64 protein-coding genes (1 of these 64 cut by a window edge) are annotated in these 52855 nt (G+C 64.8%); 30 read left to right on the top strand and 34 right to left on the bottom strand.

Going from position 1 to position 52855, the window contains the following annotated elements; all coding sequences use genetic code 11:
- Nucleotides 1-650, bottom strand: the start of a protein-coding gene (gene pds, locus KBY72_RS05755; protein ID WP_254993225.1) for a 15-cis-phytoene desaturase. Its footprint begins 724 nt before the window's first position; 650 of the gene's 1374 nt are visible here — the first part of the coding sequence; its start codon is at nt 648-650; the stop codon falls past the left edge of the window.
- A gap of 106 nt (nt 651-756) precedes the next feature.
- On the opposite strand from pds, the gene KBY72_RS05750 reads away from it, so the two are divergent.
- Nucleotides 757-1134 carry an NAD(P)H-quinone oxidoreductase subunit M gene (locus tag KBY72_RS05750; RefSeq protein WP_254993223.1) on the top strand — a complete coding sequence of 126 codons (378 nt, stop codon included), beginning with the start codon at nt 757-759 and terminating at the stop codon, nt 1132-1134.
- Entirely contained in the window at nt 1131-1817 is a 687-nt protein-coding gene (locus KBY72_RS05745) for a DUF3172 domain-containing protein (protein WP_254993221.1), read from the top strand. The genes KBY72_RS05750 and KBY72_RS05745 overlap by 4 nt, the downstream gene beginning before the upstream one ends.
- Here KBY72_RS05745 and KBY72_RS05740 read toward each other — a convergent pair.
- Entirely contained in the window at nt 1808-2782 is a 975-nt protein-coding gene (locus KBY72_RS05740) for a LysR family transcriptional regulator (RefSeq protein WP_254961674.1), read from the bottom strand. The two genes, KBY72_RS05745 and KBY72_RS05740, sit on opposite strands and share 10 nt — an antisense overlap.
- 140 nt (nt 2783-2922) lie before the next feature.
- Here KBY72_RS05740 and KBY72_RS05735 point away from each other — a divergent pair, with 140 nt between their 5' ends.
- The 6 genes from KBY72_RS05735 to KBY72_RS05710 all read left to right on the top strand — a co-directional run bounded on the left by KBY72_RS05735 (nt 2923) and on the right by KBY72_RS05710 (nt 10270).
- Nucleotides 2923-3624, top strand: coding sequence for an NnrU family protein (locus KBY72_RS05735; RefSeq protein ID WP_254961677.1), 702 nt, complete (start codon nt 2923-2925; stop codon nt 3622-3624).
- Nucleotides 3625-3724: 100 nt separating this feature from the next.
- Entirely contained in the window at nt 3725-5743 is a 2019-nt protein-coding gene (locus tag KBY72_RS05730) for an NAD(P)H-quinone oxidoreductase subunit 5 (RefSeq protein WP_254961673.1), read from the top strand.
- Between the two features lie 288 nt (nt 5744-6031).
- Nucleotides 6032-7612: an NAD(P)H-quinone oxidoreductase subunit 4 gene (locus KBY72_RS05725; protein ID WP_254961672.1), complete on the top strand. Its 1581-nt coding sequence runs from the start codon at nt 6032-6034 to the stop codon at nt 7610-7612.
- A gap of 79 nt (nt 7613-7691) precedes the next feature.
- Nucleotides 7692-8081 (top strand): lipopolysaccharide assembly protein LapA domain-containing protein, encoded by a 390-nt coding sequence (locus KBY72_RS05720; RefSeq protein ID WP_254961671.1) that lies wholly within the window; start codon nt 7692-7694, stop codon nt 8079-8081.
- Nucleotides 8082-8174: 93 nt separating this feature from the next.
- On the top strand, nt 8175-9065 hold the full coding sequence (locus tag KBY72_RS05715; protein WP_254961670.1) for a segregation/condensation protein A: 891 nt from the start codon (nt 8175-8177) through the stop codon (nt 9063-9065).
- Nucleotides 9066-9088: 23 nt separating this feature from the next.
- Nucleotides 9089-10270, top strand: coding sequence for an NDP-sugar synthase (locus tag KBY72_RS05710; protein ID WP_254961669.1), 1182 nt, complete (start codon nt 9089-9091; stop codon nt 10268-10270).
- Here KBY72_RS05710 and KBY72_RS05705 read toward each other — a convergent pair.
- Nucleotides 10267-11103 carry a methylenetetrahydrofolate reductase gene (locus KBY72_RS05705; protein WP_254993220.1) on the bottom strand — a complete coding sequence of 279 codons (837 nt, stop codon included), beginning with the start codon at nt 11101-11103 and terminating at the stop codon, nt 10267-10269. The two genes, KBY72_RS05710 and KBY72_RS05705, sit on opposite strands and share 4 nt — an antisense overlap.
- Before the next feature lie 128 nt (nt 11104-11231).
- Here KBY72_RS05705 and KBY72_RS05700 point away from each other — a divergent pair, with 128 nt between their 5' ends.
- A complete protein-coding gene (locus tag KBY72_RS05700; RefSeq protein WP_254961667.1) occupies nt 11232-11516 on the top strand; it encodes a helix-turn-helix domain-containing protein in 285 nt (94 codons plus the stop codon).
- Here KBY72_RS05700 and KBY72_RS05695 read toward each other — a convergent pair.
- From KBY72_RS05695 to KBY72_RS05655, 9 genes are all read right to left on the bottom strand, one after another.
- On the bottom strand, nt 11509-12075 hold the full coding sequence (locus KBY72_RS05695; protein WP_254961666.1) for an adenylate cyclase: 567 nt from the start codon (nt 12073-12075) through the stop codon (nt 11509-11511). The genes KBY72_RS05700 and KBY72_RS05695 overlap by 8 nt on opposite strands.
- Before the next feature lie 33 nt (nt 12076-12108).
- Nucleotides 12109-13044 carry an NAD(+) kinase gene (locus KBY72_RS05690; protein ID WP_254961664.1) on the bottom strand — a complete coding sequence of 312 codons (936 nt, stop codon included), beginning with the start codon at nt 13042-13044 and terminating at the stop codon, nt 12109-12111.
- A gap of 14 nt (nt 13045-13058) precedes the next feature.
- Nucleotides 13059-13388, bottom strand: a complete 330-nt coding sequence (gene nuoK, locus KBY72_RS05685; protein ID WP_254961663.1) for an NADH-quinone oxidoreductase subunit NuoK — start codon at nt 13386-13388, stop codon at nt 13059-13061.
- A 69-nt stretch (nt 13389-13457) separates the two neighbouring features.
- The gene (locus KBY72_RS05680) at nt 13458-14060 is read right to left on the bottom strand and encodes an NADH-quinone oxidoreductase subunit J (protein ID WP_254961662.1); all 603 of its coding nucleotides are present in this window, start codon (nt 14058-14060) and stop codon (nt 13458-13460) included.
- A complete protein-coding gene (gene ndhI, locus KBY72_RS05675; protein ID WP_106632670.1) occupies nt 14057-14653 on the bottom strand; it encodes an NAD(P)H-quinone oxidoreductase subunit I in 597 nt (198 codons plus the stop codon). The genes KBY72_RS05680 and ndhI overlap by 4 nt, the downstream gene beginning before the upstream one ends.
- Before the next feature lie 81 nt (nt 14654-14734).
- A complete protein-coding gene (gene nuoH, locus KBY72_RS05670) occupies nt 14735-15865 on the bottom strand; it encodes an NADH-quinone oxidoreductase subunit NuoH (protein ID WP_106632671.1) in 1131 nt (376 codons plus the stop codon).
- A gap of 24 nt (nt 15866-15889) precedes the next feature.
- Nucleotides 15890-17059 carry a citrate synthase gene (locus KBY72_RS05665; RefSeq protein ID WP_254961661.1) on the bottom strand — a complete coding sequence of 390 codons (1170 nt, stop codon included), beginning with the start codon at nt 17057-17059 and terminating at the stop codon, nt 15890-15892.
- Between the two features lie 14 nt (nt 17060-17073).
- The gene (locus tag KBY72_RS05660; RefSeq protein ID WP_254961659.1) at nt 17074-17571 is read right to left on the bottom strand and encodes a SixA phosphatase family protein; all 498 of its coding nucleotides are present in this window, start codon (nt 17569-17571) and stop codon (nt 17074-17076) included.
- Nucleotides 17571-19178 (bottom strand): DUF3352 domain-containing protein, encoded by a 1608-nt coding sequence (locus KBY72_RS05655; protein WP_254993218.1) that lies wholly within the window; start codon nt 19176-19178, stop codon nt 17571-17573. The genes KBY72_RS05660 and KBY72_RS05655 overlap by 1 nt, the downstream gene beginning before the upstream one ends.
- A 54-nt stretch (nt 19179-19232) precedes the next feature.
- Here KBY72_RS05655 and KBY72_RS05650 point away from each other — a divergent pair, with 54 nt between their 5' ends.
- The 3 genes from KBY72_RS05650 to KBY72_RS05640 all read left to right on the top strand — a co-directional run bounded on the left by KBY72_RS05650 (nt 19233) and on the right by KBY72_RS05640 (nt 21161).
- Nucleotides 19233-19589 carry a rhodanese-like domain-containing protein gene (locus tag KBY72_RS05650; protein ID WP_254961657.1) on the top strand — a complete coding sequence of 119 codons (357 nt, stop codon included), beginning with the start codon at nt 19233-19235 and terminating at the stop codon, nt 19587-19589.
- 126 nt (nt 19590-19715) lie between these two features.
- The gene (locus tag KBY72_RS05645; RefSeq protein ID WP_106632723.1) at nt 19716-20624 is read left to right on the top strand and encodes an HrcA family transcriptional regulator; all 909 of its coding nucleotides are present in this window, start codon (nt 19716-19718) and stop codon (nt 20622-20624) included.
- 87 nt (nt 20625-20711) lie between these two features.
- Complete coding sequence (locus KBY72_RS05640; protein WP_254961654.1) at nt 20712-21161, top strand: TerB family tellurite resistance protein; 450 nt, start codon at nt 20712-20714, stop codon at nt 21159-21161.
- 16 nt (nt 21162-21177) lie between these two features.
- Here the strand turns inward: KBY72_RS05640 and trpB are convergent, their stop codons facing one another.
- Nucleotides 21178-22449, bottom strand: a complete 1272-nt coding sequence (trpB, locus tag KBY72_RS05635) for a tryptophan synthase subunit beta (protein ID WP_396121860.1) — start codon at nt 22447-22449, stop codon at nt 21178-21180.
- 145 nt (nt 22450-22594) lie between these two features.
- Between trpB and KBY72_RS05630 the strand changes: the two genes are divergently transcribed.
- From KBY72_RS05630 to KBY72_RS05620, 3 genes are all read left to right on the top strand, one after another.
- The gene (locus KBY72_RS05630) at nt 22595-22858 is read left to right on the top strand and encodes a FitA-like ribbon-helix-helix domain-containing protein (RefSeq protein WP_254993216.1); all 264 of its coding nucleotides are present in this window, start codon (nt 22595-22597) and stop codon (nt 22856-22858) included.
- The gene (locus KBY72_RS05625; RefSeq protein WP_254931874.1) at nt 22855-23244 is read left to right on the top strand and encodes a type II toxin-antitoxin system VapC family toxin; all 390 of its coding nucleotides are present in this window, start codon (nt 22855-22857) and stop codon (nt 23242-23244) included. Before KBY72_RS05630 ends, KBY72_RS05625 begins: the two co-directional genes overlap by 4 nt.
- 76 nt (nt 23245-23320) lie before the next feature.
- Nucleotides 23321-23665 (top strand): translation initiation factor, encoded by a 345-nt coding sequence (locus KBY72_RS05620; protein WP_254931873.1) that lies wholly within the window; start codon nt 23321-23323, stop codon nt 23663-23665.
- Nucleotides 23666-23684: 19 nt separating this feature from the next.
- Here KBY72_RS05620 and KBY72_RS05615 read toward each other — a convergent pair whose 3' ends face one another.
- Both KBY72_RS05615 and KBY72_RS05610 read right to left on the bottom strand, forming a co-directional pair.
- The gene (locus KBY72_RS05615) at nt 23685-24056 is read right to left on the bottom strand and encodes a type II toxin-antitoxin system VapC family toxin (protein WP_254931872.1); all 372 of its coding nucleotides are present in this window, start codon (nt 24054-24056) and stop codon (nt 23685-23687) included.
- Nucleotides 24053-24295 carry a type II toxin-antitoxin system VapB family antitoxin gene (locus tag KBY72_RS05610; protein WP_254931871.1) on the bottom strand — a complete coding sequence of 81 codons (243 nt, stop codon included), beginning with the start codon at nt 24293-24295 and terminating at the stop codon, nt 24053-24055. Before KBY72_RS05610 ends, KBY72_RS05615 begins: the two co-directional genes overlap by 4 nt.
- 133 nt (nt 24296-24428) lie before the next feature.
- Between KBY72_RS05610 and cysC the strand changes: the two genes are divergently transcribed.
- Complete coding sequence (gene cysC, locus KBY72_RS05605; protein WP_254931870.1) at nt 24429-25085, top strand: adenylyl-sulfate kinase; 657 nt, start codon at nt 24429-24431, stop codon at nt 25083-25085.
- On the opposite strand, the gene KBY72_RS05600 is transcribed toward cysC, so the two are convergent.
- On the bottom strand, nt 25042-26154 hold the full coding sequence (locus KBY72_RS05600; protein ID WP_254962259.1) for an AI-2E family transporter: 1113 nt from the start codon (nt 26152-26154) through the stop codon (nt 25042-25044). The two genes, cysC and KBY72_RS05600, sit on opposite strands and share 44 nt — an antisense overlap.
- Nucleotides 26154-26735 (bottom strand): 5-(carboxyamino)imidazole ribonucleotide mutase, encoded by a 582-nt coding sequence (purE, locus tag KBY72_RS05595; RefSeq protein ID WP_254993214.1) that lies wholly within the window; start codon nt 26733-26735, stop codon nt 26154-26156. The genes KBY72_RS05600 and purE overlap by 1 nt, the downstream gene beginning before the upstream one ends.
- A 26-nt stretch (nt 26736-26761) precedes the next feature.
- Between purE and KBY72_RS05590 the strand changes: the two genes are divergently transcribed.
- Nucleotides 26762-27940 (top strand): N-acetylglucosamine-6-phosphate deacetylase, encoded by a 1179-nt coding sequence (locus KBY72_RS05590; RefSeq protein WP_254931877.1) that lies wholly within the window; start codon nt 26762-26764, stop codon nt 27938-27940.
- On the opposite strand, the gene KBY72_RS05585 is transcribed toward KBY72_RS05590, so the two are convergent.
- Together KBY72_RS05585 and KBY72_RS05580 are read right to left on the bottom strand one after the other, a co-directional pair.
- Nucleotides 27894-28298, bottom strand: a complete 405-nt coding sequence (locus KBY72_RS05585; protein WP_254962256.1) for a type II toxin-antitoxin system VapC family toxin — start codon at nt 28296-28298, stop codon at nt 27894-27896. The genes KBY72_RS05590 and KBY72_RS05585 overlap by 47 nt on opposite strands.
- Nucleotides 28298-28567 carry a type II toxin-antitoxin system VapB family antitoxin gene (locus KBY72_RS05580; protein ID WP_254962255.1) on the bottom strand — a complete coding sequence of 90 codons (270 nt, stop codon included), beginning with the start codon at nt 28565-28567 and terminating at the stop codon, nt 28298-28300. Before KBY72_RS05580 ends, KBY72_RS05585 begins: the two co-directional genes overlap by 1 nt.
- 113 nt (nt 28568-28680) lie before the next feature.
- Here KBY72_RS05580 and bchM point away from each other — a divergent pair, with 113 nt between their 5' ends.
- Nucleotides 28681-29385 carry a magnesium protoporphyrin IX methyltransferase gene (bchM, locus tag KBY72_RS05575; protein ID WP_254993212.1) on the top strand — a complete coding sequence of 235 codons (705 nt, stop codon included), beginning with the start codon at nt 28681-28683 and terminating at the stop codon, nt 29383-29385.
- Here the strand turns inward: bchM and KBY72_RS05570 are convergent, their stop codons facing one another.
- The 4 genes from KBY72_RS05570 to KBY72_RS05555 all read right to left on the bottom strand — a co-directional run bounded on the left by KBY72_RS05570 (nt 29386) and on the right by KBY72_RS05555 (nt 32280).
- Nucleotides 29386-30030: an alpha-ketoglutarate-dependent dioxygenase AlkB family protein gene (locus tag KBY72_RS05570; RefSeq protein ID WP_254993210.1), complete on the bottom strand. Its 645-nt coding sequence runs from the start codon at nt 30028-30030 to the stop codon at nt 29386-29388.
- The gene (locus KBY72_RS05565) at nt 30023-30994 is read right to left on the bottom strand and encodes an RluA family pseudouridine synthase (RefSeq protein ID WP_254932171.1); all 972 of its coding nucleotides are present in this window, start codon (nt 30992-30994) and stop codon (nt 30023-30025) included. Before KBY72_RS05565 ends, KBY72_RS05570 begins: the two co-directional genes overlap by 8 nt.
- Nucleotides 30995-31001: 7 nt before the next feature.
- The gene (locus KBY72_RS05560) at nt 31002-31718 is read right to left on the bottom strand and encodes a response regulator transcription factor (protein WP_254932175.1); all 717 of its coding nucleotides are present in this window, start codon (nt 31716-31718) and stop codon (nt 31002-31004) included.
- A gap of 61 nt (nt 31719-31779) precedes the next feature.
- Nucleotides 31780-32280 carry a hypothetical protein gene (locus KBY72_RS05555; protein WP_254932172.1) on the bottom strand — a complete coding sequence of 167 codons (501 nt, stop codon included), beginning with the start codon at nt 32278-32280 and terminating at the stop codon, nt 31780-31782.
- A gap of 19 nt (nt 32281-32299) precedes the next feature.
- On the opposite strand from KBY72_RS05555, the gene KBY72_RS05550 reads away from it, so the two are divergent.
- A complete protein-coding gene (locus KBY72_RS05550; RefSeq protein ID WP_254993206.1) occupies nt 32300-33448 on the top strand; it encodes a cysteine desulfurase family protein in 1149 nt (382 codons plus the stop codon).
- A 77-nt stretch (nt 33449-33525) separates the two neighbouring features.
- Here KBY72_RS05550 and KBY72_RS05545 read toward each other — a convergent pair whose 3' ends face one another.
- Entirely contained in the window at nt 33526-36435 is a 2910-nt protein-coding gene (locus tag KBY72_RS05545) for a Calx-beta domain-containing protein (RefSeq protein WP_254993202.1), read from the bottom strand.
- 138 nt (nt 36436-36573) lie between these two features.
- On the opposite strand from KBY72_RS05545, the gene KBY72_RS05540 reads away from it, so the two are divergent.
- On the top strand, nt 36574-37341 hold the full coding sequence (locus KBY72_RS05540) for a hypothetical protein (protein WP_254962069.1): 768 nt from the start codon (nt 36574-36576) through the stop codon (nt 37339-37341).
- 17 nt (nt 37342-37358) lie between these two features.
- Here KBY72_RS05540 and rsmH read toward each other — a convergent pair whose 3' ends face one another.
- Together rsmH and KBY72_RS05530 are read right to left on the bottom strand one after the other, a co-directional pair.
- Nucleotides 37359-38249, bottom strand: a complete 891-nt coding sequence (gene rsmH, locus KBY72_RS05535) for a 16S rRNA (cytosine(1402)-N(4))-methyltransferase RsmH (RefSeq protein ID WP_254962068.1) — start codon at nt 38247-38249, stop codon at nt 37359-37361.
- A 6-nt stretch (nt 38250-38255) separates the two neighbouring features.
- Nucleotides 38256-38858: a hypothetical protein gene (locus KBY72_RS05530; RefSeq protein ID WP_254962067.1), complete on the bottom strand. Its 603-nt coding sequence runs from the start codon at nt 38856-38858 to the stop codon at nt 38256-38258.
- A gap of 138 nt (nt 38859-38996) precedes the next feature.
- Here KBY72_RS05530 and KBY72_RS05525 point away from each other — a divergent pair, with 138 nt between their 5' ends.
- Complete coding sequence (locus KBY72_RS05525) at nt 38997-40181, top strand: NAD(P)H-quinone oxidoreductase subunit H (RefSeq protein ID WP_254962066.1); 1185 nt, start codon at nt 38997-38999, stop codon at nt 40179-40181.
- Nucleotides 40171-40626 (top strand): acyl-CoA thioesterase, encoded by a 456-nt coding sequence (locus KBY72_RS05520; protein WP_254993200.1) that lies wholly within the window; start codon nt 40171-40173, stop codon nt 40624-40626. The genes KBY72_RS05525 and KBY72_RS05520 overlap by 11 nt, the downstream gene beginning before the upstream one ends.
- On the opposite strand, the gene KBY72_RS05515 is transcribed toward KBY72_RS05520, so the two are convergent.
- Genes KBY72_RS05515 through menA form a run of 5 tightly spaced genes read right to left on the bottom strand, consistent with a single transcriptional unit; the run spans nt 40623 to nt 44207 of the window.
- A complete protein-coding gene (locus tag KBY72_RS05515) occupies nt 40623-40766 on the bottom strand; it encodes a hypothetical protein (RefSeq protein WP_254993199.1) in 144 nt (47 codons plus the stop codon). The genes KBY72_RS05520 and KBY72_RS05515 overlap by 4 nt on opposite strands.
- A gap of 22 nt (nt 40767-40788) precedes the next feature.
- Nucleotides 40789-41055 (bottom strand): TM2 domain-containing protein, encoded by a 267-nt coding sequence (locus KBY72_RS05510; protein WP_254962063.1) that lies wholly within the window; start codon nt 41053-41055, stop codon nt 40789-40791.
- Complete coding sequence (locus KBY72_RS05505; RefSeq protein WP_254962062.1) at nt 41039-42277, bottom strand: AMP-binding protein; 1239 nt, start codon at nt 42275-42277, stop codon at nt 41039-41041. The genes KBY72_RS05510 and KBY72_RS05505 overlap by 17 nt, the downstream gene beginning before the upstream one ends.
- Complete coding sequence (gene menC, locus KBY72_RS05500; protein WP_254962061.1) at nt 42274-43263, bottom strand: o-succinylbenzoate synthase; 990 nt, start codon at nt 43261-43263, stop codon at nt 42274-42276. The genes KBY72_RS05505 and menC overlap by 4 nt, the downstream gene beginning before the upstream one ends.
- Entirely contained in the window at nt 43260-44207 is a 948-nt protein-coding gene (menA, locus tag KBY72_RS05495; protein ID WP_106632700.1) for a 2-carboxy-1,4-naphthoquinone phytyltransferase, read from the bottom strand. Before menA ends, menC begins: the two co-directional genes overlap by 4 nt.
- A 71-nt stretch (nt 44208-44278) precedes the next feature.
- Here menA and KBY72_RS05490 point away from each other — a divergent pair, with 71 nt between their 5' ends.
- Nucleotides 44279-45739, top strand: coding sequence for an isochorismate synthase (locus KBY72_RS05490; protein ID WP_261359661.1), 1461 nt, complete (start codon nt 44279-44281; stop codon nt 45737-45739).
- On the opposite strand, the gene gshB is transcribed toward KBY72_RS05490, so the two are convergent.
- Entirely contained in the window at nt 45709-46671 is a 963-nt protein-coding gene (gshB, locus tag KBY72_RS05485; RefSeq protein WP_254993198.1) for a glutathione synthase, read from the bottom strand. The genes KBY72_RS05490 and gshB overlap by 31 nt on opposite strands.
- Before the next feature lie 3 nt (nt 46672-46674).
- The gene (gene grxC / locus KBY72_RS05480; protein ID WP_254942413.1) at nt 46675-46935 is read right to left on the bottom strand and encodes a glutaredoxin 3; all 261 of its coding nucleotides are present in this window, start codon (nt 46933-46935) and stop codon (nt 46675-46677) included.
- Nucleotides 46936-47124: 189 nt separating this feature from the next.
- Between grxC and prfB the strand changes: the two genes are divergently transcribed.
- The 6 genes from prfB to KBY72_RS05450 all read left to right on the top strand — a co-directional run bounded on the left by prfB (nt 47125) and on the right by KBY72_RS05450 (nt 50785).
- Nucleotides 47125-48253 (top strand): peptide chain release factor 2 gene (gene prfB, locus KBY72_RS05475; protein WP_254993197.1). Its coding sequence is split into 2 segments (ribosomal slippage): nt 47125-47199 and nt 47201-48253, totalling 1128 coding nucleotides; the frame shifts between segments, so codons are not numbered across the junction.
- On the top strand, nt 48246-48416 hold the full coding sequence (locus tag KBY72_RS05470; protein WP_106632705.1) for a DUF3285 domain-containing protein: 171 nt from the start codon (nt 48246-48248) through the stop codon (nt 48414-48416). Before prfB ends, KBY72_RS05470 begins: the two co-directional genes overlap by 8 nt.
- A gap of 1 nt (nt 48417) precedes the next feature.
- Nucleotides 48418-48951: an rRNA maturation RNase YbeY gene (gene ybeY / locus KBY72_RS05465; protein ID WP_254962055.1), complete on the top strand. Its 534-nt coding sequence runs from the start codon at nt 48418-48420 to the stop codon at nt 48949-48951.
- A complete protein-coding gene (locus tag KBY72_RS05460) occupies nt 48948-49385 on the top strand; it encodes a diacylglycerol kinase family protein (protein WP_254993195.1) in 438 nt (145 codons plus the stop codon). The genes ybeY and KBY72_RS05460 overlap by 4 nt, the downstream gene beginning before the upstream one ends.
- Before the next feature lie 23 nt (nt 49386-49408).
- The gene (locus KBY72_RS05455; RefSeq protein WP_254962366.1) at nt 49409-50026 is read left to right on the top strand and encodes an anthranilate synthase component II; all 618 of its coding nucleotides are present in this window, start codon (nt 49409-49411) and stop codon (nt 50024-50026) included.
- A 24-nt stretch (nt 50027-50050) separates the two neighbouring features.
- On the top strand, nt 50051-50785 hold the full coding sequence (locus KBY72_RS05450) for an MBL fold metallo-hydrolase (protein ID WP_254962365.1): 735 nt from the start codon (nt 50051-50053) through the stop codon (nt 50783-50785).
- Here KBY72_RS05450 and KBY72_RS05445 read toward each other — a convergent pair.
- Nucleotides 50782-51873: a pyridoxal phosphate-dependent aminotransferase gene (locus KBY72_RS05445; protein WP_254962364.1), complete on the bottom strand. Its 1092-nt coding sequence runs from the start codon at nt 51871-51873 to the stop codon at nt 50782-50784. The two genes, KBY72_RS05450 and KBY72_RS05445, sit on opposite strands and share 4 nt — an antisense overlap.
- A 39-nt stretch (nt 51874-51912) precedes the next feature.
- Between KBY72_RS05445 and KBY72_RS05440 the strand changes: the two genes are divergently transcribed.
- Nucleotides 51913-52737: a glycosyltransferase family 32 protein gene (locus tag KBY72_RS05440; protein ID WP_254962363.1), complete on the top strand. Its 825-nt coding sequence runs from the start codon at nt 51913-51915 to the stop codon at nt 52735-52737.
- The last annotated feature ends 118 nt before the right edge of the window (nt 52738-52855 follow it).

Below are 52855 nucleotides of genomic sequence, written 5' to 3'. Positions count from 1 at the left end.
CACAACCGCTGCGGTGGGTTGCCATCAAGGAAGGCCATCTTGGAGCCATCACCCTCCTGCAGGAAACGATTTAGGGCGGTGAGCACCACCGTGCTGGAGATTTCATCGGGATCGATGAAGTTCAGGGCCTTGGCCATGGCGATGAATACCTCGTCATTGACCCGCTCGGGAATGTTGTGCAGCCTGAGCCACTCGGTCCAGGAATACTTATCGCATTCTTCTACATACTGTTGGCCGCGCAAAATTGCCGGCACCAAGCCCATGCCGAAGGCAATCTTCTCGGGCCAAGTGAGCAGGTCGTTGTTGCTGAGAATGGCCGCCAAACCATTGAAGGGGGCGGGGATGTCTGGGAAGTCAAAGCGGCTGTAGGTGCCTGGCGTCTCCATTTGGTTGAAAATCATCGAGTGGCTTTTCCACTGCAGACGGTCTTCGATATCCAGCTCCTTAAACAGCTGGCGCATGTTGCGGTAAGCGCCGAAAAAGATGTGCAAGCCGGTCTCATACCAGTCGCCGTCTTCGTCCTGCCAGGCCGCCACCTTGCCGCCCAGCACATCGCGGGCTTCCACCACGACCGGCGTATGGCCGGCATCACAGAGGTACTTCGCGCACGACAGCCCGGCGAGCCCTGCTCCGGCAATGACGACGCGCATACCGACTTTCAAAAATCCAGATGCAACCTTAAAGGGGGCGCCTGACCCCTGCGGCTGGGGGGGGGTTTCTAGAGTTGGGACATTGGGTGCCCGCAATCCCCTCCCCATGGCCGACTCACTCCCTGCCGAATCCCGCCCTGCAGAGACCTTGCTGAAGTCCACCACCCGCCACGTGCGGCTGTTCACCGCCCGAGTGGAGGACGGCAACCTGCTGCCTGATCCCAGCCAGCTCACCATGGATGTGGATCCCGACAACGAGTTCCTCTGGGACGCCCCGGTGCTGGCCAAGGTGCAAGACCACTTCCGCGAGCTGGTGGCAGCCCAAGCCGGCGCCGACCTCACCGAATACAACCTGCGCCAGATCGGTTCGGAGCTGGAAGGGCTAATTCGCCAGCTGCTCCAGGCCGGCGAGCTTCGCTACAACCCGGATGCCCGGGTGCTCAATTACTCAATGGGCCTGCCCCGCAGCACGGAAAGCCTGTGAGCCGCTCCCGCTACAGCTCAGATCGCTACGCCGGTGAGCGCCCTGATGAGGGGCGTCCCCCCGGAGGGCGTTACGCAGAGGATGCCTATGAGCGGGGCGGTCGCCGCAATGAGCCCAGGCGGCCGGCCGGGGGCGGCAATAAAGGCGGTCCTGGTGGCCCTGGTCCTGGTGGCAGTGGCCCTGGCGGAAGTGGCCCCTTTCAGTTCAACGTGGGCACCCTGGCGATCCTGGCTGGGGTGCTGGTGGTGGGCATCGGCATCGGCACCGCCATCTCCAGCACCACCCAGGGCGACCAGGGCAACATCGCCAGCAGCCAGCAGCTCGACATGGCGGTGCCTGATCCGGAGTTCTGCCGCCAGTGGGGCGCCAGTGCCTTCGTGATGGACATTGAGCTCTACACCACCATGAACCCCAGCTCCAGCTTCGTGACCCAGCCGGAGCTCAAGGCCGGCTGCGTTATTCGGCGGGAAAACTGGAGCGTGTTGCAGAAGGAAGGAGCCGTAACCAACGAACAGATGCGCCAGTGCAAGCAGCGCATGAACACCTTCGCCTACATCGGCTCAGTGAAAGACAAGCCAATCGTGCGCTGCGTCTACCAAACAGACACCAGCCAAAACAAATTCCTTACCAAGGGCGTGGCTGATGACACGGTGGGCGTCACCCCCGAAGCCGATCAGTTCTGAGTGAGAGCCTCCTGCTGCTGCAACGGCCGGCGCAGGGGGCTATCGGGGCTGGCAAACACGGGCAGAACCTCCTTGCGGAAGGCATCGGCAGCCCTGGAGCAATAGCGGGCTGGATGGGTGATCAGCTTCAGCTGGCGGCGCACGAGCAGGTCGGCCACTTGGGGGCGATGCAGGCTGCCAGCAGAGAGCTCCCGCTCAATTGAGACCACCGGCAGGAAGGCAGCCCCAAGACCCGACTGAACGGCGTTTTTGATCGCCTCAAAGGAATTGAGCTCCATCTCGATCTTAAGCCGGCCCACATCCAGCCCGGAGCGGGCCAGCAGCTGATCGACCATTTTGCGGGTGGTCGACTGGGCATCAAGGCAGACAAAGCCCAGCCGGTAGAGGTCGTCTTTCGTGAGCTCGGGCAGGCGGGCCAGCGGATGCTTCACCGGCAGCACCAGGGCCAGCTCATCGCTGGCATAGGGCACCACCTGCAGCAGCTCACAAAGCTCCGTTGGAAGCTCGCCGCCGATTATCGCCAGATCCACCTGGCCATTAGCCACGCTCCAACCCGTGCGGCGGGTGCTGTGCACCTGCAACTGCACCGCCACTTCGGGGTACTTCTGCCGAAACAGACCAATCATTCGCGGCATTAAATAAGTGCCGGTGGTCTGGCTGGCGCCAACGATGAGCGAGCCGCCGCGCAGGTTGTGCAGGTCTTCTAGAGCCCGACATGCCTCCTGGCACTGGCTCAGGATTCGGTCGCAATAGCTGAGCAGCAGGTGGCCGGCCTCGGTGAGCTGGGCCTTGCGCCCGCCCCGGTCAAACAGGCTGACGCTGAGCTGCTTCTCCAGATTCTGAATCTGCAGGCTCACCGCCGGCTGAGTCACATAAAGGCTATCTGCGGCCTTCTTGAAGCTCCCCTCAGAGGCGATGGCCCGCAGGATGCGGAGCTGATCAAGGGTGAAAGGCAGTTCTGCCATTGGGTTGCCTGGATCGGCCGGAGCCTGCCAGCTGGCGATTTCAAAACTCTAAGGGGGAAGCCTGGCAGCGAGAATCGAGAGCTTCACAACGCCCCATCCGGCCCGTGCCCCCCAGCTCTTCGCACCACAGCAGCTGGGTAATGCTCGCCCTGTTGCTGGCTTTCGCAGTAGTTCACAGCGGCGGTGCCTCGCTGCGGGTGTGGGGCGCAGCAAAAATTGGCGAAAGGGCCTGGCGGCTGCTATTTGCCGCGGTGAGCATCCCCTCAGCCGTGGTGGTGATCGGCTACTTCCTGGCCCATCGCTACGACGGGGTGCGCCTCTGGAATCTCCAGGACCAGCCCTGGATCGTGCCCGTGGTGTGGGCCGGCACCGCTATCAGCTTTTTGTTTCTTTATCCAGCCACCTACAACCTGCTGGAAATCCCGGCGGTGCTCAAGCCCCAGGTGCGGCTCTATGCCACCGGCATCATCCGCATCAGCCGCCATCCCCAGGCGGTGGGCCAGGTCCTCTGGTGCGCCACCCACCTGCTCTGGATCGGCAGCAGCTTCATGGTGGCCACCTGCGCCGGCCTGATCGCCCACCATCTCTTCGCTATCTGGAACGGCGACCGGCGCTTGGCCAAGCGCTTCGGTAGCGCCTTTGAGGAGCTGAGAGCTAGCACCTCGATCCTTCCCTTTAGGGCGATATTGACCGGCCGCCAGCAGCTGGTTGCCAGCGAATTTCTAAGGCCAGCCCAGCTGGGCATTGCCATTGCCGTAGGGGTGTTTTGGTGGGCCCATCGCTTCATCGGCCTCGGCGCAACGAGCTTCGCTCGCACAGGCTTGGCCCACCTGCTGGGTTGAGTACGGCTCGCCGCGAAGCCCCCGCCCATGGGCGAGCCCGCACAGGCCTGGATATGCACGTGTTTGGCTGCCTACACTTGCGCCAACCAGCTTGCAGCGCATGCCGTCAGCCGCCGAACTCGCCTGGTTGATTCCGGTGCTGCCCCTGGTCGGGGCTTCTATTACCGGGCTGGGGCTGATCAGCTTCAACCGCACCGTCAATCGGCTGCGCAAACCCGTGGCCTGGTTACTGATCAGCTGCGTGGGAGCGGCTGCAGTTCTTAGCTACGCCGTTTTGGCCCAGCAACTGGCGGGTGCACCGCCCACCGAAGTGCTGTTCAACTGGGCCAGCGCCGGCACCTTCAACCTGCAAATGGGCTTCCGGGTGGACGCCCTCGGCGCCGTGATGCTGTCGTTGGTGACCACCATCGCCGTGCTGGTGATGGTTTATTCCGATGGCTACATGGCCCATGACAAGGGCTATGTGCGCTTTTTTACCTACCTAGCCCTATTCAGCAGCTCGATGCTGGGCCTGGTAATCAGCCCCAACCTGCTGGAGATTTATGTGTTCTGGGAGCTGGTGGGAATGTGCTCCTACCTGCTCGTGGGCTTCTGGTACGACCGCGATGGCGCCGCCAATGCCGCCCAGAAAGCCTTTGTGGTGAACAGGGTTGGCGACTTCGGTCTGCTGCTGGGGATCCTGGGTCTGTTCTGGGCCACTGGCAGCTTCGGCTTTGAGGAAATTGGCAGCCGGCTGCAGGAGGCCGTGGCCGGCGGCAGTGTTTCCAACGCGGCGGCGATCCTGTTGTGCCTGCTGGTGTTCATGGGACCGATGGCGAAATCGGCCCAATTCCCCCTGCACGTCTGGCTGCCGGATGCCATGGAGGGTCCGACTCCAATTTCTGCCCTGATTCACGCGGCAACCATGGTGGCTGCTGGTGTGTTCCTGGTGGCCCGGTTGCAACCCGTTTACGAACCCTTCCCGGCTGTGCAGGCCACGATCGCCGTGGTGGGAACCATCACCCTGGTACTGGGGGCCTCGATTGCTCTCACCCAGATGGATCTCAAGAAGGGCCTGGCCTATAGCACCGTTTCCCAGTTGGGTTACATGATGCTGGCCATGGGCTGCGGCGCTCCGGTGGCCGGCATGTTCCACCTGGTGACCCACGCCTTCTTCAAGGCGATGCTGTTTTTGGGGTCCGGCTCGGTGATCCACGCCATGGAAGAGGTGGTGGGCCATGAGCCCGTGCTCGCCCAGGACATGCGGTTAATGGGTGGGCTGCGCAAACACATGCCGATCACCAGCAGCACCTTCCTGATTGGCTGCGTCGCCATCGCCGGCATTCCCCCTTTGGCTGGCTTCTGGAGCAAGGACGAGATCCTCGGCGTGGCGTTTGGTTCATTCCCCGTGCTGTGGGTGGCTGGCTTCATCACCGCCGGCATGACCGCCTTTTATATGTTCCGCCTTTACTTCCTCACCTTTGAGGGGGAGTTTCGCGGCAATGATCAGGCCATGAGGGCCCAGCTGCTGGCTGAAGCAGGCAAAACCACTGATGACCAGGGCGATAGCCACGGCGACGACCATGGCCATGCCAGCCATCCCCATGAATCCGGCTGGCAGATGGCCATGCCCCTGGCCGTGCTGGCCGTGCCCTCTGTGCTGGTAGGCCTGCTGGGCACCCCCTGGAATAGCCGCTTTGGCAACCTGCTCGACCCCAAGGAGGCGGCCGAGGTGGCCGAACACTTCAGCTGGAGTGAATTCCTGCCCCTAGCCGGAGCCTCAGTCGGCATCTCCATCGCTGGCATAACCGTCGCCGTGCTGGCCTACGCGCTGCACAAAATCGATCTGGGCAAAGCCGTAGCCGCTCGCTTCCCCGCCCTCAATGCCTTCCTGGCCAACAAGTGGTATCTCGATGCAATCAACGACAAGTTGTTCGTGCAGGGCAGCCGCAAACTGGCCCGCCAGGTGCTGGAGGTTGATTCCAAGGTTGTTGATGGGGTCGTAAACCTCACCGGCCTGGTGACCCTGGGCAGCGGCGAGGGTCTCAAATACTTCGAAACCGGCCGGGCCCAGTTCTATGCCCTGATCGTGTTTGGCGGTGTCATCGCCCTGGTGGTTCTGTTCGGCTCGCTGGGCTGAGCGGTTCGGCCGTTACGCCTGCTACGCGGGCAACACGGCCTCGGCCGCACAGTCCAGCGAGCCTCACACCGCACGCCCATCCCCTGCCGCACCAGCGAGCCTCAAGCCGCGCCCTGCCGCACCGGCTCCTGCCCCCGCTTCGCTGATCCCCTGGCACGCGCTTTGCGCTCACGCCAGGGGATCAGCGAAGCGGGGGCAGGACACACAACTCTGTGTGACAACCCCCATCAGCAGAGTGCCGGGCCCGACTGCATTTCTACACTCCGATCAAACGGTGAGGCCTGGTTCGTGCCCTTCCCATGGTTGAGCGCGTCGATCCTTTTCCCGATCGCAGCGGCCCTGGTAATTCCTTTCATTCCCGATGCCGGCGACGGCAAGCGGATTCGCTGGTATGCCCTTGGCATCACCCTGATCACCTTCTTGATCACCGTGGGGGCCTACCTCAACGGCTATGACCCGGCGGTCGAAGGACTGCAGCTGGTGGAGCGGGTTCAGTGGCTGCCCAGCCTGGGGTTGGCCTGGTCGCTGGGGGCGGACGGCATCTCGATGCCCCTGATCCTGCTCACCAGCTTCATCACCTCCCTGGCGGCTCTGGCGGCCTGGCCGGTGACCTTCAAGCCCAAGCTCTTTTATTTCCTGCTGCTGCTCATGGATGGCGGCCAGATCGCCGTGTTCGCCGTGCAGGACATGCTGCTGTTCTTCCTGGCCTGGGAGCTGGAGCTGTTGCCGGTGTATCTGCTGCTGGCTATCTGGGGCGGCAAAAAGCGTCAGTACGCAGCCACCAAATTCATCCTCTACACAGCCGGTAGCTCCCTGTTCATTTTGGTGGTGGGCCTGGCGATGGCCTTCTACGGCGGTGGCACCCCCAGCTTTGAGTACACGGACCTGATGGCCAAGGACTTCTCAACGAAGTTCCAGCTATTCGCCTACGCAGGCCTGCTGATCGCCTTTGGGGTGAAGCTGCCGATCGTGCCCCTGCACACCTGGCTGCCCGATGCCCACGGCGAGGCCACGGCTCCGGTGCACATGCTGCTGGCAGGCATCTTGCTGAAGATGGGGGGCTACGCCTTGCTGCGCTTCAACGTGCAGCTGCTCCCCGAGGGGCATGCCCAATTTGCGCCGCTGCTGGTGGTACTGGGGGTGGTGAACATCATCTACGCCGCTCTCACCTCGTTTGCCCAGCGCAACCTCAAGCGCAAGATCGCTTACAGCTCGATCAGCCACATGGGCTTCGTGCTGATCGGCATCGGCAGCTTCAGTGCCCTGGGCACCAGTGGGGCCATGTTGCAAATGATCAGCCACGGCCTGATCGGAGCCAGCCTGTTCTTCCTGGTGGGCGCCACCTACGACCGCACCCACACCCTGCAGCTCGACGACATGGGCGGGGTTGGCCAGAAGATGCGCAAGATGTTTGCCCTGTGGACTATCTGCTCCCTGGCCTCCCTTGCCCTACCAGGCATGAGCGGCTTTGTGTCCGAGCTGATGGTGTTCACGGGCTTCGTTACCAGCGAGGCCTATTCGCTCAGCTTCCGCATCGTGATGGCGGCTCTAGCGGCGGTGGGCGTGATCCTCACCCCGGTGTACCTGCTCTCGATGCTCCGGGAAATCTTCTTCGGCAAGGAAAACACTGAGCTCGCCTCCCACACCCACCTGGTGGATGCGGAGCCCCGGGAGATCTACGTGATCAGCTGTCTGCTGGTGCCGATCGTGGGCATCGGCCTCTACCCCAGGGTGATGACCGACACCTACAGGGCTTCGATCGAGGCCCTCGTGCAGCGGGAGACCACCGCCCTAGCCAAGGTGATTCAGCCGCCGCCGGGCGATCTGATTCGCCAACCGCTGCTTTCGGCGCCGGCCCTGCCGGCCTGATCCGCCTCCCTGGGTAACAAAACTGTGCAGATAGCCCGCGGTGAGTTCACCCCTGGGTTGGTCTAATTACGCTCCTGAGATGAAACAGCTGAACTTTCTGCTGATCTTCAGCTTTGGCCTAGCCATGGTGATGTTCACCCTGGAGAACACAGCCCCCACCACGGTCCACTTCCTGCCAGGACTGAGCGGCACCCTGCCCCTAGCCGCCCTGCTGCTCCTAGTTGGCGGCATCGGCGCCACCGCTGCCTGGGTGTTTGCGGTGTGGACCGGGGTGGTGCGCAAGGTGGAAGCGGTGCAGAGCCAGGGCGAATTCACCGCCCAACAGGTGCGAATCCAGGAGCTGGAAAACGACCTGCAGCGCTACCGAGCCACGCTGGATGCCCAGCTGGGGCTGCTGCCAGCGGCCGGGCAAAGCTCGGCTCCCACCAGTCCCGATGCCGACGAAGCCGTGACCGTGTCAGTTGGCTGACCCCAGCTGTGGTGCTTTGGCAGGGGTGCTGGTGCGAAATGGCCAGCACCGGTAGCGTGCGGCCAATGACTCAGCGGAGGCCTCGGGGCACCATTGGCTGAAGGAGGCGCAAGATTGGCCATACGCCTGCTCCAGGATGCGGCAGAGCGGGGCGATATCGACCCATGGGATGTGGACGTGATCGCCGTGGTGGATGGTTTTCTCGACCAGCTGCGCCAGCGCATTGAGGTGCCCCGCCTGGTGGTAGCAAACGCTCCAAGCCGGGGCGGCAGCTACGAACAGGACCTAGCTGAAACCAGTGAGGCCTTTTTGGCGGCCTCGGTGTTGGTGAGCCTCAAAGCCGAGGTGCTGGAAGCGGCCACCTTTGCGCAGGAAGCTCCAGACCAGGACGACATCGGCTTTGATTTCGATGCCGATGGCCAAGGCTGGCTGGTGAACCCCGCCCTGGCCCTGCCTCAGCGACCGGAAAGGCACCTCTGGCGCCGGCCCGTAGCGCCGCCACCCCTACAACGACCGGTGACCCTGGGGGAATTGATCCGCCAGCTCGAGGACATCGCCGAGCGACTCGAAGCGGACGAGGGTCGGATTCGGCCGCGCCACCGCCCCAAGCGCTACAGCGAAAGGGCCGCGATTGAGCAGGTAGCGGCCCTGGCGCACCGCGAGAAGTTGCCGGAAACCACCGCTGCTCTCAGCCAGTTTTTACTTAGCTGGGATCCAGCCCACGACTGGGCCGGCTTCAACGAGCTGGTGCAGGACTGGGCTGCCCACGTGGAAGCCAAGGCTGCGGACGCCGAGCTGGACCGGGACCGGGTGGGGGTGTTCTGGGCTCTGTTGTTTCTCTGCCACCAGGGCAAGGTGGAACTCGACCAGCAGGGCGGGCTGTTTGGCCCTCTGCACCTGCGGCGCCTGCTCAATCCTGGCGAGACCCGCCAACTGCCCCTAGTGCCAGCCCTCGGTGCGGCGGAGCAGGCGCTGGCGGCTTAAGTGGTGCGTCTAGGCTGGCGCCCATGAAGGCGATGATCCTGGCTGCTGGCAAGGGAACACGTGTGCGGCCCATTACGCACACGATCCCCAAGCCGATGATCCCCATCCTGCAGAAACCCGTGATGGAGTTTCTGCTGGAGCTGCTGCGGGAGCATGGGTTCACCGAAATCATGGTGAACGTCTCTCACCTGGCTGAGGAGATCGAGAACTACTTCCGCGATGGTCAGCGCTTCGGTGTTGAAATCGCCTACAGCTTTGAAGGCCGCATCGAAGACGGTGAGCTGATCGGCGACGCGATGGGATCAGCAGGAGGGCTGAAGAAGATCCAGAATTTCCAGCGCTTCTTCGACGACACCTTTGTGGTGCTTTGCGGTGATGCCCTGATCGACCTTGATCTGTGCGAAGCGGTACGTCGCCATAAGGCCAAGGGCGCCATGGCCAGCATGATCACCAAGCGAGTTCCCAAGGATCAGGTGAGCAGTTATGGCGTAGTCGTCACAGACGACGACGGCAGGGTGCGCTCCTTCCAGGAAAAGCCGGCGGTTGATGAGGCCGCCAGCGACATGATCAACACCGGCATTTATATCTTCGAGCCAGAGGTGCTCGACTTTGTGCCAAGCAACCAGCCCTTCGATATCGGCTCCGACCTATTTCCCAAACTGGTGGAGGCCGGCGCAGCTTTCTACGCCCTGCCGATGGAGTTTGAATGGGTTGATATCGGCAAGGTGCCGGATTACTGGCAGGCAATCCGCAGCGTTTTGCAGGGCCAGGTGCGTCAAGTGCAGATCCCTGGCAAGGAAGTGCGGCCAGGGGTATTTGCCGGCCTCAACGTGGCCGCTGACTGGGATCAGATCAATATCACCGGCCCCATTTATGTGGGCGGCATGACTCGCATTGAAAATGGCGCCACAATCATTGGCCCGGCGATGATTGGCCCCAATTGCCACATCTGCGAAGGAGCCACAATCGACAACTCGATCATCTTTGACTACTCCCGCATCGGGGCTGGAGTGCGTCTGGTGGAGAAGCTGGTGTTTGGCCGCTATTGCGTTGACCGCAACGGCGACCACTTCGACCTACAGGAGGCCGCCCTCGACTGGCTGATCACCGATGTGCGCCGGCAGGATGTGGTGTCGCCATCGCCGCAGCAGAAGGCGATGGCCGAACTACTGGGCACCGATCTGGCCCTGAGCAACTCCAACTAGCCCAGCGCTAGGGGCTTCAGGCCTGCCTGCCGCAGGATCGCCGGAATTCGCTCCTCAGCCTTAATGGCCATCAGATGTACCCCCTGGGCAATCTGGAGATAGGCGCCCACCTGTTCCGCGGCGATAGCTACGCCCTCTGCCGCCGGATCTGGCGCCGCAGCCAGCCGGTCGATCACGGCCTGGGGAATGTTGGCGCCAGGCACCACCCGGTTGATGAAGGCGGCGTTGCGGGCCGATTTGAGTAAAAACACACCCGCCAGCACGGGCAGATCAAGCGGTGCGGCGAGGTCACCAACAAAGCGCTTGAGAGCTTCAGCGTCCATCACCATCTGGGTTTGAATGAAGCGGGCACCGGCCTGCTTCTTGCGCAGCAGCCGGCTCTTGAGACCACTCCAACTAGCCGACTGGGGATCGGCAGCTGCACCGGCAAATAGGTCGGTGGGTCCATCGGGCAGCTCACCTTGCACCGGATCCTGCCCGCCATTGAAGTGCTGTACCAGCTGCAACAACCGCACCGCCTCCAGCTCATTCACCGGGCGGGCCCCGGGCTGGTCGCCGGCCCGCACGGGATCGCCGGTGAGGCAGAGCAGGTTGCGCACGCCCAAGGCATGGGCACCGAGTAATTCGGCCTGCAGGGCAATGCGGTTGCGATCGCGGCAGGCCAGCTGCAGCACCGGCTCGATGCCGGCGTCAAGCAGCAGGCGGCATAGGGCCAGGCTGCTCATCCGCATCACGGCGCGGCTGCCATCAGTGACGTTTACCGCATGGACCCAGCCCCGCAGGGACCCTGCGGCCGCCAATGAGCGCGAGGGATCCCCTCCCCTAGGTGGCATCACCTCTGCGGTGAGAGCTGGCTGCCCGCTAGCAAGTGCCCGTTGAAGCAACAAACCAATCGCGCCACTTAGGACCATCATGGAACAGCGCCCTGCCTACAGTGCTGGCAAGCGCTCGACTTGGGCCCATGGATTCCAATCACGCCACGGGAGGCTCCCTCGGCCAGGTGCGCCATGAGCTTTCGGAGCGGGAAATTGAGATAATTGAATTGGTGGCTAAGGGCCTAACCAACCAGGAGATCGCCGAATCGCTGACGATCAGCAAGCGCACCGTGGACAACCACGTGAGCAACGTCTTCACCAAAACAGGCGCCAAGAACCGGGTAGCCCTGCTGAATTGGGCCATGGACCACGGCAAAATCTGCCGTGACGGCTTCAACTGCTGCTCGATTGAACCCGGCAAAATTAGCTAGCTGCAGGCTCGAACAGGGCCAAGCGCTCCGCTTCTGGCCAGAGAGCCAGGGGCCGGCGGGCCAGGGCCGCATTGCTTAGCTCATGGCGCCCAGTTAGCTCACGCCCGCACCAGGCGGGCGGCTGGAGGGCCAGGCCTTGCACCAGCCCCTGCGGCTCCAGTTCCACCTCGGCCACCACCAGCGGTGCATTCGCACCCTCAAAGACGTCGAGCACCCACTCCCCACCTGGCAGATCAAGGCCGTAGCGCACTTTGCAAAGGCCCTGGGGCGCTAACGCCAGCAGGGCAGCAGCATCCGCCTCTGGAATGGCATATTCGAATTCCTGGCGCACCAATCCCTCCGGCAGCAGGCCCGGGGCTTCAAGAAGCTGCTCGGTGCGGGCCTTGAGGGTGAGCCAGGCACCGGCTACGGCCTCTTCACCGCTGGCACGGCGCACCCGCACGGTGAAGCCATCGGCGCTCGCCACCAGGTAGCCCTGCTGCAGCTGGGCTTGCCAGCAGATATGGCGGCGCCAGTCCAGCCCCTGCACCAGAAAGCGGCGTTCAATTTCCAGGGCCATGGGGCGATTTCGGGCGGGGGGCAGCAGGGGGGGTTAATTGTGGGACGGCTCAATGGCGGTGAGACTGCCAGCCCAATGCAGCTTGTGGGTGAGGGTGCGGTAGTAGGAGGGGCTTTGCTCCAGCAGCACCTGCAGGGCCGGGTGAGGGCTGCGCTCCACCAAGGCCCGATCGCCGGGTTCAAGCACGGTGGCGTGGGCGCCATCTTTCCAAAGCTTGACCCGGCGACTGGTTTCGCCCAGGGGCCACACCGAAAGCTGGGCCCTAGGCGGCACCACCACGGCCCGGCTCGAGAGGCTCATCGGGCAGATCGGATTAACCACGATCGCTTCGATGCCCGGGTGCAGGATCGGCCCACCGGCAGCCATGGAATAGCCAGTGGAGCCGGTGGGAGTGGCAATGATCAGGCCGTCGCCGCGGTATTGATCCACTACCTCACCATCGATCTCCAGCTCCAGCAAACAGGTGGGGGAGACCTCATCGAGGCAGGGCCGGAAATAGAAGTCGTTGAGAGCCAGATGGCCGATCTCTGAGACATCAACGCCGTCTCCCCGGTCGATATGGGCCTGCAACATCATGCGCCGCTCCAAGGCAAAGCGGTCTTGACGCAGCCGGTCCCAGAGGCTGTGCTCCTCGATCTTGAGGGCGTCGGTGCTCAGGCGCAGCAGACGGCGATCGTGGGTGAGGAAGCCGAGGTGGCCGCCCACATTGAAACTGAGGATCGGCACATCGAGGGGGGCCAGATGGCGTGCCGCACCGAGCACGGTGCCATCGCCCCCCAGCACCAGGGCTAGATCGGGCAGCTCGGCTTCCGTGGCCAGCAAGCCGGGAAAGGGATTGCGGGCCAGGCCACTGGAGGCCACCACCACGTGCACCCCCTGGGCCGCCAGGTCTTCTGCACAGCGCTTGGCCTGGCGGTTGGCCGCCTGGCTGCCAGACCTAGAAATCAGCCAGACCCGCTCAAGCCGCATCGCTAAAGGACCGGCTACCAGCGCAACAGGTTGAAGCGCTCCATATCAACCGTTTCGCGGTTGCGATAGAGGGAGAGCAGGATCGCCAGACCAACGGCCGCTTCAGCCGCGGCCACGGTGATAACGAAGATGGCAAACACCTGGCCGCGGATCAGCTGGCCATCAAGATAGTTGGAGAAAGCCATCAGGTTGATGTTGACGGCATTAAGCATCAGCTCAATGCTCATCAACACGCGCACCGCATTGCGGCTGTTGATCAATCCCCAGACACCGGTGCAAAACAAAATCGCCGCCAGGGCCAGGTAGGCCTGGAGGGGGATGGTGGTGGGGATGGTGAACTCCATGACGGTGGCAACGATGACGGTGGCAATAATGGCGGTGGCAGTGAGGCTGAGAGGGCGCGGAAACGCCCGCTAGCGAGGAGAGTTTTCCAGCAACAGGGGGGTGCGCTCCTTCTCGATCAGGCCCTGATCGACTGCCTCACCTGTGATCACATCGCTGCTGAGCACATCGCGGCGGGCCAAAACGATGGCGCCGATCATCGACATCAGCAGCAGCACCGAAGCCAGCTCAAAGGGCAGTAGGTAGTCACTGAAGAGGTGCTCGCCAATGCGAATCGTGGCCTCCTCGCCCACGGGTTCTGGGCCAGGTAGGGGCCAAGGGGTAGTGAAGGCCACCCGAATCAGCAGCAAAAACAAGCCACCGCAGACAGCGCCGGAGAGCAGACGCCGTAGACCAAGCCCGGGAATGGCCGCCAGATTTTCCTTTTTATTGACGAGCATGATCGCGAACAGGATCAGCACGTTGACGGCGCCCACATAGACGAGCACCTGGGCCGCTGCCACGAAACTGGCGTTTAGCAGCAGGTAGAGACCTGCCACCGAAAGAAATACTCCGCCCAGCAGGAAGGCCGAATAAACAATGTTGGGCAGCAACACCACCCCGAGGGCTCCAAGCACCAAGGTGGCGGAGAGAGCAACGAAGCAGATCAGCTGGGTAATGGAGGCGATAGTCATGACGCGTCTCCGCTAGGCAGGGATTCGAGCACCTGCTCGGGCAGTTTGCCCACCCGCGGCGCCGTATCCGGCACATCGTGAGGATCCAGTACTCCCTTGGGCAGGTAGACCAACTCCCGCAGGGGAACTACGGCCGGATCGCTGGTGACACTGGTAGGCAGGCGACCAAGGGCGATGTTGTCGAAGTTGAGGCTGTGGCGATCAAAAGCTGCCAGCTCGTATTCCTCGGTCATCGACAGGCAGTTGGTGGGGCAGTACTCCACGCAGTTGCCACAAAAAATGCACACCCCGAAGTCAATCGAGTAGTTGCGCAGCTCCTTTTTCTTGGTGGCTTTGTTCATCACCCAATCCACCACCGGCAGGTTGATCGGGCAGACCCGCACACACACCTCACAGGCGATGCACTTGTCGAATTCGTAGTGGATGCGGCCCCGATAGCGCTCGGAGGGGATCAGCTTCTCGTAGGGGTACTGAACGGTGATCGGCCGGCGCCGCAGGTGATCAAAGGTCACCGCCAGACCCTGGGTCAGGTAGTTGGCCGCACCCACCGCATCGCGGGTGTAGTCACCGACTTTCTTGAGAAACCCGAACATGGAGTTGGCTCTGGGGGGAGGCGGTCGGAATGGGTCAGCCCATGATGGCTGGTCTGGAGAAAAGCTGGTGCTCAGGCGCGGTCAGCCGCCAAACACAGCCGGGAAGGCCAGCTTGAGCGCTGCCGTGATCAGCAGGTTGACCAGGGCAATCGGTAGCAGAAACTTCCAGCCCAGATCGAGCAGCTGGTCGATGCGCACCCGTGGCGTGGTCCAGCGCAGCAGGATCGCCAGAAACACCAGCAGGTAGGCCTTTAGCACCGTCATGACGATGCCTACCGAGCCGGTGATCAGTTGCACCAAGGGTGCATCTATCGGCTGGTGCAGCCAGCTGGCCAGCCACTCCACGGGGATGGGGAAACCCCAGCCGCCTAGGTAAAGCACCGACACCAGCAGGGCCGAGAGCACCAGGTTGATGTAGCTGCCGAGATAGAAGAGGGCGAACTTCATGCCCGAATACTCGGTCTGGTAGCCAGCCACCAGCTCCTCTTCCGCCTCAGGAAGGTCAAAGGGCAGGCGCTCACATTCGGCTAGGGCGCAGATCCAGAAGATCACGAAGCCCACCGGCTGACGCCAGATGTTCCAGCTGAGGATGCCAGCGCCGGTCTGCTGGTTGACGATGTCAACGGTGCTGAGCGAGTTGCTCATCATCACCACGGCCAGCACAGCCAGGGCCAGGGGGATCTCGTAGCTGATCGACTGGGCCGCCGCCCGCAGACCGCCCAGCAGCGAATACTTGTTGTTGGAGGCGTAGCCGCTCATCAGCAGGCCGATTGGCTGGATGCTGCTCAGGGAGATCCAAAGAAAAATACCGATGCCAACGTTGCTGATCAGCAGGTGCTGGCCGAAGGGCACCACCAACCAGCTGAGAATCACCGGAATCAGCACCAGCACTGGGCCGAGGGTGAACAGCAGGCCATCAGCCCGGGCCGGAATGATGTCTTCCTTGAACACCAGCTTCAGGCCATCGGCCATCGGCTGAAGCACCCCTAAAGCGCCGGCGTATTCAGGACCAATGCGCTGCTGCACCGCTGCTGAGATCTTGCGCTCCAGCCAGACGTTGACCAGCACGCCCACCACGGCCGCAACCAGCACCAGCACCATGGGCAGGGGCAGCCACAACAGGTGGGCGGCGGCAGGACTCAGGCCGAAGCCCTGCAGGGCCTGCTCAAAACTGGCCTCTAGATCCAGGCCCGGAGCCGTGGTGGTCAGCATGGCGGCAGCTTAGATGGGGTCAACTTAGCGGGCCCCCACGGGCTGCCAGTCACGGGAGGGCTGACCGGTATAGATCTGGGAGGGCCGGTAGATGCGATTAGCCCCCAGCTGCTCCTTCCAATGGGCCAGCCAGCCAGCCGTGCGGGCGATAGCAAAAATGGGCGTGAAGAGGTCTTCAGGGATACCGAGCTTGCGGTACACAAGGCCTGAATAAAAGTCGACGTTGGGGAAAATTCCCTTAGGCCCCAGGCGCTCGGCCGCGACCTCCTCCAGCTTGCGGGCTAGGTCGTACATCGGATCGTGACCGAACTGGTCAAAGAGCTGCTCCGCCAGACTTTGGAGAATCACAGCCCGGGGGTCCTTGACCTTGTATTCCCGGTGGCCAAAACCCATGATTTTTTGCTTGCCGGCAATCGCCCGATCCAGCCAGGGCGCCACCTGATCTGGGCTGCCGATCTGGCCGAGCATCTCCAGCACATCTTCATTGGCACCGCCGTGCAGGGGGCCCGCCAGGGTGCCAACCGCTGACGCCACCACGGCATAGGGGTCGGTGAGGGTGCTGGCCGTCACTCGGGCGCTGAAGGTGCTGGCGTTGAGGCTGTGCTCAGCGTGCAGGATTAGACAAGCGTCAAAGATGCGGGCCGCCAGCGGATCGGGCTCCCGCTCCGTGAGCATGTAGAGAAAATTGGCGGCGTAGGCCAGGTCGTCGCGGGGCTGGATCGGATCTTGACCCTTCCTGATCAGCTGGAAGGCCGCCACCATCGTGGGGATCTTGGCGATCAGCCGCACCACCGCCGAAACGATGTATTCGGGGTTGTCGAGGGCTCGACGGGAATAAAAAAGGCCCAGGGAGGCGGCGCTGCTCTGCAGCGCATCCATCGGATGCCCCCCGGAGGGGAAGCACTTCATCATGTCCCGAATGCGGAAGCTGACCCGGCGGTGCATCTGCACCTCCTGCTCAAACTCCTGCAGCTGCTCAGTAGTGGGTAGCTCGCCCCAGATCAGCAGATAGGCCGTCTCCAGGAAGGAGCTGCTGGATGCCAGCTGGTCTACGGGGTAACCGCGATAGGTGAGCACCCCCCGCTGGCCATCGATGTCGCAGATCGACGACTGGGTAGCCGGCACCCCTTCCAAACCCGGCCGAAATGGGGCTGGGGTAGCCGCTCCTGTTACTACCAAGCTTCTCCACCGCACTCACTAAGGCGAACTTACGGCTGCCGCTGGCCATCCCGCCGTAGCCGCAGCAACCGTGGGCCAATTAGGGCCTCCAGGCTGGCCCCGGTTGGGCCCAGGCGCAGCAGCACGATGCCTGCCTTGCGCAGAGAAATTGTGCCCGCCGGCAACCCCAGCAGGCTCGAGGCCAGCTCGCCCAGGTCTGGCTCATGGCCCACCAGGCCAAGGCGCTGCCAAGTGCCCTCCTGCAGCAGCGGCAGCGGATCACCACCCGGCGCCAGGCGATCCTCCAACTCCATCGCCGGCGCTAGACCAGCCGCCACGCCAATTTCAGCGGTCTGCAGCGCCCGCCGCAGGGGGCTGCTCAGCATGCGATCACAGTGGAGCTGCAAGCGGCACAACTCCGCCGCCACGGCCGCAGTGCGCTGACGGCCTTCAGCCGTAAGGGCCCGCTCCTGATCAGGGCGATCAGGATGGCGATCTTCAGCGATGCCATGGCGCCAGAGCAGCAGTTCGCGCTCAGCTTTAGCCATCAACCGAATTCAAGGCGGGCCTTGAGGTGCAGGTTGGCATCAGGCTGCGCTTCCCAGCCCAGGCTCAGGCTCTGCACGGCCGGGGCCAGGGGCTGGCCGGCCAGGGCCGACAAAAGCTGCCAGGTGCTCCAGCGCTTCAGCAAGGGCTGGGCCCGGCCCGCCGCCATAGCCCACTGCAGGGGAGCCTGGGGTAGATCGAGGCCAGCGAGCTGCTCCAGCCGCAGCCGGGGCGGCTTGCGGGAGTCACGCTGCTCCTGCAGCACCGCCAGGGTCTGACCCCACCAAGCCAGTCGGCCCTGGCTGGAGCGGGCGCCCTCCAGGCTGGCCTGCAGCTGGTTGGCATCGCCGCGGGCGAATCGGCGTCCAGCCTGGCCAGCCTCCAGCCTGGTCCAGACCCGCAGATCGGGATCCCCTTCCACCGGCAGCGGCGCGGCGATCAATCCCTCGGCGGCGAGCACCCCAGCGAGGGCGTCCGGCTGCGGTTGGTCGGCGCCAGTGCCCAGCAACCAGCCCTCACTTGCCTCACTGCGCAGCAGCGGGCCATCGGCGGCGGCAGCCACCAGGGCCGGGAACGATCCCGGCTCGGCCTGCAGCACCGCCGCCAGCAGGGGCTGCCAGTAGGCCGGCCAAGCGGCGGGGCGCTGCACCAGGGCCAAGCTCTCTGAGGGGCCCTGCAGGGCCGCTAGTAAAGCCGCTCCTGTGGGGTCAATTTCCGCAGTGCCATCCGCCGAGGGAGCCGGCATTGCGGCATCTGCAGCGAGCTGGAGCAGGGCATCCAGCTCCAAGGAGCGGTTGTGGGGGCGCAGGCTGGCCACCAGCTCCTGCACTACCCCAGGCGCCGTGAACTCAGCCGGCAACCCCAACCAGGGCCCCAGCGTTTCCGGTCGTGCTGTTAGCAGCAGCGCCCCCTGGTCAAGGCGTTGAACCGCCTGCTTAAAGCGGGGGCTGGCCGCCTGGTTGAGCTCATCGATCTGGGAGACGTCGAGGGCCTGCTCCAGCACCCCCCGGCCCGACGCGATCAACACCAGGTCGTCATCGATCAGCGCCGTAGCGATTGGCACCGGGCTGGTGCCCACCAGGGCACCACGGCCACTGATCAAGCCCATGCCGCGGTAACTGCTGATCTGCAGGTCGGTGCCAGCAAGACTGCGGGTCTGCCAGAAGCGCTGCAGGAAACGGCGGGCGCCGTCAGCGTCGCGACTGCGCAGGGCCAGCAACCAGCCAGCGGGGGCCGCCCCGGGCTCGGAAGCTAGTAGGGCAAAGCCAAGTTCGCGGCCCAGCCAGGGGGCCAGCTCGCCGGGATAGTCGAGGCCGGCGGCGGCGAAAGCACCATCCCTAAGACCCGCGACCGCCTCAGCCGCCTGGCGCCGCTGGCGGGGGGGAGCCACCGCCCGGGCGTAGCCCACCAGCTGCTCACCATCGCTGAGCAGATAGAGGCTCAGAGCGGCTTGGCGGGGCACAAAGCGGGCCGCCCGGGGCGACACCAGCTGCTGGTGCTGCAGTTGCAAGGGGGAGTGCTGCAGCACCAGCCACCAGCCACCCGCCGCCAGGCTCAGCAACAGCAATGTCACCGCCAGCACGACCGCCAAAAACGGGCGGGCCTTCATGCGCCCCACGCAGGATGGGTCCATCTTGACCCCAAGCCACCCCGTCTGCCCGCCATGGCACCTATCGAAACGACACCGCAGACAATCCGGGCCCGCGACCTGCAAGAGCGGCTGGAGCGGGGCGAGGCGATCCAGCTGGTGGACGTGCGCGAAGACACCGAACTGGAATTGGCCCGCCTGCCCCATGCCGTGGTGCATCTGCCCCTGGGCCGATCTAACGAATGGATTGGCCAGCTCAACCAGCTGCTCGACCGCGACCGCCCCGTAGCCGTGCTGTGCCACGCCGGCGTGCGCAGCTGGCATCTGGGCTGCTGGCTGATGCAGGAACACGGCTTTGGTGACGTCTGGAATGTGCAAGGGGGCATCGATGCCTGGAGTGTGGAGGTCGATCCAGCCGTACCCCGCTACTGACACCCGCAGGGCTGCGTACGATCGCCTCACTCCAGCGGCGCCCGCTTGCAGTCCGCCTCACCCAGGCCCTTGCCCGCCCGGCAGCAGGAAGTACTGCAGCTCGCCGTGCGCCACTACGTCGACACGATGGAGCCGGTGGGCAGCCAGACCCTGGTGCGCCGTTTTGGCCTGCAGGCCAGCCCGGCAACGGTGCGCTCAGCCATGGGAGCCCTGGAGCAGCGTGGCCTGCTCACCCAGCCCCACCCCTCCGCTGGCCGAATCCCCAGCCAGCAGGGCTATCGCACCTACGTTGATCAGCTGCTGCCCGCACCAGGCGCGGCCGCCCTGCAGCTGGAGCGCGAACTCACCGGACTCAGTCTGCAGTGGGCAGCCCTCGACGATCTGCTCCTGCATCTAAGCCGGCGCCTGGCAGATCTCACGGGCCTGCTCAGCCTGATCACCAGGCCCCAACGCCAGCAGTCCCAGCTGCAGGCCCTCCGACTGGTAGCCAGTGGTGAACGCCTGCTGGTGTTCCTGGTGGAGGGGGGCTCCACAGCCAGCAGCCTCAACTTGCGGCTGCCCTGCCTTGCAGTAGCGGAACTGGCGTCCCTTGAGCGCTGGGTCGCGGTCCAACTCGAGGGCGGCAGCATCGACTGGGCCGCCCTGCCCTCCCACCTGACCAGCAGCGGCGCCGTGCTGCGTCAAGCGCTGGCTAGTCATGGGCAGTCGCGCCAGCTGGAGGGCGAAGGCGCTGTAGCCATGGGCCTCGCTGGCCTGCTTGCCCAGCCGGAATTCAGCCAAACCCTCAGCCTGCGCCCCTTAGTGGAGCTGGTGGAGGATGCGCCCCAACAGCTCCTACCCCAGCCAGGCATTTGGATCGGCGCCGAGCATCCCCACCGGGCCCTGCACCAGTGCGCCGTGGTGCAGGCCAACTACCGCAGCGGCGACGGCGGCGTGGGCCAGGTGGCCTTGGTGGGGCCGATGCGCATGGCCTATGCCACGGCCCGAGCCGCCGTGGGCTCGGTGGCCCAGGCGCTGGAAAGGCTTTTGCGCTAGATCGGGCCCTTGGCGATCAATCGCAGCGCCAAATATTTCACCAGTCAAAGCCGGTAAACTGATTTCAAACATCAGCTCAACCAGTTAATGGACCTCCAATCAGCAGGAGTGATCCTGAGAATTCTCAATCTGGTTGCCCTTGCCGATGGTGGGGTATCTCTTGAAGAAGAGAACCTCTTGGACTCTCTGAGCAAACAATACAAACTTCAGGCCAAAATTATTAATTGGGAAGATCAATTATCTGATCCCTCCTGCATCGAGGATCTGGCAGCTTTGATAAATCCGGAGCAACGGGAACTGGCCATGAAAACCGCCGTGATGGTGGCTTCCGCATCAAGACAGCAGCAGGACGATGAATTCATCTGCGAGCAAGAGCGCGCGATCCTTTCTCGTCTTGCCACCGGCCTCGAACTGAGCCCCGATCAGCTGCAAACAATCGAGAACGCGGCGGCCGAGGAGATCAAGGAGCACCCCAACCTGTGGCAGGTGCTGTTTTCGCTATTCGGCAATCGTTTCGACTTCCCAGTTCTGGGCTGATCCCAACAGGCTTGAATCAGCCCCCCATCTTGTCGCCGAGCTTCTCGGCCACAGTGTTCACGTCCTTGTCGCCGCGGCCCGAGAGGTTAAGCACCACCTCAGTGCCGGGGGCCAAGGTGGGGCAGAGCTTCTCCAACCAGGCGAAGGCGTGGGCCGTTTCCAGTGCCGGGATGATGCCCTCCAGCCGGCACAGAAGCTGCAGGGCGTCCAGTGCCTCGGTGTCTGTCACGGCGCCGTATTCAGCCCGGCCGATGGTTTTGAGGTAGCTGTGCTCGGGGCCGACGCCGGGGTAATCGAGGCCGGCGCTGATCGAGTGGGCCTCCTGCACCTGGCCCTCCTCGTCCTGCAGCAGCAGGCTCATGGCGCCGTGAAGCACCCCAACGCGGCCCTCGGTGATGGTGGCGGCATGGCGGCCGGTGGCCACGCCATCGCCGGCGGCCTCAACCCCCACCAGACGCACGTCCGTGTCCTGCACGAAGGGATGGAACAGGCCCATGGCGTTGGAGCCACCGCCCACACAGGCAACCAGCACATCGGGATTGCGGCCAAAGGCCTCGTGGCACTGGCGCTTGGTTTCCTCACCGATCACCGCGTGGAAATCGCGCACCAGCATCGGGTAGGGGTGGGGCCCAGCTACCGAGCCGAGGATGTAGTGGGTGCTCTCCACGTTGGTGACCCAGTCGCGGATCGCCTCACTGGTGGCGTCCTTGAGGGTGGCAGTGCCGGCAGTCACAGGTTGCACCGTTGCCCCCAGCAGCCGCATGCGGAAAACATTGAGGGCTTGACGGCGCATGTCCTCGGCGCCCATGTAAACGACGCACTCCAGCCCGAAGCGGGCGCACACGGTGGCGGTGGCCACGCCGTGCTGGCCAGCGCCGGTCTCGGCAATGATCCGCTTTTTGCCCATGCGCAGTGCCAGCAGCGCCTGCCCAAGAGCGTTGTTGATCTTATGGGCGCCGGTGTGGTTGAGGTCTTCCCGCTTCAGCCAGATGCGCGGGCCGCCCTCGGGCCGGCGGTAGTGCTCCGTTAGCCGCTCGGCCTCATAGAGGGGATTGGGGCGCCCCACATAGGTGCGCAGCAGGTGGTTGAGCCGGTCGGTGAAGGCCGGATCCTTCCAGGCCTCAGCCGCGGCCTGCTCCAGCTCCGCAAGAGCGGGAATCAGGGTTTCCGGCACGTACTGGCCGCCGAACTGGCCGTAGCGGCCCAGGCTGTTTGGGCGAGCTGCGCGCTCCAGGGCCGCTGGATCGACGCCGCTGGCTGCGGAGATGGGAGAGACGGTGCTTGTCACCGGTGGCGCTATCAGATCTTGTAAGCCTAAGAAGCCAGCGGCCGGCAGCAGCGCTTCCAGCACACGAGCATCGTTGGACGACGCACGGCGATCCAGAACCACGGCCTGCAAGGGTCCAGAACGGATCCATAATGGTTGTATCGCCTTGAGATCGCTGGCTGCCGTGGCCAAAACCATCACACTCAAAAACCTGCCCGAGGCGCTTCATGCCCGGCTCGCCGCGGCGGCCAAGCGGCACCGGCGCAGCCTCAACAATGAAGCGATCGTTTGCCTGGAGGCCGGACTAGGCCATGACCACTTGGCCGCAGAGCAGCAGCTAGGAGAGATTCGGACCCTGCGCGACAGCCTGGCTCGGCACAGCTTTGATCCGGCTGAGATCGATGCCTTCAAGTGCGAAGGTCGGCCTTGATTGTTGTCGACACCAACGTGCTGGCCTATCTGCTGCTGCCAGGGCCCAAAACAAAGTTGGCAGAAGCTCTGTTGCTCGATCAACCCCGCTGGGCAGCACCGCCGCTCTGGCGCAGTGAGTGGCGGAATGTGCTCACCACTTACCTGCGGCGTGACCTGCTCCTGCTCCCGCAGGCCGTGGCGCTGATGCAACGGGCAGAGGTGCTGCTGGCTGGCCAGGACGAACCGGTGGCGTCCGAACAGGTCTTGCAGCTGGCTCACAGCAGCCGCTGCAGTGCCTACGACTGCGAATTTGTGGCTGCTGCGCAGCAACTGGGGGTGCCGCTGGTCACGGAAGACCGCGCTGTACTTATTGCATTCCCGGACGTGGCGAGACCCCTGGGTTAAGGCCCGAACCGGGGGCATTGCGATCACGGGGAAGGCTGCGCCGACCAGAATCCGAACCAGCGTTGCAGGATTGGGCATGGCCAAGAAGGGCGGCTGGCAGGAATTCAGCAGCAACGCCGCAAGCACGGCCAGACCCACCGCCTCTGGGGCCGGCCCGGCGGGCGCACCCAGCCCAAAGGCCCAGCAGCGGGTGCGGGTGCAACGCACCAAGGCAGGCAAAGGGGGAAAACTGGTGACGGCGATCACGGGCCTTGAGGCGCCGGAAGCCGAGCTGAAAACACTGCTCAAGCAGCTCAAGGCCGTTGCCGGCACAGGCGGCACCGTCAAAGACGGCGTGATCGAGCTGCAGGGCGACCAGGTGGCCCCGGCCCTGGCGGCGCTGGAGAAGGAGGGCTTCCGGCCCAAGCAGGCGGGGGGATGAAAGGCAAGCGCCACCAACCTCAGAAACCCGCCTTGGTGAAATCGTCGCCGATGTAGCCAAGGGGCAATTGGTCACGCTCAGCCAGGGCCGCCGCAAAACAATCCCCGAAGTTGAGCTGGGCCGGATGACCCTGGCCCTTGCCAAAACGCTTGAAGATGCCGAGAGCGCGCTCTGCCAGATCCGCATCCACCGGCACAAGATCGGGGTCAATCAGATCCAGCAAGGTCTGCATCGGTTCGAGCACTCCACGGCAGTGAGCAACCAGCAGCAGCTCCTGCAGGGTGCCTGCGGACATGCGTAGGACCTCTGCCTCCTCGAGCGTCTGCTGGTGTCGCTCCCACCCCGGCTCTCGCTGAAGAATCGCCAGCAGCAGCGAAGTAACCAGAATCACGATGGCAAGCCCTGCTCGTCGTACAGCGAATCGGGATGAAAAGGTTTGGCCGTCTCAATGGCCTGATCCTGCAGGACTGGTAACTCGGCACTGAGGCGCCTGCGCCGGCTCAACCACCGCTGCCGCTGCAGCTCCAGCTCCAAGGCATCCCGCACAATCTCCGTGGACCCTCTGCCCGTGAGCTGCCGCAGCTGCTCGAGCAGGGCGTCCACCCGAGGGCTCTTGATGCTGACAGCCATTGCGGAAAATTTTTCTAGATTTTAATTCTAGAATCAAAATCAGCCCTCGTGCACCAGACAACAAAGCACCTCTCAAGGGCCTGACGCGGGGCACAGGAGAGAATGTCCCCATCCGTCCCAACGCCCTGCGCCGATGTCCGCCGCTCCCACCAACCCGACCTACGGCGAAGTCACCACCCAGGGAGCCTCCACCAACATCGCCTGGCACCACACCTCGGTGGATCGCTCTGGCCGGGCCCTGCAGCGCGGCCACCGCAGCGCCATCCTTTGGTTCACCGGCCTCAGCGGCTCGGGCAAAAGCACCCTGGCAAACGCCGTGAACTCCGCCCTGTTTGAACAGCGACTCAGCTGCTACGTGCTGGATGGAGACAACATCCGCCACGGCCTCTGCAAGGACCTGGGCTTCTCCGATGCTGCCCGCGAGGAAAACATCCGCCGCATTGGCGAGGTGAGCAAGCTTTTTCTGGATGCGGGGGTGGTGGTGCTTACCGCCTTCGTGTCGCCCTTCAAGGCCGACCGCGACAAGGCCCGCGCCCTGGTGGACCCCGGCGACTTCATCGAAATCCACTGCGCCGCCGATCTGGAGGTGTGCGAGGGGCGCGACACCAAGGGCCTTTATGCCAAGGCGCGGGCCGGCGAAATCAAGGAGTTCACGGGCATCTCCAGCCCCTATGAGGCCCCCGAGCAGCCCGAGCTGCGGGTGCCCACCGGCAGCCAAAACCTGGAGGAGTCGGTGGCCGTGGTGCTCAGCTATCTGGCAGCTCAGGGCGTGATCCCGCAGGGGAGCTGAACACCGGCACCTCACCGGAGCGCAGCTGCTCTCCCCAGGCATCAAGAAAGGTTTTGGCGCAGCTGGCCACCGGCACCGCCAGCACCAGGCCGAGCAGATCCCCCAGGCCCAGCAGGCTGCCCAGGCGCGCACCCAACGGCAGGCTGATCAGCAGCCAGGCCGGCTGCAGGCCCACAATCCGGCCCATCAGCCGGGGCTGGATCACCTGGTCCACCACCTGACCAACGCTGATGGCTGCGGCCAGCACTTCTAGGCCCGTGCGGGGATCATCCAGGGCAAGCAGCACGCTCACCGCCACGATCGTGAGGGCACTGGCATAGGGCACCAGGGTGGTGAAGCCAATCGCCACCGCAAACAGCACTCCATAGGGAATGCCCAGCAGGGTGAACACCACGATCTGGGCAACGCTGAGAATCAGGGCCAGCAACACCTGGCCGGCGAAGTAGCCGCGGAAGGTGCGGTTCAAGGTCGTGACCACCAGGCTGCGCGCCCGTAGGGGAAGCCACTGGGCCAGGCCGGAACTGATGCCCTCCCCTCCCAGCAGTAGAAACACCGCCAGCACCAGCACGATCACGGTGTTGACCGTGAGGCCCACGGTGGTGCCCAACAGACTGAGCAGCTGCTGGCTGAATTGGCGGGCCAGCTGGCTGGTGCGGGTGAGCAGCTCGCTGCTGAGGTCGCCAAAATCGGTGGGCAGACCCCGCGCCACCGCCCAGGCCTGCAGCTGCTGCAACAGGGTTTCCCCCTGGGCCAACCAGCCCGGCAGGGCCGTGATCAGCTCGCCCAACTGCTCGACCAGCCGCGGCACCAGCCAGACGGCGGCCAGGCCGATCAGGCCCACACTCACCCCCACCACCAGGGCGTAGGCAAGCCAGCGCGGCAGACCGCGGCCCATCAGCCAGCGGCTGGGCAAATCCAGCAGGAAGGCGATCAGGGCGGCCGCCACAAACAGGGCCGGGAAGGGCGCCAGGGGCAACAGCAGCTGGCGCAGCACCCAGAGGTTGAGCACCAGCAAGGGCAGGGCCAGGCCGGCCTTGAGCCAGGGGGGCAGAACGAGCCGTTCCAGCATCAGCCCATCTGCTCCAGATAAGCCCGGCTGCCCAGCTGCTGCAGGCGGGAGTCCTTGGCCGTTACCTGGCCGTGCAACCCATCGCGGTAGTCCGAGATCTCCTGGGCGAGGCGGGGATCAGCGGTGGCAAGGATCTGCGCCGCCAGCAGGCCAGCGTTGAGGCCATTACCGATCGCCACCGTGGCCACCGGAATACCAGCGGGCATCTGGACGATCGAATGGAGCGAATCCACACCCGATAGGGCCCGGCTTTGCACCGGCACGCCGATCACCGGCAGGGTGGTGAGGGCGGCCACCATGCCGGGCAGGTGGGCGGCGCCGCCGGCGCCGGCCACGATCACCTTGAAGCCGCGCCCGCGGGCCATCTGGGCAAATTCCACCATCTCCAGGGGAGTGCGATGGGCAGAGAGCACCCGCACCTCTACCGCCACTCCAAACTGCTCCAACACCTGCACCGCCGGCTGCATCGTGGGCAGGTCTGAGTCGCTGCCCATCACCACCGCGACCCTGGGAACACCGGGGCCCGCGGGCGAATCGGAAGGGGGGATGGCAACCACGCAGGCGCAGGCGGAGAATGGCATTGTCCCGTCTGGCGGCCCTTCTGCCCATGCGCTGGCTCAGCAATGTGCGACTGCCCCAGGCCAAGCGCTGCAGCCATGGCGCCAACCAGCGCTGGCGCATCGGCCTTGACGACGACGATCTGATCAGCCTGGTGGAGCCTTTGCCCGCCGGCAGCCGGGCCGCCGGTGACGACTGGCACGGCGACTGGCTCAGCCCGGCCGGGGTGGATCTGCAGATCAACGGCGGACTGGGCCTGGCTTTTCCGGAGCTCACGCCGGCCGATCTTCCCCAGCTGGAAGCGCTGCTGGAGCTGCTCTGGCGCGATGGTGTCGAAGCGATCTGCCCCACCCTGGTGACCTGCGGCGTTCCACCCCTGCGCCAAGCCCTGGCCGTGCTGGCCGAGGCGCGGGCAGCCCACCGACCAGGCCGCTGCCAGCTACTGGGCGCCCACCTGGAGGGTCCCTTCCTTGAGCCCAGTCGCCGGGGCGCCCATCCCGCCCAGCACCTGGCCGCCCCCAGCCTGGCCGCCCTGATGGAACGCATTGACGGCTTTGAAAGCGACATCGATCTGGTGACCCTGGCCCCGGAACTGGAGGGCGCTGGCGCCGTGATCACCGCCCTGGCCGAGCGGGGCATCGTGGTGAGCCTGGGCCACAGCGCCGCCAGCGAGACCCAGGCCCAGGCAGCCTTCGCTGCCGGGGTGACGATGCTGACCCACGCCTTCAACGCCATGCCTGACATGCACCGGCGCGCGCCAGGGCCGGTGGCGGCGGCCGCCCTGCGGGGGGATGTGGCAATCGGCCTGATCGCCGATGGGGTGCACGTGGCCCCCACCATGGCGGTGCTGCTGCAGCGGCTGGCACCTGAGCAAGTGGTGCTGGTGAGCGATGCCCTGGCCCCCTACGGCCTCGGCGAAGGCCAGCACCGTTGGGATGAGCGCTTGCTGATCGTGGCCGACGGCAGCTGCCGGCTGGAAGACGGCACCCTGGCCGGCGTCACCCTGCCCCTGCTGGAGGGGGTGCGGCGCCTGGCCCAGTGGACCGGTGAGCCGGCCCGGGCCATCGCCGCGGCCACCGTGCTGCCCCGGCGGGTGCTGGGCGATGACCGCAGCCTCGACCAAATGCTGCTGGGCATGCCCCTAGCGGAAACCCTGCGCTGGCAGGAGGGGCCCGCCGGACTCAGCTGGCAGCGGGGTTCCAGGCCGACTGAAGATCGGTATCACTGAAATCGTTGCCCTTAAACAGCAAGGGAACTCCAGCTCCCTTCGCTAGGGCGTATGAGAAGCAATCGCCGAAATTCAAGCCAGCACGATGCCGGCCTTTGCCGTAGCGGCTGAAGGCACTGCGGGCAAGCTCGGCCTGATCGCGATCAACAGCCACGATGTTGATCTGAGCCGTGCTGAGGAACAGATCCAGATCGCGCTGGCCGTCACGGCCTAAGCGCGCTTCGAGCACGATGGAGAGCTCCACAAGGGACGCCGCCGAGAGCATGCAACTCTTGGCGGCGGCAATCACGGTGTTGAAAGCACTGCGCTCGGGCTCGTCCTGGAGGATTGCCAGCACGGCAGAGGTGTCAATCACCATCAGGAGGGCAGGCCACGGGCGTCGTAGCCGAGGATCTGCTCTGCCGTGCGCTGGTCGCGCATCGGCCTGGCAGCACAGCTCAGGGCGATCTGATCAAGACGACTGACGAGTAGCTCCTGGGCGTCAGGACGGAACGTCTGCTGGCGGCGTAACCGCTGCAGACGTTCCTCGAGGGCCAGGATCACGGCGACGGTTTTGCTTTCTCCAGCGAGAGCAGCGACCTCAGAGGCAAGCCTGCTTGCCTCTGGATTGCGAATGTTCAGCGCCATGGCCAAGCCGTGTAGACAGCACAATTTCAGTGTATACACGACGCGGGATCATGGGCTCTAGCAGGAGCCGCTCCCTAAGATCCAATCCACTTCTAGGCCCTGTGCCGCGCTCGATGCCCACCGCAGCCAAAACAGCCGCCGAAAAACTCGAGGTGAAGGGCTACTTCGAAACCACCGGCTTCGAGCGCTGGAATCGCATCTACAGCGACAGCGACGACGTCAACCGGGTGCAGCGCAACATCCGCATCGGCCACCAGAAGACGGTGGACAACGTGCTGGCCTGGCTGCAGGAGCAGGGCAACCTTGAGCAGCGCAGCTTCTGTGATGCCGGCTGCGGCGTAGGCAGCCTGACCCTGCCTTTAGCCCAGCTGGGTGCGGGCTCAATCGCCGCCTCCGACCTCTCCGCCGCGATGGTGCAAGAAGCGGAGCGCCGCGCTGGTGAGCTGGGCGTCAAGCCCGGCCAGATCAGCTTCCTGGCCTCCGATCTCGAGAGCCTGGAGGGCCGCTACGACACGGTGATCTGCCTGGATGTGTTCATCCACTACCCCCAAGCCCCGGCCGAGGAGATGGTGCGCCACCTGGCCTCGATGGCGGAGCGGCACCTGATCGTGAGCTTCGCCCCCTACACGCCGCTGCTAGCCCTGCTCAAGGGCATCGGCCAGCTGTTCCCCGGCCCCAGCAAGACCACCCGGGCCTACACCCTGCGCGAGGCGGGCATCGTGGCCGCCGCGGCCAAAGCCGGCTTCAAGCCCATGCGCCGCAGCCTCAACAAGGCGCCCTTTTACTTCTCCCGCCTGATCGCCTTCGAGCGGGGCTGATTAGCGGCTGGCCCGCACCACCCGAAACGTCAGGTTGAGGCGCTGCTGCTGCAGCCGCAGCCGGCGCGGCAGGGCGTGCTGCCACCACAGCTGGGTGGGGGGCTCCATCAACAGCAAATCGCCGTTTTGCAATGGAATGTTGAACGGAGTGCAATCGCCAAAACCAGCAGGCAACTGGCAGGCACCGGAGGTGACAGCGGCGCGATTGCGCGGGCTGGGCTGGGGCCGCAGGCGGAAGTCGCGGGGGGCCCCAAGGCTGAGGGAGGCGATTGGGGCGGTGGGCTCGAGCTCGGGTTCATCGTCCGCATGCCAGCCCATGGCGTCGCGGCCGTCGCGGTAGCGATTGAGCAACAGGGAGTTGAAGCGCCAGCCCGTGAGCACCTGCAGGGCCTCGCGCAGCTCGGCGGCAGCCGGCGACCAGGGCTCAATCGCGTTGGCCAGGCCGCTGTAGCTGTAGCCGCAGCCGGGATCGGCCATCCAGCAGGTGAGCCGCGGCAGCAGGTGGCGGCGGCCGTAAATCGTGATCGCCTCCTGCTTCCAGGGCACCTCGAGCTGCAGGCGCTCCAGCAGCTCAGCCGCGGCGCTGGGCGCCAGCCAGGCCGGCCAGTGGCGCAGGTGCAGGCCCGGAGCTTGAACTTCAGCCATCAGCAGCTCCGCGCAGGGCCTCGGGCAACGGCGCCTCCAGCGCAAGCAGGTCGCCATCGGGGCAGACCAACCGCAGCCGGTGGGCGTGCAGGTGGTAACCACCATCCCCCGGCAGGGCCTGCTCGGCGGCCAACCCGCCCGGGACGTAGAGCGGATCGCCCAGCAGGGGCGCCCCGGCGGCGGCGGTGTGGATGCGGATCTGGTGGGGCCGCCCCGTAGCGATCGTGACCTCCACCAACCAGGCCCGCTCGCCTCGCTCCAGCAGACGCAATTCGCTTCGGGCCGGCAGGGCAACCGGATCCGCCGGAGCCGCGGCCCATATGGTGCCCAGCCGGGTATGGGGACAGCGACCAATCGGCGTGGTGAGGCTGAGCTGTTGGTCGGGCTCCAGCGCCAGCAAAGGGGACTCGGGGACCGGGGGCTGGAGCAGGGCCCGGTAGGTCTTGGTGCAGCGGCATTGCGCCGTGCTCTCCCGCAGCAGGGCGCTTAGCCAGGCTCGGCTGGTGGAGCTGCGAGCACATACCAGCAGGCCCGAGGTGAAGCGTCCCAGGCGGTGCACGGGCCGGGCCTCGGGCCAGCGGTCCTGGAGCTGGGCCAGCAAGGTGTGCTCCAGGAAGCCACCGGCCGGCAGCACCGGCAGGCCGCTGGGCTTGTTGAACACCAGCAGGTCGCCGTTGTCGAACAGGGGGCTGGGCAACACCGGCACGGCCGCCTCCTGCCAGGGGGGCCGATGCCAGATCAGCCGATCTCCGGCTGCGAGGGCCCCATCGGCCTGGAGCTGCTGGCCGTTCCTGGAGATCTCCCCGGCGGCGAGGCGCTGCAGCCAATCGGTAGGCGTTGAATGGCTATAGCAACCGGCATAAAAAGCGCTGACGCTCCGGCCGGCGGACCTGGGGGCGATGCGATCCCTATAGGCGAAGCCGCCATTGAGGGCAGGCGCCAGCCAGCCTGTTTCAGTCAACAAGACTGTTTCAGTCAACAAGCCCGTGCTCGAGCGCATAGCGCACCAGTTCGGTACGGCTGGCGGTGCCGGTTTTGATGAACAGCCGACTGACGTACTTCTCGACGTTGCGGATCGAGGTTTCCAGCCGCCGGGCGATTTCCTTATTCATCATCCCCTCGGCCACCAGCTGCAACACGCTGGCCTCCCGAGGCGTGAACACATGCTCGGGCGCGCTGGCTGGCTTCTTGGCACTGCCCGTGGCGAGCAGGGAGCGAATCTCGGTGATCTGCTTGGACAGCTGGCCAATGTCGGCATCGGCGAAGCGGGCCGCCTCCGCCAGCAGCCGCTGCTGGCGCTTGACGACGTTGTGGACCCGGGCCACCAGCTCGTCAGGATCAAAAGGTTTGGGGATGTAGTCGTCGCAGCCGGCCTGGAAGCCGGTGACGCGATCAGCAGTCATGCCCTTGGCGGTGAGAAAGATCACCGGCGTGCCTCCCAGCCGCTCGTCGGCCCGCAACTTCTGGAGCAGGCCGTAGCCATCGAGGCGCGGCATCATCACGTCGCTGAGGATGACGTCGGGCAGCATCTCCTGGGCCACGGCCCAGCCCTCCTCACCGTCGTTGGCGGTGGTCACCGCAAAGCCCTCATCTTCCAGATAGGCCTTTACCGCCGTGCGCAGGCCGGGTTCATCGTCGACCAGCAGCAAGCGCACGGGCGTCGCTTCAGGTTCCTGGGCCGGAGTCATATCTGGGTTCATGGCGGCCACTCTGCAGGTATCCAGTCGGCATGAATCAGTCTGCAGGCGCTCAGCGGGAGCGTCCAGGCACGATCTGCTCGGATTCCCGCAGGCTGCCGCTGTAGCCGAGCTGGCGGGCCAGGGGGCCCAGGCCAGCTGGATCCTTGCCGGCTTGCTCGGGGAAGCAGGTGGCCCACCACACCAGGTGGTCGATGCGATTGGCGGTCGTTATCGCTCCGCCCGGGTTCAGCTCGCGGATGTAGAGGTTGGGGCCATCGCTAGTAACCCGCATCGGCGCCGAAGGGGTGCAGCGGATGGTTTCGCTGCGCACCTTGACGTCGTTGGGCTGCTCATCCCAAAGCTTGATGCGCCACAGGCCGGGGGTCTTGGCATCGGCTACAGCCCCGTAAATACCAATCGCCTGCTTGCCGCCCAGGCCGGGGCGCTCCTGCAGCAGCAGCAGTCCTGGCGGCCGGGCATCCTCTGGCCGCACCCCGCCGCCCTCCGCCCAGCTGGGTGGCGCCAGCGCTGCTGCAAGGGCCACCAGCAATAGGGTTCTGGTTGGCAACATGGAAGCCTGCAAGCACCCCATGCTCGCCTACCTCGACCACCACGCCACCACTCCCTGCGATCCGGCGGTGGTGGCAGCGATGGCGCCCTGGTGGAGCGAGCACTGCGCCAATCCAGCCAACCGCCTTTATCGCCCGGCCCTGGAAGCTGCCGCCGCCGTGGAGCGGGCCCGGGGCCAGCTGGCCCGTGTGTTGGGCAGCAGCGCCGAAACCGTGATCTTCACCAGCGGCGCCACCGAAGCCAACAACCTGGCTCTCAAGGGGGTATGCGAAGCGGCCCTGGCAGCTGGCAACCCCCGGCGGCGACTGGTGAGCCTGGTGAGCGAACACCGGGCCGTGCTCGACCCTCTGGCCTATCTGGGCCGCCATGGGTTTCCGGTGAGCCTGGTGCCCATCCAGCCCGATGGCCTGGTGGATCTAGCCCAGCTTGAAGCCGCCCTCGGCGACGACGTCCTGCTGCTGAGCGTGATGGCCGCCAACAACGAAATCGGTGTGCTCCAACCCCTGGCCGCTATCGCGGCCCACTGCCGGCAGTGGGGAGTGCTGCTGCACGTGGACGCGGCCCAGGCAGCCGGCCACATCCCCCTTGCCATCAACAAGCTGGGCATCGACCTGCTCAGCCTCAGTGGCCACAAGTTTTATGGACCCAAGGGGGTAGGGGCCCTGCTGGTGCGCCCGGGGCTCAAGCTTGCTGCCCAGCTCCATGGTGGCGGCCAGCAGGACGGCCGCCGGGCCGGCACCCTGCCGGTGCCCCTAGTTGTGGGGCTAGGCGAGGCGCTGCTGCGAGCTGAGGCTGATCGGGAGGAGCGGGCCGGGCGGCTCGGAACCCTGCGAGACCAGCTCTGGGCAGGGCTGAAAGCCCTCGGCGGCGTCGAGCTCAACGGCGTAGAGCTCAACGGCTCCGGAGCGCCGCGGCTAGCCCACAACCTGAACGTGACGGTGCAAGGGGTGGATGGCACGCGCCTGCACCGGCTGCTACGCCAGCGGCTCGCCGTGAGCAGTGGCTCGGCCTGCAGCCAGGGATCCCCCTCCCACGTGCTGGCGGCCTTGGGCCGCAGCCGCGCAGAGGCCGCCGCTTCGATCCGCTTCGGGCTGGGGCGTGGCAGCAGCGATGCCGAGATCACGCTGGCCATCGAAACAGTTGCGGCCGCGGTGCGGGAGCTGCGCTGAGCTCGCAAACCGTCCAAGGGTGAGCCAGATGAAGCCCACCTCCCCCCAGAGGTGGCCCGCCCCTGAGCAGAAGTGATCTAAACGAGGCTGAAGTTGTTGGCCGTCAGCGCACCCACCGTGATCGGATTGCTGCTGTCGAGGATGCCGATTAGGGCGATCTCGCTGGCGATCACGGCATTATTTCCACCAGCATTGAAACTGTAGATGTAGGCATTGGCATTGTCATAAGCAACGATGTACCCGCTGCCACCGAGGCTGCTGGTGCTGAGGCTGGCGCTGCCGTTGGCGGCATTGAGCCCATCCAGCAGGGCGGAGCCGTTGGTGCTGTTGGCCAGATTGACATCGGCCTCGGTGTTGTTGAAGTTGAAGGAGAACACATCAGAGTTGGTGGTGTTCAGGGTCACTCGGACTCCCTGGTTGACCAAGGCCAGGAGTGGGGTCGTGCCGATGCGGCTGGTGAGGCTGTTGGAGAGTTGGATCGTCTCACCTCCCGATCCAGTGATGAAGTCGGTGATCGTGCTGCGGTTGGCTGAGTTACTGAGGCCACTCAGATCGAAGGTATCTCTGTCACCGAGGCCGGTGAGGGTGTCGATGCCGCCGCCGCCCTTCAGCACATTGGCGCCATTGTTCCCCGTGATCACGTTGGCGCCAGTGTTGCCCGTGCCGTTGATGGCCGCAGTGCCGTCGAGCCGCAGGTTCTCGATGCCCGTAGGCAAAACCGTCGAAGACGTCGCCACCAGGGTGTCGGTGAGTGTGGTGATAACGCTGCTGGGGCTGCCCAAGGTGGCATTGGTGGGCGCCGAGAGACTGAGGCTGAAGGTTTCGTCGGACTCGTTGAGGGAGTCGTTGAGCAGATTGATGGTGATGGTTTTGCTGGTTTCGCCGGCGGCGAAGCTGAGGCTGCCGCTGCTGGCTGTGTAGTCCGAGCCCGCAGTGGCAGTGCCATTGGCTGTGGCGTAGGCCACCGACGCGGCCAACGGGCTGGCCGCACTCATGCTCACCGTGTAGGTCACGCTGGTGGTCTGCCCCTCCACCACTGTCTGGGGTGCGCTGATGCTGAGTATTGGCAGGTCGTTGTCAAGGTTGGTGAGGCTGACGCTGCTGCTGAGCCCTTGGTAGGCGGAATCGCTGGAGGAGCTAGTAAGGCTCATCTCATAGGTCTGGGAGCCATCGATCACGACGTCATCGTCGACTCCCATCACCGTCACTATCTGGGCGATGTTCCAGTTGGCGTTGGTGAAGGTGAGAGTGGATGGATTGGGGGTGCCCTCGTTGCTGTTGCTGCTGGCGATGGCGATGCTGACATCGGCCGTGGGGGCGGTTGCGAGTACGACGCTGAAGCTCGCCGTGCCGGCCGACTCCGTGGTGGTGAGCCCGGTTGTGGGGGTGACGATCAGCCCCGGCGGCGGCTCGATCAACGTGCCGCTGATCAGGTATTGACCCAAACTGGCGTAGTCGGTGAAGCCACTGGGCGGATTGGCGAGAGGGTTAACGAAGCCCACCCCTTCGACGCTGAGGTAATAGTCGCCGGCGGCAAGGAACAGGCTGAAACTTGCATCGAGTCGGTCGAGGAGGTTGCTGCTGCCGATCTCAAAGCCAGTGGCGTCAAACAGTTTGGCGGAGATGTCGAGGTTGGGCCCCAGGCCATCGAGGTACTGGGTGCTGAAGGTCCCATCGCCATTGGCGCTGAACACCTGGCAGGCATTGCGGATGCTCAGGGAGATATCGCCGCTGCCGGTGCTGAAGCGAAACCAGTCGATATCCGTGCTGCGCTCGATGATTCCGAAGCTGCTGGGGGCTATGCCACTAAGGATGTACGCGGTACTGGCGCTGTTGCCGTAGTCATCGACCCGGTAGGTGAAACCGTTGCCATTGACATAGAGGTTGCTGACGCTGCCGGTGATGATGCCGAGATCGTCCTCCTTATTGTTGGCACCTATGTAGTCACCCTTACTCCAGGTGGTGACGTTCTCGTCGTTATTGATGAAGGGGGCTCCCATGATCGAGCCCCAACTAGTAGCGCCGGTGAGGTTGTCACCTTCGTAATAACTGGAATTGCTGCCGTAGCTGCCGCCGTCATGGTTGAGGCCAAGGCTGTGGCCCACCTCATGGCTCACGGTTTCCGCCGCCGCGTAGATCGAGGCGGCATCGGTACCGTTGTAACCGTTGAACACGAAACAGACTTCATCGGTGGCCCAGTTGAAGCTGCCCAGGTAGGCGGTACCACCATCGCCGGCATTGAAGATCGTTGCTTGGGTGACGAGGTTTGTGTTTGTGGTCATGGCCACCCGGATTCCCCAGCGGGTGTCACCGGTGCCGGATTTCTTCAGGTCTTCGCTGTTTGGTTCCTCAGTGGTGACGTCGATATTGAAGGGCGAGAAGTCTTCGGCAACCCGGCGCCAGATGTCCTGAATCGCCTGCTGGGTTACATCGGTGAAGCCTCCCTGGTAGAAGCCCCCTACCTGCAGTGCCCGGCCGTTCTCCCATTGGGAACTGGCTAGCGAGTAGCCATCGAAATCGAGGTAGATCCGGTGGTTGGCCGAGGGGTTGCTGTGCAGCTTAAAAGTGAGATCAAGGCCCAAAGCCGCCGCGGCCACGCCTACACCGGAGGCAACGTTGGTGCTGGTGACGAACAGCTGGGAGCAAGCCGGGCAGCGGCAAACGGTCGGCTCCGCTGCCGCGAGGCCAGCGCCGAGAAGCTCATGCACCAGGCTGGAGGCTCCATCAAAACGACGTAGCTCACTGCGAAGCTCCAGAGAGGACTCCGCTGCTGGGGAAAGGGTAAGCGGTGCAGAGGCCAAGGAGGATTGCCGATCTATCGCAGCCAGCTGCAGGCCGGTGAAAGCCCCGTTGGGGGCACTGGACGCCGCGGTCGTGCCGCGTCTGGCGCTTAGCTCGAGGGTCGATCCCGGTCGACGTTGGCGGCCCGATAGTTGCCCTAGTAGCTCTTCAAGGAAAGAAAGATGTGCCGATTGGGCCCTATCCATCGAGATCCTGAGAAGAATTTGAATTGCTTATCAGCTTATTGATTACCCAGCGCAGCAGAACCAGTTCCATCAAATCCCCACAACTGGGATGCGCCCTGCTGTCTTCATAGCTACCGTCCGGCCCATATGCCCTTGATCATGGCCCTCACCCCTTCCAGCGACAGCCAACTGCACGTGCTCCAGGCCGTAGAAGACGGCTGGGCTGCTTTTTGCCGCGCCCCCTGGGCTTTTTTGCTGTTTGAGGCCCTCTCCGCCCTGATCCTGCTGCCCTTCGCCGCCCTGGCCGCCGTAGGCGGGGCTCGCCTAGCCAGCGTGAATGAAGTGATGGCTGTGCACCCCACCGGAGCCTGGGCCGCCCTGATCGTAGGAATCATCGGCTACGTGATCGTGGCGCTATGGACCGTGGTCGGCCTGACCCGCGGCGCCTGGCTGAGCCTGGAGGGCCGCAAGCCCTGCTTCGCCGACTTCACCCGTTGGGACCGTCCCGCCAGCGCCCGCCTGCTTGGTTCCGGCATCCTGCTGGCAATCCTCATAGCCGTGGCCGGTGCCATCGCCACCCTGATCGGGGCAGGCCTGGGCAAGCTCAACGAGGCCCTCAGCGTGATCCCCATGATCGTGGTGGCAATCTTCTACATCTGGCTGCTGGTCACCCAGAAGTTCCTGATTCAGGTGTCGCTACTGGGCACCGCAAATCCCACCAAAACCATTGGTTCTGGCATGAATGTGGTGAATCCCAGCTGGTGGATGGTGCTGTGGCTCGGAATCATCGAGGGCGTGGTCCACACCATCGGCGGCCTGTTCAGCTACGGCGGCCTGCTGGTGGTGGTGCCCCTGGTGCTGTGCATCTCCACCGCCGCCTTCCGCCAGCTGTTTGGCGCCGAAGACCGCACCGGCCTGATCGGGTGATACAGCCTTAGCTGCGCCTACGCCCCCTCCCCGAGACGGCGGGCGATGCGCAGCCGGGCGCTACGGCTGCGCGGATTGGCTTCGGCCTCCTCGGGGCTGGCCTTAATCGCCTTGCGCGTTACCCGCTCCAGCCGATCGTCGGCCAAAAAGGCCGTTTTCACTCGCCGATCTTCAAGGGAGTGGAAGCTGATCACAGCCAGCAGCCCGCCTGGCTCCAGCCAGTTGGGGGCGTTGTGCAACAGCTTGTCCAACACCCCCAACTCATCGTTTACGGCAATGCGCAGGGCCTGAAAGGTGCGTGTGGCTGGATGGATGCGGCCGCGGCGCGCCGCGGGTGGGTAGCACCCGGCCACCAGGTAGGCCAGCTCGGCGGTATGGCGCTGGGCCCAGGGCCCCTGCTCCTTGAGCTTGCGGGCGATACGGCGCGACAGCCGCTCCTCGCCGTAGGCGTAGATCAGGTCTGCCAGCTCACTCTCGCCGGCACTATCAAGCAGCTCCCCAGCCGTTTGGCCGCGCTCCGGGTTCATGCGCATGTCGAGCGGCCCCTCGAGCCGGAAGCTGAAGCCCCGGGCCGCCACATCCAGCTGGGGACTGCTCACCCCCAGATCGGCCAGCACCGCTACGGCCGGCTCAGCAGGCACGAAATCGGCGAAGTTGGCGGCCACGATTGTGACCCGATCGCCAAATGGGGCGAGGCGCTCGGCGGCGGCGGCACGGGCGCTTGGGTCCTGGTCCAGCCCCACAAGTCGCAAGCCGGGATTGGCCTGCAGCAGCAGCGCGCTATGGCCGCCGCCGCCGAGGGTGCAGTCGATCAGCAGGCCTGCTGGCAGGCAAGCAAAGCCCGCCAGCACCGCCTCGGCCAGCACGGGCACATGTTCAAACAAGCCGCTGCCGGCGGGATCTGCCATGGCCACTCAGCGGCGGCGGCGGTGGGGAGAAGCCCAGCGGGCTAGCCGCTGGCCCAAGCCATGGCGAAAGCGACCCCACCAGCTGGGCGCTGGGCGAAAGCGGCGGCAGAGATCGGGCAGCTCCCGCTCCAGTTCCGGGTGACCAAGCACCTGGAGCAGGGTCTGCAACAGACCGAGTTCCGCCGCCTTTCCCTGGCCATCCGCCGCCGCAAACAGGCAGTAGCAGCGGGCAATGGCTAGCCGCTGGAGGGGATCTGCGATGGCGGCAAGGCTGGCGCTGATCCGCTTGGGATCGGGTGGGCCATGCAAATCCGCGCTCTGGCGCTGGACATCGCTGAGGCGCAGGCTCTTCATGCAGAAGTAAAAAAGCTCCCATTCCTCCTGGTCAAAATCGCCATCAGCCAGGCTGAGGGCCCGGGCGCCCTGCAGGATCGCCAACCCCACCTGACTGCTCTCCACCGCGGTGGGAAGCACTGCCGTGAGGCTGTCGATAAGCAGCTGGCGCTGGCGGGCCGCCCGGAGCTGGTGTGGAGCCAGCAGCCAGCGCGAGAGGGTTGCGGCTGCCGGTGCCGTGATCCTTCGCAAAGGCGCTGGCTGGTGCTGACCCATGGTTTGCGCGGATTCAACACGGCCCCAGCAAGCTTAGGAGCCCTATCCGGGGGCGCTGGTGCGATCTTCTTCGTCAGAGATCGTTTAGCGGGCGCTTCCTTCCTAAGATCACCGCAAAGCGCTTAACCCCTCGGCCCCATGACGCAGCTGGAGACGCGCACGGAACCGATGGTGGTCAACTTCGGCCCCCACCACCCCTCGATGCACGGGGTGTTGCGGCTGGTGGTGACCCTCGATGGCGAGGACGTGGTGGATTGCGAGCCGGTGATCGGCTACCTCCACCGCGGCATGGAGAAAATTGCCGAGAACCGCACGAACGTGATGTTCGTGCCCTACGTGAGCCGCATGGACTATGCGGCTGGCATGTTTTATGAGGCGATTGTGGTGAACGCGCCGGAGCGGCTGGCCAATGTGCCCGTGCCCAAGCGCGCCAGCTACATCCGGGTGCTGATGCTGGAGCTAAACCGCATCGCTAACCACCTGCTGTGGCTTGGCCCGTTCCTGGCTGACGTGGGCGCCCAGACCCCGTTCTTCTACATCTTCCGCGAGCGGGAGATGATCTACGACCTGTGGGAAGCGGCCACCGGCCAGCGGCTGATCAACAACAACTATTTCCGCATTGGCGGGGTGGCGGCTGATCTGCCCTACGGCTGGCTGGAAAAGTGCCTCGACTTCTGCGACTGGTTTGGTCCCAAGATCGATGAATACGAAAAGCTAATTACCAACAACCCGATCTTCCGTAAGCGAATTGAGGGTCTAGGTGTGATCAGCCGCGAGATGGCGATCAATTGGAGCCTGTCGGGCCCGATGCTGCGCGCCTCAGGGGTGCCCTGGGACCTGCGCAAGGTCGACCACTACGAGTGCTACGACGACTTCGACTGGGACGTGGTCTGCGAACAGGAGGGTGACTGCTATGCCCGCTATCGGGTGCGCGTCAAGGAAATGCGCGAATCCCTCAAGATCCTGCGCCAGGCCTGCGCCATGATTCCCGGTGGAGCCACCGAGCACCTGGAAGCCCGCCGCATGGCGGAGGGCAAGGGCAGCGAATATTCCGGCTTTGATTATCAATATGTGGCCAAGAAAGTGGCCCCAACCTTCAAGATTCCCGAAGGTGAGCTCTACACCCGCCTGGAATCGGGCAAGGGCGAAATCGGGGTGTATCTGCAGGGCAACAACGACGTCACCCCCTGGCGCTTCAAGATCCGCGCCGCCGACTTCAACAACCTGCAAATCCTGCCCCACATCCTCAAAGGGGCCAAGGTGGCCGACATCATGGCCATCCTCGGCTCGATCGACGTGATCATGGGATCGGTTGATCGCTGATTCCAGCAGCTGGCTGCTGCTATGCCGCACCGTGCGCTTCGGGGACACCGATGCCGCCGGGGTGATGCATTTCCACCAGCTACTGCGCTGGTGCCACGAGGCTTACGAAGAAAGCCTGGAGCTCTATGGCCTGCCTGCAGCTGAAATCTTTCCCACCCCGGGGCACATACCCGCCATTGCCCTGCCGCTAGTGCATTGCAGCGCAGACTTCCTTTCTCCCCTTGTCTGCGGCGACCCCCTAGCAATCCAGCTGGAACCCCGGCGCCTGGATTCCGGCAGCTTTGAGGTGCACTACAACTTCCGCAGCGGCGAGAGGGCCGCAGCCAGGGGGCTCACCAGGCACCTGGCGATCGAGACGGCCAGCCGCCGGCGCTGCCCCTTGCCAGCTGGGCTGCAGCGCTGGCTGGAAGCATCGAGCCTGGGCCAAGGCATCCAGCCCCTTTAGTGCCGGCTGAAGACATAAAGCAGCGCCGCCAACTGCAGGGGCAGCAGGGCCGCCATCAGCGCCAGCGGATGCAAGCCGTCGTGGGGAATAGCTGCAGCCAGGCCAAAACTGAGGGCACCAGCTCCAGACAAAAGCAACAAAACCGGTGCCCGGGCTAAGAGCTCAGAACCAATCTTTTTGGCCATCTAGGTATTCGGTTTCAAATTCTGCATTGGATTTCGTCAAGTAAATGACGCCCTCAATAATGCCAATGACCTGAAAAACAAAATAGCCCACCCCGCAGGTCAGAAGCGATACCACCAACATGATTACCGCCGGCTTGGTGTAGCCAAGAATGAATTTGTGCACCCCAAAGGCGCCCAGAAAGATTCCGGTGAGACCCGCCGCCAGCTTCTTATTGCTGATTTCGGTCTCAGACAGGCTCGACATCGACTGACGCGGGAGAAACGACCTCAACAGCTTTTAGCTGATCAACCCAGGCCCGCCAATGATTTCGTTGCCATTTGCCCAGCTCCGCTGGCGCCAACTCGGGGCAGAGCAGCCACCGACCTGGCCGCTCTGCCGGTGGCCAGGAATCACAAAGCTGCTGCAACGCCAACTGCAGCTCCTCCCAGCCTTGCTGGGGCGAGTCGGGCCGCACCAGGGCCACCAGTCGCTGGCCCCAGTCGGGATCATCGGTTGGCAGCAGCAAAAGCGCCTGCAGTGGCAAGCCAGCGGCCTGGGCCAGCTGCGCCAGCCGCTGCTCCAGCACATCTGGAAACACGGTTTCACCGCCGCTGTGAATGGCTCCATCGAGGCGTCCCAGCAGCTCCAGCCCCGCTGGGCCCAGCCGGCCGGCATCGCCACTGCGCCACCAGCCATCGGCAGTGCGCGGCAGGGGCTGGAGCCGGCCAGCCTCCAGCCAGCCCGGACTGAGCCGCTCACAGCGCACCTCAACGGCCTGTTCCGCCCCTAGCCGCAGCTCCACGTCCCCCAAGGGGGCGCCGCAGCCCGAAGCGCCCGCCAGGAAAGCTTCGGGCGCCAGGGCACACACCATCGCGGCCGTTTCCGTGGCCCCGTAGCAAGGGGCCAGCCGCAACCCGGCCAGCCTGGCCCGCTCCGCCAGCGCCGGCGGCAACGGCGCCCCACCAACCCAGATCAGGGCCAAACGCTGCAACCAGGCCACGCCTTCGGCAGCAGCCAGCAGCCGCTGCAGCTGGGTGGGCACCAGGGAAAGCAAGGCCGGACGGCCTGGATCCAGCGGGGCAGCCGCAGCCAACAGGGCCGGATCGCGCATCCAGGCCGGATCAAGACTCTGGTGGCCGGCGCCCCAGTGCTGGGCGCGCACCCAGGGCAGCAGCCCACTGACGTGATGCAATGGCAGGGAGTTGAGGTGCAGGCAGCTCGCCGGATCCAGCCCCAACCCCTCCAGCCAGCGACCAGTAGCCGACGCTGAAGCCTGCAGGTGGGCCAGGGGCTGGAGGCACCAGCGGCGACCGCCCGTGCTGCCGCCGCTGCCTAGCACCACCCCCGGCCCCCAACGCTCTTCCAAAAGGCCAAGGCCATCGGGCCCGATCGCCGCCGCCAAAGCCTGCTGGTCGCTGGCAGCCGGGCCCGCCAAGGCCGCCAGGCGGCCGGCATCCCAGAGCTTTTGCAACTGCTCGGGCGTCATTGCTGCTGATCTCGGCTGATTTGGGCGGCGGCAGCCCACACCGCTGCCGGATCGGCGCTGGCCAGGGCTCCGGGGGCTTGCCAACCCGGCGCCAAGCCCGGCGCCGCCGGCGTGGGGCCCTCGGACTGCAGGGCTGCCAGATGCTCTAGCCAGCGGCGGCCGATGCCGGTTTCAAAGGCTGTGCTGAGCATCAGCCGCGGCCTGCCCCGCTCCAGGGCCGCCAGCAGCACTCGAGGGTCCCCCTCCTGGCTGGGGCGGCGCACCTGCCAGCCCGGCCAACTGCAGCGCAGTCCCGGGTCGCACTGCAACGATTCATCCAGAGCCACGGGAACCTGGGCCGCTAAGGCCTCCAGGCCCGCCTGGTCGGCCGGGGCTAGGGGCTGCTCCAGCCACTGCAGCCGCGGCTCGCCCGCCAAACGCCCGGCCCAGACCGCCGCCGTGGCCCGGCTCCAGCCGCCATTGGCATCAAGGCGCAAGCGGGCGGTTGCTGGCAGGCGCTGCAGCAGCTGCTCCAGCAGCTCGCGCTCCAAAGCATCGGCGCAAACGGCCAGTTTCCACTTGAACACCGGAGCCGGCCCCAGCTCGGGCTCAAGCTGCTCCAAAACATCGATGGCGGCTGGTCCTGCCGGCAGCAGCCGGGCCGCAGGCGGCGGCGGCAGCCAGCGGCGCTGCGGCAAGCCGGCCAGCTCTGCCAGGGCAGCCCCGAGGGCAAAGGCAAGGGTTGGGGGAAACTGGCCCGCCTGCAGCAACCTCTCGAGTTCGGCTGTCCCATAGCTGGCATCCAAAGCAGCGAGGGCCGCCGCCAGTGGCTCCAGCTGGCCATCGAGGGGGGCGGCCTCGCCCCAGCCCAGATCGCCCTGGGGGCTCCGCAAGCGCAGCAGCCAGCCGCGCCGCTGCTGCACGGAGCCTGCAGCCGTAACCAGGGGCTGGGGCAGGGCGAAGCCGAAGGGCCGCCACTGCAACTGCAGCAGGCCCCCCTGGCTCATCCTGTGAAGCGCCCCAGGGCCAGGCCCAGGGCCAAACCCAAACCATTGAGCGCCTGAAAGCGCAGGGCCAGAAATTTGCTGCCGCTAATCCGCCCAGGCTCGCCATGGTGGCGCTGCAACAGGGCGATCAGCTGACGGGCGGGCGGCAGGCCGATCACGCCGAGCAGGGCCGTGAGCGGCCACTGGCCCAGCAGCACCGGCGCCCACTGCAGGGCCAGGCAGCCGGCCACAAACCAGGGCACCAACCCCGAGGCAGCCGCCGTACCCAGATGCACCACCGGCGAACGCTTGCCATGGGCAGCGTCCTCATCAACCTGGTGGAAATGGGAGCAGAACAGCACCAGGGTGGTAGCGAGGGCTGGGCCACTGCCAAGGGCCAGGGCGATGCGCCAGGGCACCCCGCTGGCCCCCGCTGGCGCCAGGGCCAGCAGGCCGGCGGCGGTGGCCAAGGGGCCGAAAGCAAGCCAGCAGAGGGGCTCACCCAGGCCCCGATAGCCCAGCCGAAACGGCGGCCCCTGATACAGGTAGCCCAGGCCGCAGCAGGCCAGCACCAAAGCCAGTACCGCCGGGCTGCTGCGCCAGGCCACCAGCGCCATCAGAGCCAGGCCCAGCAGCAGGCAGCCATTGGCCAGCCCGGCCACCCGATCGCGGCGGCCCGTGAGATTCACCACGGAATGGGGCTTGCCGTCGGCATCCACGCCGGTGTCGGCATCAAAAACATCGTTGGCCAGGTTTTCCCAGGCCAGCAGCAGCACCGCCGCCAACAGAAACAGCAGCAGCTGGTCAAACCGCACCGGCAGGGCCTGGCCTAGACGCCAGCCGGCGGCCAGCAGCACCGGCATCACCGCCACGGCGTACATCGGCCACTTGATCGCCGCCTGCCAGAGGCGGCGGCGATCGACGGAATTGGCGTAACGGCTTGCGACGACCTTGGGCTCAGTCATGGGGGCCGCAGGCGGCAGCCACTGCAGGGCCCATACATTTGAGCAGCTCTTCGTCGCGGCCCCGGCCCTTCCTGGTGCAGGCCCCTTCTTCCTTCACCGATTCAACGGGTGATTCATTCACCAGTTTGCTGGTCGCCGCCAACGAGCAGGCGCGCCAGCTGGAGGAGGAGGGCGTCCTCAGCCTGGCCCTACCCCTGGCCGGCGGAGACCCGATGCTGCTGCTGCCCCATCTGGAGCCCGAGGATGAAGCCCTGGCTCCAGGCGGCGACAGCTTCCGCTTCCTGTGGGACGGGGCACCGGGGCTCTGCATCGCCGCCGCCGGCCGCACCAACAGCCTCGAGCTCAGTGGTCCGCGCCGCTTTGAGCTGGCCCAGCGTTTTGCCAGCGCCTGCCTCAGCCGGCTAGCCACCCCGGAGAGCGGCCCGCCCCTGGCCCGGCCGCGGGTGCTGCTGGCCTTCGGTTTCTTTGAAGCGCCCCTGCAGCCGGGGCCCACAGCAATCCCAGGCGTACAGGCCGTGCTGCCGCGTTGGCAGCTGAGCCGCCAGGGCCAGCACTGCTGGCTGCGGCTGCAGCGCAGCCTCGGCGGTGGCGTGACGCCGCGCCAGCTAGCCGAAGAGCTGTGGGAGCAGGCCCGCCGGCTGGAGCGCCTGGTGCAACAACAAGATGGGCTGGAGCCAAGGGCTGTCAGTCGAATCGCCATCCGCCGCAGTTCGCCATGGCAGGAGAGCTACCGCTCCGCGGTTGAGCGGGGCCTGGAGTTGGTGGAGAGGGACGAGCTGGAAAAAGTGGTGCTGGCCGTGCGCCAGGAGCTGCAGCTTGAGGCCGCGCCCCATCCCCTGGCCCTGCTGGCCCCCCTACGGCGCCACCAGAGCGGCAGCTGCCGCTTTCTGTGGCAGCAAGCCCGCGGGACTGCCCTGATCGGCGCCTCCCCCGAACGGTTGCTCACGGTGCGCCAGGGGCAACTGCGCAGTGATGCCCTAGCGGGCACCGCCCCAGCTGGAGAGCAGGCCGCAGGGCTGCTGCACTCCTGCAAAGATCGCCATGAGCATGAGCTGGTGGTGGACACGATCACCGCCGTACTCGCCAGAGCGGGCCTCAACCCGCGGCGACCGCGCCATCCACGCCTGGCCCGCCACGGCCAACTGGTGCATCTGCACACCCCGATTACGGCAGCCCTGGGCCAGCACCAGCCCCTGAGCATCGCCGCCGCCCTCCATCCCACCCCGGCTGTGGCGGGCCTGCCGCGGCGCGAGGCGATGGCCTGGCTGCGCAGCTTGGAGCCCTTCGAGCGCGGCCACTACGCCGCCCCAATCGGCTGGATCGACAGCGCCGGTGACGCCGACCTGCGGGTGGCGATCCGCAGCGGCACCCTGCGGGGCGACCGGCTTGAGCTCACAGCCGGTGCCGGCCTAGTGCGGGGTTCAACGGTGGAGCGGGAGCTGCAGGAGGTGGCCCTGAAACTGGGAGTACTGCAGCAGCAGCTCAGCTGCGCCACCGACCATCAAGCAGCCAGCAGCCGCGCCATCGTCTGATCCGCCAGGGGAATCCCGGCCAGCCGCTCCACCTCGCGCACGCCGGTGGGGCTGGTCACATTGATCTCGCTGAGGCGGCCATCGATCACATCGATGCCCACAAAAAACAAACCTTCAGCCCGCAACGCTGGCGCCAACTCAGCGCAGATAGCCCTCTCCGCCGCCGTGAGCTCCGTTACCTCCGGAGCACCGCCCACGGCCAGGTTGCTGCGGAACTCGCCACCGGCGGGGATGCGATTCACCGCCCCCAGGGGCTCGCCATCCACCAGCAGGATGCGCTTATCACCAGCGCTCACCCCGGGCAGGAAGGCCTGCACCATCACCGGCAGCTGCTCCTGGCCAGTCACCAGCTCCAGCAGGGCTCGCAAACCCGGCGTTGCTGCAGAAGCAAATACCACCCCCTGGCCAGCCCGCCCCCCCAGGGGCTTAAGCACCACCTCGCCATGCTCGGCGGTGAAAGCGGCCAGCGCTGTCACCCGACTAGCCACCAGGGTGGGGGCCATCAGCTGGCTCCAGCGCAGGGCACTGAGTTTTTCGTTCCAGGCTCGCAGCGAAGCGGGCCGGTTGAGCACCCGCACGCCCTGACGCTCCCCCAACTCCAGCAGATGGGTGGCATAGAGATAGGCCTCATCCACCGGGGGGTCCTTGCGCATCCACACCCGCGGAAAGGCGGTGAGGGGCAGCAGCTGGGGATCGCCAAGTTCAAACCAGGGCTCGCAATTCACGGGGGTGGCCACCACCCAGGCGCCATGGCCTTGCGGGGGAGGGCCTTGCAGGGGGTCTCCTGGCACCTCGGCGGCAGAAAGATCGGCGATGGTGCAAACCCACACCTGCTCGCCGGCTCGCTGGGCTGCCTGCATCAGGGCAACGCTGGAATCTTTGGCTGGATTGAGCCGGGCGATCGGATCGATCACAAACAGTTGGGATGCCACCGCTCAGCTCGCCAGCAGAACGTCGAGCTGGCCGGAGCGCTCGAGGGCATGCAGATCGTCGCAACCACCCACGTGCTGGCCATTGATAAAGGTCTGGGGCACGCTGCGGCTCCCGCCGCTCTTAGCCGCCATCGCCGAGCGGGCCGACTCGTCGCCATCGATTGCAAATTCGGCGTAAGCCACTCCCTTGCGGTCGAGTAGGGCCTTGGCGCGCACACAGAAGGGACAGGCCCGCCAGGTGTAGATCTCAACGGTGGCGGCCATTTAGACGGCTCCGGTCAGGTTTTGTTGATCGTAGAAGCGGGCCAGGGCGCGCGGGCCCGGGAGCCTCGCACCTATATCGATTAGCTAAGCCAAGACTTAGCCAATCAACAAAACCGCTCCCCCAGCCCCGACCCCTAGCGGCGGAGCTGGCCGGCGCTGATACCGTCAAGCAACTATCCAGCTGCACCGGTGCTCGATCTCACCGACCTCAAGCGCGACCTCTCCGAGCTCACTGACCGCCTGGGCAACGCCCAGGACTGTCTTTGACGTACCGGCCCTGAAAGCCCGCCAACAGGACCTTGAGCAGCTGGCCTCCCAGGGCGACTTCTGGGACGACCAGAAGCAGGCCCAGGTCAAGATGCGCCAGCTCGACGAGGTGAAGGCTCAGCTTGAGCAATTGGCGAAATGGCAGGCCAGCGTCTCCGACGGGGAGGCCACCGTGGAGCTCTACAACCTCGAGCCCGATGAGGAGTTGCTGGCCGAATCCAACCAAGCCCTGCAGTCCCTCAAAGCCGATTTGGATCGCTGGGAGCTCGAGCGCCTGCTGAGCGGCCCCTACGACAAGGAGGGCGCCGTGATCAGCATCAACGCCGGTGCCGGCGGCACCGACGCCCAGGACTGGGCCCTGATGCTGATGCGGATGTACACCCGCTGGGCCGAAGACCACGGCATGAAGGTGAGTGTGGACGAGCTCAGCGAGGGGGAAGAAGCCGGCATTAAGAGCTGCACGATCGAGATCGAGGGCCGCTATGCCTACGGCTACCTGCGCAACGAGAAGGGCACCCACCGGCTGGTGCGCATCTCCCCCTTCAATGCCAACGACAAACGCCAGACGAGCTTCGCCGGCGTGGAGGTGATGCCCCAGATCGATGAGGACGTGAAGCTCGACATCCCCGACAAGGACCTGGAGATCACCACCTCGCGCTCCGGCGGCGCTGGCGGCCAGAACGTCAACAAGGTGGAAACTGCCGTGCGCATCCTGCACATCCCCACCGGCCTGTTTGTGCGCTGCACCCAGGAGCGCTCCCAGCTGCAAAACAAAGAGAAGGCGATGGCCCTGCTGATGGCCAAGTTGCTGGTGATTGCCCAGGAGCAGCGGGCCTCCGAAATCGCCGACATCCGCGGCGACATTGTGGAAGCGGCCTGGGGCAACCAGATCCGCAACTACGTGTTTCACCCATATCAGATGGTGAAAGATCTGCGCACCCAGCAGGAAACCACCGACGTGCAGGGCGTCATGGACGGAGATCTCGATCCCTTTATCCAAAGCCTGCTGCATGCGGGCGTCGAGCTAGCTGGAGGCGCCAGCGATGACTGATCCCCAGCCCAGCGAAAACCCCAGCTTCATCAAGCTGGCGATGCGCAACATGGTGCGCAAGGGCCGCCAAAGCTTGTTTCACTTCGGCCTCACCGCCCTCGGGCTCACGGGCTTCCTGGTGCTGATCGCCTGGCTCGGCCGCCCCCAACTACCCGGAGGCTGAGATGGCCACCTCGACCGATCTCGACCTGGCCTTTAGCGCTGATCCCGATCTGGCTGATCCCGATCTGGAGGTGGCCCCGCTGCTGTTAGATGCCGATCAGTGGCAGACACGATTGAGCGCCTGGCTACACCAGCTGGCCCCGGAACTCCCCGCCGCCCTGCAAGCGCCCGCCTACAGCCTGGGGCTGAGCCTGGTGACTGACGCCGAAATCGCCGAGCTCAATGCCGACTGGCGCCAGAAGGAAGGCCCCACCGACGTGCTGGCCTTCGCCGCCCAGGACGAAGCAACCGATGGCGCCCCGCCAATGCCGGCATCCGGGGAGGCGGAGCCCCTGGAGCTGGGCGACATCGTCATCTCCATAGAAACGGCAGCCCGCCAGGCACCGGAGCATGGCCACGACCTGGAGCAGGAACTGCTGTTTCTGGCTAGCCATGGCCTGCTGCATCTGCTGGGCTGGGACCACCCTGACGAAACCAGTCTCGCCGCCATGCTGGCGCGCCAGGAAAGGCTGGTTAAGGTGCCGGCGGAGCCATGATCAACCTGCGCCCCTTACCGACCCCAGAAACTCGTGGGCGCCGCCTCAGGGCCCGGGCCTGGACTGTGGCCAGTGACCTGCCGGCAAGTTTTCGTTATGCCGCCCAGGGCCTGGCCTATGGCTTTGCCAGCCAGCGCAACTTCCGCATCCATGTGATCACCGGGGCGGTGGTCTTTGGCCTGGGGCTGTGGCTGCAACTACCCACGGCCCAACTGGCCGTGCTGGTGCTCACCGTGGCGGCCGTGCTGGTGCTGGAGTTGCTCAACACCGCCACCGAAGCGGTGGTGGATCTGGCCATCGGCCGCCAGTTCCACCCCCTGGCCAAGATTGCCAAGGACTGCGCCGCGGCGGCGGTGCTGGTGGCGGCTCTGTCGTCACTGATGATCGCCCTGCTGCTGCTTGTGCCACCGCTGCTGAGCCGGCTGGGCCTTTGAATGGGGGCAGGCCAGGCGCGGCGATGCTTCTCGTTCTCGACAACTACGACAGCTTCACCTTCAACCTGGTGCAGTATCTGGGCGAGCTGGCCGCTGAGCACCCGATCGCGGCCAAGGTGAGGGTCGAACGCAACGACGCCCTGACCCTGGAGCAGATCCGTGCGCTGGCCCCGAACGCCATCTTGATTTCACCGGGCCCCGGCGACCCCGACCAGTCGGGGGTCTGCCTGGAGGTGCTACAGCAGCTCAGCCCCACCATCCCCACCCTGGGGGTGTGCCTGGGCCACCAGTCGATCGCCCAGGTGTACGGCGGCAAGGTGGTGCGGGCCAAGGAGCTGATGCACGGCAAGACCTCACCGGTGCTCCACAGCGGCCAAGGTGTGTTTGAGGGTCTGCCCAACCCGCTCACCGCCACCCGCTACCACAGCCTGATCGCCGAGCGCGAGACGCTGCCCGACTGCCTCGAAATCACCGCCTGGCTCGACGACGGCACGATCATGGGCCTGCGCCACCGCGATTTCCCCCACATTCAGGGGGTGCAGTTCCACCCCGAAAGCGTGCTCACCCAAGAGGGTCACGCCCTGCTGGCCAACTTCCTGAGCCAGGCCAGCCAGCCAGCCACAGCAAGTCAGTTGGGTTAGCTTCACTGCGATTGCCGCTTCTCCATGCGCCCGCTGCCCACCTTCGCTGCTCTCACCTTGAGTTCGCTCGGCCTGGGCGCCGCATTGCTGGCAACTGGCCCAGCCCTCGCAGGCAGCGGCGTCACGATCACCAGCTACGGCCACAGCGCCCTTTTGATCAGTGGTGGCGGGGCCAGCGTGCTGGTTAACCCCTTTAAAGCAGTGGCCTGTGCCGCCGGACTGGCCGAACCCCGGGTGAGTGCCACGGTGATCCTGGCCAGCAGCCGACTACTGGATGAGGGTGCCCCGGTGGCCAAGGGCAAGATGCTGGTGGATCCAGGCTCCTTCAAGGTGAGTGGCCTTTCAATCGAAGGCATCGCCGGCCCCCACGACCGTGTTGGTGGGCGCCGCTTCGGCCAATCCACCCTGTGGCGCTGGAAGCAGGGCGGCCTCGACATCGCCCACCTAGGTGGCACCGCGGCCCGGCTCAGCCCCGCCGACAAGGTGATGTTGGGTCGTCCCGACGTACTTATCATCGGCGTGGGTGGCGGCGCCAAGGTGTACACCGGTGCCGAAGCCGCCGAAGTGGTGCGCGAGCTCCAGCCCCGCCGCGTGATCCCGGTGCAATTTGTGAGCGGCAAAACCCCCAAGGACTGCGACCAAACCACGGTGCAACCTTTCCTTGATGCCATGGCCGGCACCCCGGTGAAGCGACCTGGCCGCACCCTCAGCCTGCCGGGCAAGCTCGGCGATGGCATGGTGATCGAGGTAATGCGCTAAGCGGCCTGCAGATAGGCAGCCCAGAAACGCTGCATCTGCTCGGTGGTGCCGATGCTCACCCGCAAGGAGCCGTCGATCAGAGGTTTGGCCGCCATCGAGCGCACCAGGATGCCCGCCTGCCGCAGGCGCTGCTCCACCTCGGCAGCTGGGCTCTCGGGCCAGATCAGCAGGTAGTTGCCACCTGCGGCGTGATGCCGCACCCCAGCCGCTTGCAACTGCTGCACCAGCCAGTCGCGGGCCCGCAGCACTTCGGCCACATAGCTATCCACATAGGCCTGGTCCGCCAAGGCCGCATGGGCGGCAGTCACGGCGAAGCTGTTGATGTCGTAGGGCCCCGTGACGCGCCCGATGCGATCAATCACCGGCGCCGCCCCAATGGCAAAACCGATGCGTAGACCAGCCAGGCCGGAGGTCTTCGCCAGGGAGCGCAGCACCAGCAGATTCGGCGTGGCAGCGAAATCGACGGATGGCAGCACGCTGTCGCCAGTGAAGGCCTCATAGAGCTCATCCACCACCACAAGGGTGCCAGGCGCCGAGGCCGCCAGCTCCAGGATCAACTCCGGTGCTAGCCGGGTGCCGGTGGGGTTGTTTGGATTGCAGATCAGCAGGATGCGTGGGCAGCTCTGTAGTGCCGCCCGCAGCTCCTCTAGGGGGAAGCCAAAATCAGGCAGCAGGTAGGGGATGGCCTCAATCGCCATGCCCTGCATCTGGGCGCAGGGGGTGTAGTAGCCGAAGGTGGGCGATGTGGTCAGCAGCGTGTCGCCCCGGTCGCCATAGGCATGAAAAATGGCATGAAGTGCCGCGTCTACGCCGTTGAAGAGGCCGATCTGCCCTGGGGTGAGCGGCTGGCCGAGGCCAGTTGCAGCGAGATTGGCAACCACCGCCTCCCGCAGGCCGTCGTACTCGGGATAGACGGCGTACTGATCGGCGGGGATGGCACGGATTGCCTCCACCACCTGCAGACTCGGCCCCACGGTGTTCTCGTTGAAGTCGAGCCGAAGCAGGCCCCGGCGGCCCTCAAGCGGAGCGCTGTAGGCCTGGAGGCCTTCAACCTCGGGGCGCGCCTGGGGAAGGCCTGGAATCAACATAGGACTACCCGTAGAATTATCACCATAAGCAATGGACTTTTGTCTCGGCAATCGAAACGCGATGACTTCGCAGCCTTCCTTGCAGGTCGCGTTGTCAAACTCGCGGCAAATGCAATGCGCCCCATTTTTTATTTACATTACTGGCTATTACCAAAACAACGCTTCCAACTCGCAAATATCAGGGCCAAATCAGTCGATTCAGCACAGACAATCGATAGCGATAGCAGGCTAAATGCTGGCCTAGTCCCTAAGATAATCTGGCAAACTAACTACACCAATAAAGTTAGCCTGCCCATTAAGACTGCTTGGTACTGGAATCGACTTCTCTCTAGAAGCTACCAATACTGCTTCCACTCTACCGAAGATCGCCTTGCCTTTGTAGAGCAAAACTTTCCTGGCAAGCCCGCAGAGCTTTACAAGCGGCTAACTATTGGGGCCGCCCAAGCCGACCTATGGCGCCTAATGGTGCTCTACAAGCACGGTGGCGTTTATATGGATATTGACTCTCACTTCGTCTGGCCACTGGATCGATTTATCGAAGCTGGGACTTCGGAAATATTCTTACGCTACAAAAATAAAGCCGCTACCAATTATTTTATTGCAAGCGCTCCCGCCAATCCAAATATCAAGGCATTGCTAGATGAGGTGCTTTGTCGAATCGAAACCTCACAAAGAAACAATGTCTACGAGATAACAGGCCCATCCGTCTTTCAAGATGTTCTTGCAAACAAGAGTCACGCTTGGCGCCTAGCTCAACATACCTGCTTGCAAGGAAACTTCTCAAACAAGTTTTTCCAATATCTTGATAAGCCACAAGGATGCTGGACGCAAGAGCAAAAACTTCGCCGCGTTGTTCACCATTAAGCCAATGCTTAGCAAAACGCACAAAATTGATAAGAAAAGCGAGTCAACCAATCTAACCATTGCAGTTCTTGCTCTCAATGAGGCAAGCATGATTACAAGCTGTCTTGAAGCTGCCAGC

Source organism: Cyanobium sp. BA5m-21 (genome assembly GCF_024346235.1).
GTDB lineage: Bacteria > Cyanobacteriota > Cyanobacteriia > PCC-6307 > Cyanobiaceae > Cyanobium_A > Cyanobium_A usitatum.
The sequence above is the reverse complement of the archived record's forward strand: the minus strand, read 5'-3'. Positions and strand labels throughout refer to the sequence as shown.

Bases quoted from the DNA above. Each gene is read 5' to 3' on its own strand.
- KBY72_RS05750 (WP_254993223.1), top strand. From the start codon at position 757: ATGGCCGACTCACTCCCTGCCGAATCCCGCCCTGCAGAGACCTTGCTG.
- KBY72_RS05740 (WP_254961674.1), bottom strand. From the start codon at position 2,782: ATGGCAGAACTGCCTTTCACCCTTGATCAGCTCCGCATCCTGCGGGCC.
- KBY72_RS05735 (WP_254961677.1), top strand. From the start codon at position 2,923: ATGCTCGCCCTGTTGCTGGCTTTCGCAGTAGTTCACAGCGGCGGTGCC.
- KBY72_RS05730 (WP_254961673.1), top strand. From the start codon at position 3,725: ATGCCGTCAGCCGCCGAACTCGCCTGGTTGATTCCGGTGCTGCCCCTG.
- KBY72_RS05720 (WP_254961671.1), top strand. From the start codon at position 7,692: ATGAAACAGCTGAACTTTCTGCTGATCTTCAGCTTTGGCCTAGCCATG.
- KBY72_RS05710 (WP_254961669.1), top strand. From the start codon at position 9,089: ATGAAGGCGATGATCCTGGCTGCTGGCAAGGGAACACGTGTGCGGCCC.
- KBY72_RS05705 (WP_254993220.1), bottom strand. From the start codon at position 11,103: ATGCCACCTAGGGGAGGGGATCCCTCGCGCTCATTGGCGGCCGCAGGG.
- KBY72_RS05700 (WP_254961667.1), top strand. From the start codon at position 11,232: ATGGATTCCAATCACGCCACGGGAGGCTCCCTCGGCCAGGTGCGCCAT.
- KBY72_RS05695 (WP_254961666.1), bottom strand. From the start codon at position 12,075: ATGGCCCTGGAAATTGAACGCCGCTTTCTGGTGCAGGGGCTGGACTGG.
- KBY72_RS05690 (WP_254961664.1), bottom strand. From the start codon at position 13,044: ATGCGGCTTGAGCGGGTCTGGCTGATTTCTAGGTCTGGCAGCCAGGCG.
- nuoK (WP_254961663.1), bottom strand. From the start codon at position 13,388: ATGGAGTTCACCATCCCCACCACCATCCCCCTCCAGGCCTACCTGGCC.
- KBY72_RS05680 (WP_254961662.1), bottom strand. From the start codon at position 14,060: ATGACTATCGCCTCCATTACCCAGCTGATCTGCTTCGTTGCTCTCTCC.
- ndhI (WP_106632670.1), bottom strand. From the start codon at position 14,653: ATGTTCGGGTTTCTCAAGAAAGTCGGTGACTACACCCGCGATGCGGTG.
- nuoH (WP_106632671.1), bottom strand. From the start codon at position 15,865: ATGCTGACCACCACGGCTCCGGGCCTGGATCTAGAGGCCAGTTTTGAG.
- KBY72_RS05660 (WP_254961659.1), bottom strand. From the start codon at position 17,571: ATGGCTAAAGCTGAGCGCGAACTGCTGCTCTGGCGCCATGGCATCGCT.
- KBY72_RS05655 (WP_254993218.1), bottom strand. From the start codon at position 19,178: ATGAAGGCCCGCCCGTTTTTGGCGGTCGTGCTGGCGGTGACATTGCTG.
- KBY72_RS05650 (WP_254961657.1), top strand. From the start codon at position 19,233: ATGGCACCTATCGAAACGACACCGCAGACAATCCGGGCCCGCGACCTG.
- KBY72_RS05645 (WP_106632723.1), top strand. From the start codon at position 19,716: ATGGAGCCGGTGGGCAGCCAGACCCTGGTGCGCCGTTTTGGCCTGCAG.
- KBY72_RS05640 (WP_254961654.1), top strand. From the start codon at position 20,712: ATGGACCTCCAATCAGCAGGAGTGATCCTGAGAATTCTCAATCTGGTT.
- KBY72_RS05620 (WP_254931873.1), top strand. From the start codon at position 23,321: ATGGCCAAGAAGGGCGGCTGGCAGGAATTCAGCAGCAACGCCGCAAGC.
- KBY72_RS05610 (WP_254931871.1), bottom strand. From the start codon at position 24,295: ATGGCTGTCAGCATCAAGAGCCCTCGGGTGGACGCCCTGCTCGAGCAG.
- cysC (WP_254931870.1), top strand. From the start codon at position 24,429: ATGTCCGCCGCTCCCACCAACCCGACCTACGGCGAAGTCACCACCCAG.
- KBY72_RS05600 (WP_254962259.1), bottom strand. From the start codon at position 26,154: ATGCTGGAACGGCTCGTTCTGCCCCCCTGGCTCAAGGCCGGCCTGGCC.
- purE (WP_254993214.1), bottom strand. From the start codon at position 26,735: ATGCCATTCTCCGCCTGCGCCTGCGTGGTTGCCATCCCCCCTTCCGAT.
- KBY72_RS05590 (WP_254931877.1), top strand. From the start codon at position 26,762: ATGCGCTGGCTCAGCAATGTGCGACTGCCCCAGGCCAAGCGCTGCAGC.
- KBY72_RS05585 (WP_254962256.1), bottom strand. From the start codon at position 28,298: ATGGTGATTGACACCTCTGCCGTGCTGGCAATCCTCCAGGACGAGCCC.
- KBY72_RS05580 (WP_254962255.1), bottom strand. From the start codon at position 28,567: ATGGCGCTGAACATTCGCAATCCAGAGGCAAGCAGGCTTGCCTCTGAG.
- bchM (WP_254993212.1), top strand. From the start codon at position 28,681: ATGCCCACCGCAGCCAAAACAGCCGCCGAAAAACTCGAGGTGAAGGGC.
- KBY72_RS05570 (WP_254993210.1), bottom strand. From the start codon at position 30,030: ATGGCTGAAGTTCAAGCTCCGGGCCTGCACCTGCGCCACTGGCCGGCC.
- KBY72_RS05560 (WP_254932175.1), bottom strand. From the start codon at position 31,718: ATGACTCCGGCCCAGGAACCTGAAGCGACGCCCGTGCGCTTGCTGCTG.
- KBY72_RS05555 (WP_254932172.1), bottom strand. From the start codon at position 32,280: ATGTTGCCAACCAGAACCCTATTGCTGGTGGCCCTTGCAGCAGCGCTG.
- KBY72_RS05550 (WP_254993206.1), top strand. From the start codon at position 32,300: ATGCTCGCCTACCTCGACCACCACGCCACCACTCCCTGCGATCCGGCG.
- KBY72_RS05545 (WP_254993202.1), bottom strand. From the start codon at position 36,435: ATGGATAGGGCCCAATCGGCACATCTTTCTTTCCTTGAAGAGCTACTA.
- KBY72_RS05540 (WP_254962069.1), top strand. From the start codon at position 36,574: ATGGCCCTCACCCCTTCCAGCGACAGCCAACTGCACGTGCTCCAGGCC.
- rsmH (WP_254962068.1), bottom strand. From the start codon at position 38,249: ATGGCAGATCCCGCCGGCAGCGGCTTGTTTGAACATGTGCCCGTGCTG.
- KBY72_RS05530 (WP_254962067.1), bottom strand. From the start codon at position 38,858: ATGGGTCAGCACCAGCCAGCGCCTTTGCGAAGGATCACGGCACCGGCA.
- KBY72_RS05525 (WP_254962066.1), top strand. From the start codon at position 38,997: ATGACGCAGCTGGAGACGCGCACGGAACCGATGGTGGTCAACTTCGGC.
- KBY72_RS05510 (WP_254962063.1), bottom strand. From the start codon at position 41,055: ATGTCGAGCCTGTCTGAGACCGAAATCAGCAATAAGAAGCTGGCGGCG.
- KBY72_RS05505 (WP_254962062.1), bottom strand. From the start codon at position 42,277: ATGACGCCCGAGCAGTTGCAAAAGCTCTGGGATGCCGGCCGCCTGGCG.
- menC (WP_254962061.1), bottom strand. From the start codon at position 43,263: ATGAGCCAGGGGGGCCTGCTGCAGTTGCAGTGGCGGCCCTTCGGCTTC.
- menA (WP_106632700.1), bottom strand. From the start codon at position 44,207: ATGACTGAGCCCAAGGTCGTCGCAAGCCGTTACGCCAATTCCGTCGAT.
- grxC (WP_254942413.1), bottom strand. From the start codon at position 46,935: ATGGCCGCCACCGTTGAGATCTACACCTGGCGGGCCTGTCCCTTCTGT.
- KBY72_RS05470 (WP_106632705.1), top strand. From the start codon at position 48,246: ATGACTGATCCCCAGCCCAGCGAAAACCCCAGCTTCATCAAGCTGGCG.
- ybeY (WP_254962055.1), top strand. From the start codon at position 48,418: ATGGCCACCTCGACCGATCTCGACCTGGCCTTTAGCGCTGATCCCGAT.
- KBY72_RS05460 (WP_254993195.1), top strand. From the start codon at position 48,948: ATGATCAACCTGCGCCCCTTACCGACCCCAGAAACTCGTGGGCGCCGC.
- KBY72_RS05455 (WP_254962366.1), top strand. From the start codon at position 49,409: ATGCTTCTCGTTCTCGACAACTACGACAGCTTCACCTTCAACCTGGTG.
- KBY72_RS05450 (WP_254962365.1), top strand. From the start codon at position 50,051: ATGCGCCCGCTGCCCACCTTCGCTGCTCTCACCTTGAGTTCGCTCGGC.
- KBY72_RS05445 (WP_254962364.1), bottom strand. From the start codon at position 51,873: ATGTTGATTCCAGGCCTTCCCCAGGCGCGCCCCGAGGTTGAAGGCCTC.